The 55,397-nt window shown below is 65.2% G+C and carries 51 protein-coding genes (1 of these 51 cut by a window edge); 26 read left to right on the top strand and 25 right to left on the bottom strand.

Features of this window, described 5'->3' with window-relative positions:
• The 3 genes in view from IVB48_RS06970 to IVB48_RS06960 are tightly spaced (each overlapping or abutting the next) and all read left to right on the top strand, a layout consistent with a single transcriptional unit that may run on beyond the window.
• Positions 1-314, top strand: partial view of a 2Fe-2S iron-sulfur cluster-binding protein gene (locus tag IVB48_RS06970; protein ID WP_027568188.1) — the 3' portion only. 184 nt of this gene lie to the left of the window's left edge; only the last 314 of its 498 coding nucleotides appear in the window; the start codon falls outside the window, past its left edge; it ends in the stop codon at positions 312-314.
• Positions 311-1,372 carry a xanthine dehydrogenase family protein subunit M gene (locus IVB48_RS06965; RefSeq protein WP_247398824.1) on the top strand — a complete coding sequence of 354 codons (1,062 nt, stop codon included), beginning with the start codon at positions 311-313 and terminating at the stop codon, positions 1,370-1,372. Before IVB48_RS06970 ends, IVB48_RS06965 begins: the two co-directional genes overlap by 4 nt.
• Entirely contained in the window at positions 1,359-3,614 is a 2,256-nt protein-coding gene (locus IVB48_RS06960; RefSeq protein WP_247398821.1) for a xanthine dehydrogenase family protein molybdopterin-binding subunit, read from the top strand. The genes IVB48_RS06965 and IVB48_RS06960 overlap by 14 nt, the downstream gene beginning before the upstream one ends.
• A gap of 42 nt (positions 3,615-3,656) precedes the next feature.
• On the opposite strand, the gene IVB48_RS06955 is transcribed toward IVB48_RS06960, so the two are convergent.
• On the bottom strand, positions 3,657-3,809 hold the full coding sequence (locus IVB48_RS06955) for a hypothetical protein (protein WP_197031157.1): 153 nt from the start codon (positions 3,807-3,809) through the stop codon (positions 3,657-3,659).
• A 140-nt stretch (positions 3,810-3,949) separates the two neighbouring features.
• A complete protein-coding gene (locus IVB48_RS06950; protein WP_007606338.1) occupies positions 3,950-4,498 on the bottom strand; it encodes a cupin domain-containing protein in 549 nt (182 codons plus the stop codon).
• 149 nt (positions 4,499-4,647) lie between these two features.
• Between IVB48_RS06950 and IVB48_RS06945 the strand changes: the two genes are divergently transcribed.
• Together IVB48_RS06945 and IVB48_RS06940 are read left to right on the top strand one after the other, a co-directional pair.
• Positions 4,648-5,976, top strand: a complete 1,329-nt coding sequence (locus tag IVB48_RS06945; protein WP_007600575.1) for an aspartate aminotransferase family protein — start codon at positions 4,648-4,650, stop codon at positions 5,974-5,976.
• 70 nt (positions 5,977-6,046) lie between these two features.
• Positions 6,047-7,312, top strand: a complete 1,266-nt coding sequence (locus IVB48_RS06940) for a D-amino acid dehydrogenase (protein ID WP_247398818.1) — start codon at positions 6,047-6,049, stop codon at positions 7,310-7,312.
• Positions 7,313-7,419: 107 nt separating this feature from the next.
• On the opposite strand, the gene IVB48_RS06935 is transcribed toward IVB48_RS06940, so the two are convergent.
• Positions 7,420-8,094: an XRE family transcriptional regulator gene (locus IVB48_RS06935; RefSeq protein ID WP_247398816.1), complete on the bottom strand. Its 675-nt coding sequence runs from the start codon at positions 8,092-8,094 to the stop codon at positions 7,420-7,422.
• Positions 8,095-8,275: 181 nt separating this feature from the next.
• On the opposite strand from IVB48_RS06935, the gene IVB48_RS06930 reads away from it, so the two are divergent.
• From IVB48_RS06930 to IVB48_RS06915, 4 genes are read left to right on the top strand one after another with little or no spacing between them, the layout of a single operon-like run.
• Positions 8,276-9,034, top strand: coding sequence for an ABC transporter substrate-binding protein (locus IVB48_RS06930; protein ID WP_247398813.1), 759 nt, complete (start codon positions 8,276-8,278; stop codon positions 9,032-9,034).
• Positions 9,035-9,079: 45 nt separating this feature from the next.
• Positions 9,080-9,733, top strand: a complete 654-nt coding sequence (locus IVB48_RS06925) for an amino acid ABC transporter permease (protein ID WP_007600584.1) — start codon at positions 9,080-9,082, stop codon at positions 9,731-9,733.
• On the top strand, positions 9,730-10,461 hold the full coding sequence (locus IVB48_RS06920; protein ID WP_027568180.1) for an amino acid ABC transporter ATP-binding protein: 732 nt from the start codon (positions 9,730-9,732) through the stop codon (positions 10,459-10,461). Before IVB48_RS06925 ends, IVB48_RS06920 begins: the two co-directional genes overlap by 4 nt.
• A 12-nt stretch (positions 10,462-10,473) precedes the next feature.
• Positions 10,474-11,760 (top strand): FAD-binding oxidoreductase, encoded by a 1,287-nt coding sequence (locus IVB48_RS06915; protein ID WP_247398809.1) that lies wholly within the window; start codon positions 10,474-10,476, stop codon positions 11,758-11,760.
• Positions 11,761-11,762: 2 nt separating this feature from the next.
• Here the strand turns inward: IVB48_RS06915 and IVB48_RS06910 are convergent, their stop codons facing one another.
• The 3 genes from IVB48_RS06910 to IVB48_RS06900 all read right to left on the bottom strand — a co-directional run bounded on the left by IVB48_RS06910 (position 11,763) and on the right by IVB48_RS06900 (position 14,053).
• Positions 11,763-13,352 (bottom strand): gamma-glutamyltransferase, encoded by a 1,590-nt coding sequence (locus IVB48_RS06910; protein ID WP_247398807.1) that lies wholly within the window; start codon positions 13,350-13,352, stop codon positions 11,763-11,765.
• A 281-nt stretch (positions 13,353-13,633) separates the two neighbouring features.
• Entirely contained in the window at positions 13,634-13,810 is a 177-nt protein-coding gene (locus tag IVB48_RS06905; protein WP_197031156.1) for a hypothetical protein, read from the bottom strand.
• Positions 13,811-13,819: 9 nt separating this feature from the next.
• Positions 13,820-14,053, bottom strand: coding sequence for a hypothetical protein (locus IVB48_RS06900; RefSeq protein ID WP_007606355.1), 234 nt, complete (start codon positions 14,051-14,053; stop codon positions 13,820-13,822).
• A gap of 206 nt (positions 14,054-14,259) precedes the next feature.
• On the opposite strand from IVB48_RS06900, the gene IVB48_RS06895 reads away from it, so the two are divergent.
• The 3 genes from IVB48_RS06895 to IVB48_RS06885 all read left to right on the top strand — a co-directional run bounded on the left by IVB48_RS06895 (position 14,260) and on the right by IVB48_RS06885 (position 18,382).
• On the top strand, positions 14,260-16,332 hold the full coding sequence (locus tag IVB48_RS06895) for a PQQ-dependent sugar dehydrogenase (protein WP_247398805.1): 2,073 nt from the start codon (positions 14,260-14,262) through the stop codon (positions 16,330-16,332).
• Positions 16,289-17,230: an SMP-30/gluconolactonase/LRE family protein gene (locus tag IVB48_RS06890; RefSeq protein WP_247398802.1), complete on the top strand. Its 942-nt coding sequence runs from the start codon at positions 16,289-16,291 to the stop codon at positions 17,228-17,230. The genes IVB48_RS06895 and IVB48_RS06890 overlap by 44 nt, the downstream gene beginning before the upstream one ends.
• 126 nt (positions 17,231-17,356) lie before the next feature.
• Positions 17,357-18,382: a histone deacetylase family protein gene (locus IVB48_RS06885; RefSeq protein WP_247357224.1), complete on the top strand. Its 1,026-nt coding sequence runs from the start codon at positions 17,357-17,359 to the stop codon at positions 18,380-18,382.
• 138 nt (positions 18,383-18,520) lie between these two features.
• Here IVB48_RS06885 and IVB48_RS06880 read toward each other — a convergent pair whose 3' ends face one another.
• The 4 genes from IVB48_RS06880 to IVB48_RS06865 all read right to left on the bottom strand — a co-directional run bounded on the left by IVB48_RS06880 (position 18,521) and on the right by IVB48_RS06865 (position 27,241).
• Positions 18,521-19,501 carry an LLM class flavin-dependent oxidoreductase gene (locus IVB48_RS06880; RefSeq protein WP_247398799.1) on the bottom strand — a complete coding sequence of 327 codons (981 nt, stop codon included), beginning with the start codon at positions 19,499-19,501 and terminating at the stop codon, positions 18,521-18,523.
• Positions 19,498-20,229: a 4'-phosphopantetheinyl transferase superfamily protein gene (locus IVB48_RS06875; RefSeq protein ID WP_027568173.1), complete on the bottom strand. Its 732-nt coding sequence runs from the start codon at positions 20,227-20,229 to the stop codon at positions 19,498-19,500. The genes IVB48_RS06880 and IVB48_RS06875 overlap by 4 nt, the downstream gene beginning before the upstream one ends.
• Before the next feature lie 244 nt (positions 20,230-20,473).
• A complete protein-coding gene (locus IVB48_RS06870; RefSeq protein WP_007600599.1) occupies positions 20,474-20,647 on the bottom strand; it encodes a hypothetical protein in 174 nt (57 codons plus the stop codon).
• Positions 20,648-20,788: 141 nt separating this feature from the next.
• Positions 20,789-27,241 (bottom strand): non-ribosomal peptide synthetase, encoded by a 6,453-nt coding sequence (locus tag IVB48_RS06865; RefSeq protein ID WP_247398796.1) that lies wholly within the window; start codon positions 27,239-27,241, stop codon positions 20,789-20,791.
• A 142-nt stretch (positions 27,242-27,383) separates the two neighbouring features.
• On the opposite strand from IVB48_RS06865, the gene IVB48_RS06860 reads away from it, so the two are divergent.
• The 3 genes from IVB48_RS06860 to IVB48_RS06850 all read left to right on the top strand — a co-directional run bounded on the left by IVB48_RS06860 (position 27,384) and on the right by IVB48_RS06850 (position 32,694).
• A complete protein-coding gene (locus tag IVB48_RS06860; protein ID WP_247398793.1) occupies positions 27,384-30,854 on the top strand; it encodes an AAA family ATPase in 3,471 nt (1,156 codons plus the stop codon).
• Positions 30,851-31,645, top strand: coding sequence for an rRNA adenine N-6-methyltransferase family protein (locus IVB48_RS06855; RefSeq protein WP_247398790.1), 795 nt, complete (start codon positions 30,851-30,853; stop codon positions 31,643-31,645). Before IVB48_RS06860 ends, IVB48_RS06855 begins: the two co-directional genes overlap by 4 nt.
• Positions 31,646-31,740: 95 nt before the next feature.
• Entirely contained in the window at positions 31,741-32,694 is a 954-nt protein-coding gene (locus tag IVB48_RS06850) for a DUF6492 family protein (RefSeq protein ID WP_027568169.1), read from the top strand.
• A gap of 61 nt (positions 32,695-32,755) precedes the next feature.
• On the opposite strand, the gene IVB48_RS06845 is transcribed toward IVB48_RS06850, so the two are convergent.
• Positions 32,756-33,823: an endo-1,4-beta-xylanase gene (locus IVB48_RS06845; protein WP_247398787.1), complete on the bottom strand. Its 1,068-nt coding sequence runs from the start codon at positions 33,821-33,823 to the stop codon at positions 32,756-32,758.
• Between the two features lie 307 nt (positions 33,824-34,130).
• Between IVB48_RS06845 and IVB48_RS06840 the strand changes: the two genes are divergently transcribed.
• The 3 genes from IVB48_RS06840 to IVB48_RS06830 all read left to right on the top strand — a co-directional run bounded on the left by IVB48_RS06840 (position 34,131) and on the right by IVB48_RS06830 (position 38,674).
• The gene (locus tag IVB48_RS06840) at positions 34,131-35,567 is read left to right on the top strand and encodes an oligosaccharide flippase family protein (RefSeq protein ID WP_247398785.1); all 1,437 of its coding nucleotides are present in this window, start codon (positions 34,131-34,133) and stop codon (positions 35,565-35,567) included.
• A 167-nt stretch (positions 35,568-35,734) separates the two neighbouring features.
• The gene (locus IVB48_RS06835) at positions 35,735-36,760 is read left to right on the top strand and encodes a fatty acid desaturase (protein WP_247357265.1); all 1,026 of its coding nucleotides are present in this window, start codon (positions 35,735-35,737) and stop codon (positions 36,758-36,760) included.
• A 357-nt stretch (positions 36,761-37,117) separates the two neighbouring features.
• The gene (locus IVB48_RS06830; protein WP_247398783.1) at positions 37,118-38,674 is read left to right on the top strand and encodes a L,D-transpeptidase; all 1,557 of its coding nucleotides are present in this window, start codon (positions 37,118-37,120) and stop codon (positions 38,672-38,674) included.
• 25 nt (positions 38,675-38,699) lie between these two features.
• Here IVB48_RS06830 and IVB48_RS06825 read toward each other — a convergent pair whose 3' ends face one another.
• From IVB48_RS06825 to IVB48_RS06815, 3 genes are all read right to left on the bottom strand, one after another.
• On the bottom strand, positions 38,700-39,512 hold the full coding sequence (locus IVB48_RS06825) for a class I SAM-dependent methyltransferase (RefSeq protein WP_247398782.1): 813 nt from the start codon (positions 39,510-39,512) through the stop codon (positions 38,700-38,702).
• Positions 39,513-39,624: 112 nt separating this feature from the next.
• Entirely contained in the window at positions 39,625-40,161 is a 537-nt protein-coding gene (locus IVB48_RS06820) for a VOC family protein (RefSeq protein ID WP_247398780.1), read from the bottom strand.
• A gap of 40 nt (positions 40,162-40,201) precedes the next feature.
• Positions 40,202-41,191 carry a tripartite tricarboxylate transporter substrate binding protein gene (locus tag IVB48_RS06815; protein WP_063993757.1) on the bottom strand — a complete coding sequence of 330 codons (990 nt, stop codon included), beginning with the start codon at positions 41,189-41,191 and terminating at the stop codon, positions 40,202-40,204.
• Between the two features lie 104 nt (positions 41,192-41,295).
• Between IVB48_RS06815 and IVB48_RS06810 the strand changes: the two genes are divergently transcribed.
• Genes IVB48_RS06810 through IVB48_RS06800 form a run of 3 tightly spaced genes read left to right on the top strand, consistent with a single transcriptional unit; the run spans position 41,296 to position 43,384 of the window.
• Positions 41,296-41,997, top strand: coding sequence for a TetR/AcrR family transcriptional regulator (locus tag IVB48_RS06810; protein ID WP_247398778.1), 702 nt, complete (start codon positions 41,296-41,298; stop codon positions 41,995-41,997).
• Positions 41,975-42,526: a carboxymuconolactone decarboxylase family protein gene (locus IVB48_RS06805; RefSeq protein ID WP_247398776.1), complete on the top strand. Its 552-nt coding sequence runs from the start codon at positions 41,975-41,977 to the stop codon at positions 42,524-42,526. Before IVB48_RS06810 ends, IVB48_RS06805 begins: the two co-directional genes overlap by 23 nt.
• A gap of 9 nt (positions 42,527-42,535) precedes the next feature.
• Entirely contained in the window at positions 42,536-43,384 is an 849-nt protein-coding gene (locus tag IVB48_RS06800; protein ID WP_247398772.1) for an SDR family oxidoreductase, read from the top strand.
• Positions 43,385-43,396: 12 nt separating this feature from the next.
• On the opposite strand, the gene IVB48_RS06795 is transcribed toward IVB48_RS06800, so the two are convergent.
• From IVB48_RS06795 to IVB48_RS06780, 4 genes are read right to left on the bottom strand one after another with little or no spacing between them, the layout of a single operon-like run.
• Positions 43,397-43,906 carry a DoxX family protein gene (locus IVB48_RS06795; RefSeq protein ID WP_247398769.1) on the bottom strand — a complete coding sequence of 170 codons (510 nt, stop codon included), beginning with the start codon at positions 43,904-43,906 and terminating at the stop codon, positions 43,397-43,399.
• Positions 43,906-44,685, bottom strand: coding sequence for a DNA-binding domain-containing protein (locus IVB48_RS06790; RefSeq protein WP_247398766.1), 780 nt, complete (start codon positions 44,683-44,685; stop codon positions 43,906-43,908). Before IVB48_RS06790 ends, IVB48_RS06795 begins: the two co-directional genes overlap by 1 nt.
• On the bottom strand, positions 44,675-45,589 hold the full coding sequence (locus IVB48_RS06785) for a DUF692 domain-containing protein (RefSeq protein ID WP_247357210.1): 915 nt from the start codon (positions 45,587-45,589) through the stop codon (positions 44,675-44,677). The genes IVB48_RS06790 and IVB48_RS06785 overlap by 11 nt, the downstream gene beginning before the upstream one ends.
• Before the next feature lie 46 nt (positions 45,590-45,635).
• A complete protein-coding gene (locus IVB48_RS06780) occupies positions 45,636-45,941 on the bottom strand; it encodes a DUF2282 domain-containing protein (protein WP_247357209.1) in 306 nt (101 codons plus the stop codon).
• Positions 45,942-46,259: 318 nt separating this feature from the next.
• On the opposite strand from IVB48_RS06780, the gene IVB48_RS06775 reads away from it, so the two are divergent.
• The 3 genes from IVB48_RS06775 (at position 46,260) to IVB48_RS06765 (ending at position 50,367) form a co-directional block, all read left to right on the top strand.
• The gene (locus IVB48_RS06775) at positions 46,260-48,350 is read left to right on the top strand and encodes an adenylate/guanylate cyclase domain-containing protein (RefSeq protein ID WP_247398763.1); all 2,091 of its coding nucleotides are present in this window, start codon (positions 46,260-46,262) and stop codon (positions 48,348-48,350) included.
• 103 nt (positions 48,351-48,453) lie between these two features.
• Entirely contained in the window at positions 48,454-49,038 is a 585-nt protein-coding gene (locus IVB48_RS06770) for a HutD family protein (RefSeq protein WP_247398759.1), read from the top strand.
• Positions 49,039-49,179: 141 nt separating this feature from the next.
• A complete protein-coding gene (locus IVB48_RS06765; RefSeq protein WP_247398755.1) occupies positions 49,180-50,367 on the top strand; it encodes an adenylate/guanylate cyclase domain-containing protein in 1,188 nt (395 codons plus the stop codon).
• 21 nt (positions 50,368-50,388) lie between these two features.
• Here IVB48_RS06765 and IVB48_RS06760 read toward each other — a convergent pair whose 3' ends face one another.
• The gene (locus tag IVB48_RS06760) at positions 50,389-50,892 is read right to left on the bottom strand and encodes a hypothetical protein (RefSeq protein WP_247398752.1); all 504 of its coding nucleotides are present in this window, start codon (positions 50,890-50,892) and stop codon (positions 50,389-50,391) included.
• A 116-nt stretch (positions 50,893-51,008) separates the two neighbouring features.
• Here IVB48_RS06760 and IVB48_RS06755 point away from each other — a divergent pair, with 116 nt between their 5' ends.
• Positions 51,009-51,806 carry an adenylate/guanylate cyclase domain-containing protein gene (locus IVB48_RS06755; RefSeq protein ID WP_247398749.1) on the top strand — a complete coding sequence of 266 codons (798 nt, stop codon included), beginning with the start codon at positions 51,009-51,011 and terminating at the stop codon, positions 51,804-51,806.
• A gap of 7 nt (positions 51,807-51,813) precedes the next feature.
• On the opposite strand, the gene IVB48_RS06750 is transcribed toward IVB48_RS06755, so the two are convergent.
• A complete protein-coding gene (locus IVB48_RS06750) occupies positions 51,814-52,671 on the bottom strand; it encodes an oxidoreductase (protein ID WP_247398747.1) in 858 nt (285 codons plus the stop codon).
• A gap of 129 nt (positions 52,672-52,800) precedes the next feature.
• Between IVB48_RS06750 and IVB48_RS06745 the strand changes: the two genes are divergently transcribed.
• A complete protein-coding gene (locus IVB48_RS06745; RefSeq protein WP_027568149.1) occupies positions 52,801-53,352 on the top strand; it encodes a TetR/AcrR family transcriptional regulator in 552 nt (183 codons plus the stop codon).
• 244 nt (positions 53,353-53,596) lie between these two features.
• Here IVB48_RS06745 and IVB48_RS06740 read toward each other — a convergent pair whose 3' ends face one another.
• From IVB48_RS06740 to IVB48_RS41130, 5 genes are all read right to left on the bottom strand, one after another.
• On the bottom strand, positions 53,597-53,893 hold the full coding sequence (locus IVB48_RS06740; RefSeq protein ID WP_247398744.1) for a hypothetical protein: 297 nt from the start codon (positions 53,891-53,893) through the stop codon (positions 53,597-53,599).
• A gap of 105 nt (positions 53,894-53,998) precedes the next feature.
• A complete protein-coding gene (locus tag IVB48_RS06735) occupies positions 53,999-54,211 on the bottom strand; it encodes a hypothetical protein (RefSeq protein WP_247398741.1) in 213 nt (70 codons plus the stop codon).
• A gap of 182 nt (positions 54,212-54,393) precedes the next feature.
• Positions 54,394-54,573: a hypothetical protein gene (locus tag IVB48_RS06730; protein ID WP_247398738.1), complete on the bottom strand. Its 180-nt coding sequence runs from the start codon at positions 54,571-54,573 to the stop codon at positions 54,394-54,396.
• 140 nt (positions 54,574-54,713) lie between these two features.
• A complete protein-coding gene (locus IVB48_RS06725) occupies positions 54,714-54,932 on the bottom strand; it encodes a hypothetical protein (RefSeq protein WP_247398869.1) in 219 nt (72 codons plus the stop codon).
• Positions 54,933-55,179: 247 nt separating this feature from the next.
• Positions 55,180-55,308 (bottom strand): hypothetical protein, encoded by a 129-nt coding sequence (locus IVB48_RS41130; RefSeq protein WP_007600646.1) that lies wholly within the window; start codon positions 55,306-55,308, stop codon positions 55,180-55,182.
• Positions 55,309-55,397: the final 89 nt, after the last annotated feature.

Here is a 55,397-nt window from a genome sequence, read left to right as displayed (position 1 = left end):
GCCTCGCGCTCGCGATCAGTCATGACGGCGCCGACATCCTCACAATCGAGGGCGTGGCGCGCGGCGACCAGCTTCACCCCGTGCAGGCCGCCTTCATCGCCCATGACGGATTTCAGTGCGGCTTCTGCACGCCCGGCCAGATCATGAGCGCGATCGGCATGATGAGCGAGGCGCAGGCCGGCAACGATCCCGAGCGCATTCGCGAATGCATGAGCGGCAATCTGTGCCGCTGCGGCGCCTATGCCGGCATCGTCGATGCCGTGCTCGACGCGCAGGCCGGCATGGACGAATCCAACCAGAGGCGCTCCGCATGAAGCAGTTTGATTACGTCAGGCCGGCCACGGTCGCCGAGGCCGTCGCCGCCGCCGCGCAGCCGGGCGCCGCCTATCTCGCCGCCGGCACTAATCTGCTCGATCTGATGAAGGGCGGCGTCAGCCGTCCGGATCGTCTGGTTGACGTCACCCATCTCGACGGCCTCGATCGGATCGAGCGTCTCGCCGACGGTGGTATGCGTATCGGCGCACTGGTGAGCAACGCCGATCTTGCGCATGACGCCGACTTCGCAAAGTCCTATCCGGCCGTCGCCGAAGCGCTGCTCTCCGGCGCATCGGCGCAATTGCGCAATGCCGCGACCGTCGGCGGCAATTTGCTGCAACGGACCCGCTGCGCGTATTTCTATGACACCGCCAGCCGCTGCAACAAGCGCGAGGCCGGCAGCGGTTGCGACGCGCGTGACGGCGAGAACCGCACCCACGCCGTGCTCGGCTGGAGCGAAAACTGCATCGCAACGCACCCATCCGACTTCTGCGTACCCTTGGTCGCGCTTGACGCCATCGTCGAGATCGAAGGCAGGAGCGGGCGGCGCGAGATCGCGCTCGACGAACTTCATCGCTTGCCCGGAGATACGCCCGAGCGTGAATCGGCGCTTGAACCGGGGGATCTGATCGTGGCGGTGCGTCTGCCGCCCGCTGCGCGGGGCTTTGCCGCGCATGTGCGCTATCTCAAGGTCCGCGATCGAACGTCCTACGCGTTTGCCGTCGTCTCGGCTGCGGCCGCGCTGCGGATCGAGAACGGCAAGATCGCGGAGGCGCGGCTTGCGCTCGGCGGTGTCGCCGCAAAGCCCTGGCGCGCCCGCGCTGGGGAGGACGTGCTCAGGAACGTCGCGCCCACGGTGGACGCTTTCCAGGAAGCCGCCTCGCGCGCGCTCGCCGACGCAAAACCGTCCGGCGACAACGCCTTCAAGATCGAGCTCGCGCGCCGCATCATCGTGCGCGCGCTGAGCCTCGCTGCCGCCGGTACGCCCGTGCGCATCCCCGCGCTGCCGGCCTCTCCCTTTGCCTCGACGTCCGGAGCCATTCATGCCCGAACTTAATCTCACCAGCGCGCCCGTTCATCTGCGTCACGGCTCGAACATCGGCCAGCCGTTGACCCGCCGCGACGGGGTCCTCAAGGTCAAGGGCCAGGCGACCTACGCCGCCGACAATCATCCGCCCGGCATGCTGTTTGCGGTAATGGCCGTCGCCAGCATTTCGCGCGGCCGCGTGACCTCGCTCGATGTCAGCGCTGCCAAGCGCCACCCCGGCGTCGTCGATGTCATGACGTCAGACCACAAGCCTGAGCTCGCGATCGACCCCGAGATCAAGACCAATCCATTCGTATTCCGGATGGAGGTCCTGCAGAGCAACGAGGTCCGCTACGCCAACCAGCCGATCGCGGTCGTGATTGCCGAAACGCTCGAGGCGGCCACGGAAGGCGCCGCGCTGCTGGCGCCGCGCTACGAGACGCTGCCTGCGCTCATTGGGCTCGATGCGGGTGAAAGCTTCGTGCCGCCTGTCGTCGGCGTCGGCAACCCCACGGAAAATCATCGCGGCGATGTGGAGGCGGGACTTGCGTCGGCCGAGAAGCGTATCGACGCGGTCTACGAAACGCCGCCGCAGTATCACAATGCAATGGAGCCGCATGCGATCGTGGCTGCCTGGGATGGCGACAATCTGCAGATCGACATGCCGACGCAGGGTCTCATGCTGTCGCTGGCGCGTGTTGCCGAATTGTTCGGCATCGCGCACGACAAGATCCACATCCGCAGCCCGTTCCTCGGCGGCGGGTTTGGCTCGAAGGGACTCATGGCCGGCCCGCCGGTCCTCGGCATCATGGCGGCAAAGCTCGTCGGCAAACCGGTCAAGCTGGTGCTGCGCCGCGAGCAGATGTACGGCCCGGTCGGCCATCGCGCGCCGACGCGGCAGCGGCTGCGCATCGGCACCGATGGCGAGGGGCGCCTGACCGCGCTCGATCACCACGCGCGCACCGTGTCGAGCACGTTCGACGATTTCTACGAGCCCGCGGCCGATGCCTCGCACACGCTCTATGCGGCACCTGCGATCCGCACCTCGCATGATGCCGTGCGTGTCAACACGGGGACGCCTTTGTTCATGCGCGCGCCCGGCGAGGCGACCGGCTCGATCGCGCTGGAGAGCGCGATCGACGAGATGGCTTGGGACTGCGGCCTCGATCCGCTCGCCTTTCGTCTGAAGAACTATGCCGAGGTCGAGCCCATCACCGGCAAACCGTTCTCGTCCAAGGCGCTGCGCGCCTGCTACGAGCAAGGCGCTGCGCGCTTCGGCTGGGCGAAGCGACCGCTCCAGCCGCGGCAGATGCGCGACGACGATGGTCTTCTGGTTGGCTGGGGCATGGGCACCGCGACGTTCCCGGCGCTCATGTTCCAGGCCGAGGCACGTGCGGTGCTTCGCCGCGACGGCTCCGGCGCCATGGAAATCGGCGCGCATGACATGGGGCAGGGCGCCTGGACGGCGCTTGCGCAGATTGCGGCCGACGAACTCGGGCTTGATATCGATCGCGTCGAGTTCAAGGCGGGGTCGTCCGACCTGCCCGATGCCGGCATTGCCGGCGGCTCGGCACATACGGCAACCGCGGGTGCTGCGATCCACAGCGCAGGCGCGGCCGTGATTGCGAAACTCGCCGATCTCGCCACCGGTGACGAGCACTCGCCGCTGTTCGGCGCCGGCAACGCCGGCGTGATCGCGCGCGATGGCAGGTTGATCCGGCGCGACGACGAGAGCCGCGGCGAAAGCTATTCCGAGATTCTGGCGCGCGCCGGCGTCGCCGAGGTCGAGGCGCGTGGCACCGGCGCGCCGAATCCGGCGGCGATGGAGGAGTATGCGATGCACGCCCATGGCGCGGTGTTCGCGGAGGTGAAGGTCGATCCCGAACTCGGCCAGGTCCGCGTCACCCGCATGCTCGGCGCCTTCGCCGCGGGACGGATCGTCAACCCGCGCATGGTGCAGAGCCAGCTGTTCGGTGGCATGATCTGGGGCCTATCCTTCGCCTTGCACGAGGAAGCAATCACCGACCGCCGCACCGGCCGGATCATGAACGCCAATCTCGGCGAGTACCATATCCCGGTGAATGCCGACGTGCCGCCGCTCGACGTGATCACGGTCGATGAGCACGATCCGCACGTGAACGCGCTCGGCATCAAGGGTGTCGGCGAGATCGGCATCACCGGCAGTGCAGGGGCAGTCGCTAACGCCGTCTGGCATGCGACGGGCGTGCGTGTCCGCCGCTTCCCGATCCGGATCGAGGAGTTGCTGACGTAGCCTTCAAGCAGCGGCGGGCGAGCCCGTCTCGCTCCCCGCCTGCTAGTGCAGCTTCTTGCGAAGAGCCTTGAGAGCCTCTCGCTGCGACTCGATGTAATTCGCGATGGTCTTGCGCAGCTCCTCCGAATGGAGCTTGTCGCTGTCGCGCTGCACTTCATCGAGTGCGGCCTCTGCATTTGCGAGCGTGATCTTCATAGCGAGCCCTGTTACGAAGCGGCTCCGGAAAGCGGAGGCTGCTTGGCTATGGCTCGAAACATATAGAGGATCAGGCTGCGGAAATTGAGATGGCTCAACCTCCGTAAGATACCGGTGGCTCCGTAGGATTGCGGACAACGTCAAAACGTCGGCGGTGTGCAGGCCGAGATCACCTCGCACGGCTTGCCGCCGACGCAGCGGAAGCGATGCGGGCGACGGCTCTCGAAGTAATAGGCATCGCCCGGATTGAGGATGCGGCGCTCGTCCTCGACGGTGACTTCGAGCTTTCCTGAAATCACGATGCCGCCTTCTTCGCCGTCATGGACGAGGTGAACGCGTCCGGTGTCGCTGCCGGGTTCATAGCGCTCCTTCAGGATCTGCAGGCTGCGACCGAATAGATTGTCGCCGACTTGCCGGTAGGAGATCGGCTTCTTGCCGACCTCGGTCAGCTCTTCGCCGCGGTAGAAGATCTTGCGCCGGCTCTCCGGCTCCAGCGCGAAGAATTCGGCGAGCCCCATCGGAATGCCGTCGAGGATGCGCTTGAGTGCCCCCACCGACGGATTCATCTGGTTGGATTCGATCAGCGAGATCGTCGAATTGGTGACGCCGGCGCGTTTGGCGAGTTCGCGCTGCGACAGCTTCTGGCGCGCCCGGATGAATCGCAGCCGTCCACCGATATCGACGCTCATGTCCCTGGCCCGTGTTGCAAGTGTTGCGGATCGCGCAAATATGGACCGGCGGGCCTAGTCAAATCAATGGCTTGCAGCTCATCAGAAAAGGACTTGTTGCGCTTTTCAAGCCGTGCCTCTGGTACCAGGTCAGCAAAGGAGCGTGGCCCGTGACCCTTCATCAGATTCCGAACACGATCAAGACCGACTCGTTCTGGATGCCGTTCACGGCCAACCGGCAGTTCAAGAAGGCGCCCCGCCTGTTCTCCTCGGCCGAAGGCATGCACTACACCACTGTCGACGGCCGCAAGGTGATCGATGCCTCCGCCGGCCTCTGGTGCGTCAATGCCGGCCACGGCCGCAAGCAGATCGCCGCCGCCGTCGAGCGCCAGCTGATGACGCTGGATTTCGCACCGTCGTTCCAGATGGGCCATCCGCTGGCATTCGACTTCGCCGAGCGTCTGGCCGAGATCGCGCCGAAGGGCCTCGATCGCATCTTCTTCACCAATTCCGGCTCCGAGTCGGTCGACACCGCGCTGAAGATCGCGCTCGCCTATCATCGCGCCAACGGCCAGGCGAGCCGCACCCGCCTGATCGGCCGCGAGCGCGGCTATCACGGCGTCGGATTCGGCGGCACCTCGGTCGGCGGCATGGTCGCCAACCGCCGCGCCTTCGCCACCCTGCTGCCGGGCGTCGACCACATCCGCCACACCCACGATCTCACCCGCAACGCCTTCGCCAAGGATCAGCCCGAGCATGGCGCCGAGCTCGCCGATGATCTCGAGCGGCTGGTGGCCCTGCACGGCGCCGAGACCATTGCTGCCGTCATCGTCGAGCCGGTGCCGGGCTCGACTGCGGTGTTGCCGCCGCCGAAGGGCTATCTCCAGCGCCTGCGCGAGATCTGCGACAAGCACGGCATCCTCCTGATCTTCGACGAGGTCATCACCGGCTTCGGCCGGCTCGGCACGCCGTTCGCCGCCAATTTCTTCGGCGTCACGCCTGACATGATGACGACGGCCAAGGGCATCACCAACGGCACCATTCCCTGCGGCGCCGTGTTCGCGAGCCGCAAGGTTCACGACGGCCTGATGGTCGGCCCGGAGAACGCGATGGAGCTGTTCCACGGCTACACCTATTCGGCGCATCCGGTCGCCTGCGCCGCGGGCATCGCCACGCTCGACATCTACAAGGACGAAGGCCTGCTGACCCGCGGTGCGTCGATCTCCGAATATTGGCGCGATGCGCTGCATTCGCTGAAAGGCTTGCCCAATGTCGTCGACATCCGCAATTGCGGCCTGATGGGCGCGGTCGAGTTGTCGCCGCGTGACGGTACGGTCGGCGTGCGTGGCTACGACGTCATGGTCGACTGCTTCAATCGCGGGCTGTACTTCCGCATGAGCGGCGATAGCTTTGCGCTGTCGCCTCCGCTCATCGTCGAGAAGAGCCACATCGACGATATCGTGTCGATCCTCGGCGATGCCATCAAGCGGGTGGCCTGATAATTGCTCTCGCCGTTGCGGAGTTCCCTCTTGCAGCGGCGAGCGTGATGCCGCGGGAGTTTGACCAAGCGTGAAAGTTCTGATCCTCGGCAGCGGTGTCATCGGTGTCACCTCTGCCTACTACCTCGCACGTGCCGGCCATGAGGTGACGGTCGTCGACCGTCAGCCCGAACCGGCGCTCGAGACCTCCTTTGCCAACGCCGGCGAGGTGTCGCCCGGCTATTCCTCGCCCTGGGCCGGTCCCGGCGTACCGGTGAAGGCGGTCAAATGGCTGCTGATGAAGCACGGCCCGCTGGTGATCCGGCCGAAGCTCGATCCCGTGATGTGGGTCTGGCTGCTCAAGATGCTGCGCAATTGCACCAGCGAACGCTACGCGATCAACAAGAGCCGGATGATCCCGATCGCGGAATATAGCCGCGATTGCCTGCGCGACCTGCGCCGCGACATCGGCATTCAATATGACGAGCGCTCGCAGGGCACGCTGCAGCTGTTCCGCTATCAGGCCCAGCTCGACGGCACCGGTGAGGACATCGCCGTGCTCAAGCAATACGGTGTGCCGTTCGAGGTGCTCAGCCGTGAGGGCTGCATCGCGGCCGAGCCGGCTCTGGCGGGCGTGAAGGAGAAGTTCGCGGGCGGACTGCGTTTGCCGCAGGACGAGACCGGCGACTGCCACATGTTCACGCAGGCGCTGGCCAAGCATGCCGAAGCGCTCGGCGTGCGCTTCATGTTCAACACCAGCATCGACCGCATCGTCACCGACGGCGGGCGCGTCAGCGGCGTCGTGACCAGCGCCGGTATGTTGCAGGCCGACGCTTACGTGCTCGCGCTCGGAAGCTGGTCGTCGCGGCTGGTCGCGCCGCTCGATATTTCGCTGCCGGTCTATCCCGTGAAGGGCTATTCAATCACGGTGCCAATCAAGGACGCTTCCGGCGCGCCGGAATCGACCGTGATGGACGAGAGCTACAAGGTCGCTATCACGCGCCTCGGCAATCGCATCCGCGTCGGCGGCACCGCCGAAATCTCCGGCTTCTCGAGCCAGCTCCACGAGGCGCGGCGCGCCACGCTCGATCACTCCCTGACCGATCTGTTTCCGCGCGGCGGCGATCTCTCCAAGGCAACGTTCTGGAGCGGCCTGCGCCCGATGACGCCCGACGGCCCGCCCGTGATCGGCTCGACGCAGTACGCCAACCTTCACCTCAACACCGGCCACGGCACGCTCGGCTGGACCATGTCCTGCGGCTCCGGCCGCGTGCTCGCCGACATGCTGTCGGGCAAGAAGCCGGACATTGATGTGAGTGCGCTGACGGTGGACCGGTACAAGTACCGGTTCGGTTAAGACTCTATCCTCCCGTCATTGCGAGGAGCACTTGCGACGAAGCAATCCAGAGTGTCTCCGCAGTCAGAGTCTGGATTGCTTCGCTTCGCTCGCAATGACCGCTGCCGCTACCCCGTCCCCGTCACGCAATTTACCCACAGCACCACCGCCTTGGCATCCTCGGCCGGATTTGAAAATCGGTGCGGCCTCCGGCTTGCAAACCGAAAACTGTCGCCCGTCTTCAGCGACCATGTCTCGCTGTCCACCGTCAGCATCATCTCGCCTTCGAGCACGAGGCCGGCTTCTTCGCCGTCATGGGTGTAGAGCTCGTCGCCGGTGGAGCCGCCGGGCTCCAGATGTACCAGGAATAGATTGAGCCGGTTGTCGGCGCTGGCCGGGCTCAGCAATTGCTTCGACACGCCGGTGCGCCAGAGCTTCAGTTCGGGCCGTTGCAGCCCGCGCGTGACGATTTGGTCGGATGCACCGTCGGCGTTCGGGCTCGCGCCGAACAGCGCGGCGATGCCGACGCCGAGCACGTCGGCGAGCGTGGCCAGCACGCGCAGCGACGGCGACGACAGGCCGCGCTCGATCTGGCTGAGGAAGCCGATCGAAAGCTCCGTGCGCGAGGCGACCGTCTCGAGCGAGAATTGCCTGATCCGCCTGAGATCGCGGATGCGGCGGCCGACCGCGACATCCATCGCCGGCTCGGCCGATTTGGCGACAGCCCTGGTGCTGGCCTTGGCTTTCACCTTCACCTTTATCTGCACCTTCTTCGCCGGCTTTGCGGCGGCCGGCCTGCGCATTCTCTTGCCACCGCTCACGTCAAAACCACTTCCTTCATGTGCATGAAAACCGCTTGCAACGGCCGCGAAAGTGTGACCAAATTTTCATACTGGTGAAAATAGGCCGAAACGGCTTGGCCCGCAACGTCTGCGATGACGAGATCTGCGAGCGCCGCCATCGGCCGGGCCCAAGGGGGATGCGATGAAGCGTTTTGGTCTCGCCGCGGTCGCGGCACTCGCGATTGCCGCAGCAGCGCCGGCTTCGGCGCAGCAAGTGCTGAAGGTCGGCTCGACGCCGACAGGCATTCCCTTCACCTTCCTCGACACCAAGACCAATAGCATCCAGGGCATCATGGTCGATCTCGTCACTGAAGTGGGCAAGGATGCCGGCTTCAACGTGCAGATCGAGCCGATGCAGTTCTCGGCGCTGATCCCGTCTCTGACATCGAGCAAGATCGACATCATCGCGGCCGCGATGTTCATCACGGCCCCGCGCAAGGAGGTCGTCGACTTCTCCGACCCGATCTACACCTATGGCGAAGGCCTCGTGATTCCCAAGAGCGACACCAAGGCCTACGCCACCCAGGACGATCTGAAGGGTGAGACGGTCGGCGCCCAGGTCGGCACCGCCTTCGTCGACGCGCTCAAGAAGTCCGGCCTGTTCGCCGACGTCAAGGCCTACGACACCATCCCCGACATCCTGCGCGACGTGAACACCGGCCGCCTCAAGGCCGGTTACGCCGACTATCCGATCCTCGCCTACAATCTGAAGCAGGGCGGCTTCCCCGAGGTGCGCCTGGTCGACGGCTACAAGCCCGTCACCGTCGGCTCGGTCGGCATCGGCGTGCGCAAGGGCGAGACCGCGCTGCTCGGCAAGATCAACGCCTCGCTCGCCAAGCTGAAGGCCAACGGCACCATCGACAAGATCCTCGATAAATGGGGCCTGAAGGCACAGGGTTGATCGCCAGCGGCCAATCGATGAAAGCTGATCGATGAAAGCTGATCGATGAAAGGCTTCTGGCACGACGCGGCCGAATTCTTCCCGATCCTGATGAGCGGTGTCGTGCTGACGATCGTCGTCACGATCGGCTCGCTGCTGCTCTCGACGGTGCTTGGCCTCGTCTGGGCGATGATGCGGGTCTCCGGCATCCGCGTGCTGTCGCTGCTCAGCGCCAGCCTGATCAACGTGATCCGCGGCATTCCGATCATCGTGCTGTTGTTCTACCTCTACTTCGTGATGCCTGATCTCGGCGTCACGCTCAGCGCGTTGCAGGCCGCGATCCTCGGGCTCGGCATCGCCTACTCGGCCTATCAGGCGGAAAATTTCCGCGCCGGCATCGAGGCCATCGACAAGGGGCAGATCGAGGCGGCGCAATCGATCGGCATGGGCTGGTGGCTGACCATGCGCCGGGTCGTGCTGCCGCAGGCGGTGCGCATCGTGCTGCCGCCCTACGGCAACGTCATGATCATGATGCTGAAGGATTCCTCGCAGGCCTCGACCATCACGGTCGCCGAGCTCGCCCTTCAGGGCAAGCTGATCGCGTCCTCGACCTTCAAGAACACCAACGTGTTTACGATGGTTGCGCTGATGTATCTCACCATGAGCATTCCGCTGATCCTGCTGGTCCGTCACTTCGAGAAGCGGGCCGGCAAGAAATGATCGAGCTGACCGACGTCCACAAGAGCTTTGGCGAGAACGAGGTGCTCAAAGGCATCACGGCGTCCGTCCAGAAGGGCGAGGTGGTCTGCATCGTCGGCCCCTCCGGCTCCGGCAAGTCCACCATCTTGCGCTGTATCAACGGTCTCGAAAGCTACGACCGCGGCGAGATCAGCGTCGAGGGATTGAAGGTCGACCGCGACGCGCCGTCGATCGTGCAAGTCCGCACCCAGGTCTCGATGGTGTTCCAGCGCTTCAACCTGTTTCCGCACCGGACCGTGCTGGAGAACGTGGTCGAAGGTCCGCTCTATGTGAAGAAGGAGCCGCGCGCTGCCGCATTCGAGCGTGGCCGCGCGCTGCTCGCCCAGGTGGGCCTTGCCGAGAAAGCCAACGAACATCCGCCGCAGCTCTCCGGCGGCCAGCAGCAACGTGTCGCGATCGCGCGGGCGCTGGCGATGCAGCCCAAGGCCATCCTGTTCGACGAACCCACCTCGGCGCTCGATCCTGAATTGGTCGGCGACGTTCTCGGCGTGATGCGCAAGCTCGCCGACGACGGCATGACCATGGTCGTCGTCACCCACGAGATGGGCTTTGCCCGCGATGTCGCCGACCGCGTGCTGTTCATCGACGGCGGCGTCATCGTCGAGCAGGGACCGGCGAAATCGGTGCTCAACCAACCGCAGCATGCGCGGACGCAGGATTTTCTGCGCCGCGTGCTGCATCCGCTCTGATCGGTCTTCGCCATGACCACGCGCCTGCCTCTGCCACCGTCTCTCTATGCCGACACCGCCGTTGCGCCGGTGGCCACGCCGCCGCTCGAGATCGACAAGAGGGTCTCGGTCGCCATTATCGGCGGCGGCTACACCGGCCTGTCCACCGCATTGCATCTGGCGGAGCAGGGCGTCGAGGCACTGGTGCTGGAGGCGCAGGAGCCGGGCTGGGGCGCATCCGGCAACAATGGCGGTCACACCAATCCGGGACTGAAGCACGACCCCGATCAGATCGAGGCCGATTTCGGCGTCGAGCTCGGACGCCGCATGATTGCGTTCTCCTACGGCACGACGGATTTCACCCACGATCTGATCCGCCGCTACCAGATCCCGTGCGAGGCGCGGCAGAACGGCACACTGCGCGCGGCCTATAACGAGGCGAGCGCCGCCGCGATCGAGACAACCGCACAGCAGTGCATCGCCCGTGGCATGCCGGTGTCGTACCTCAATCGCGAGCAATTGCGCGAGATGACCGGCACGGATCGCTACATCGGCGCCATGCTCGATACCCGCGGCGGCGATCTGCATCCGCTCAGCTATGCCCGCGGCCTCGCGCGCGCCGCGATCTCCGCGGGCGCGAAGGTGTATGGCGAAACACCCGCACTATCACTCCGTCGCGAAGGCAGCCGCTGGCGCATCGAGACGCCGCGCGCGGTGGTGCATGCCGACAAGGTCCTGCTCGCGACCAACGGTTTTACCGACGATCTCTGGCCGGCGCTTCGCCGCACCATTGTGCCGGTGTTTTCCTCGATCGCGGCCACGGCCCCGCTGTCTGACGACGTGGCCCGTTCGATCATGCCGACGCGTCCCGTCCTTTACGAGAGCGGCCACATCACCGTCTATTACCGCATCGATCAGCAGAACCGCCTCTTGATGGGCGGCCGCGGCCCGATGCGCTGGATCAGTTCGCCGCGCGACGTCGCCTATCTCATGCGATACGCCGAGCGGCTATGGCCACAGCTCAAGGGCGTTGTCTGGACCCATGGCTGGAACAGCCGGCTCGCCATCACCAAAGATCATTACCCACATGTGCACGAGCCCGCGGACAACATCCTGATCTCACTCGGCTGCAACGGCCGCGGCGTCGCGCTCTCGACGGCCATGGGCGCGCAGCTCGCGCGACGTCTGATCGGCGGCGCCAAGACCGAGATCGACATGCCCGTCACCGGCATCAAGCCGATCCCGATGCATGCCTTCTGGCCGGTCGGCGTGACGACGGCAGTGATCGCTGGTCGCGTGCGCGACCGGCTGGGGATCTAGGCTCAGCCCTCCGCCACCGCGTCGGCCCAGGGCTGGAAGATCTCGACCGCGCCGGAATTGGTGTCGCCGTCGCGCATCACGACGCTCGGGCAGGCGAACTTCTGCGGCAAGGACTGCACCCGCGCTTCCTCATAGTCGAATCGCGCCGCGAGCGTCTCGCGTGTGTCCGCCGGCAACCTGGTATCGCCGATCACGATCGCGCCTTCGCTGGCGTCGATGCGCGGTTGGTGGATCGCGGCATCGAGATCCATGCCGAAATCCATCGCAAACGACACGATCTGCATCACCGACGGCAGGATGCGGCGACCGCCGGAGGCGCCGACCGCGAGCCGTCTGCCGTCCTTGGCCTCGGCGATGACGGGCGTGTAATTGGTGAGGCAGCGCTTGCCAGGGGCGAGCGAGTTGGTGGTGCCCGGCATCGGGTCGAACCACATGATGCCGTTGTTCATGGCGATGCCGGTGTGCGGCGTGACGTATTTCGAGCCGAAGGATGACAGCAGCGTCTGCGTCACCGCCGCGATGTTGCCGTGGCGGTCGACCACGGAGAAATGCGTGGTGCAGGCGGGCGCCAGATAGTCCGCGCCGAGCGAGCGCTTGCCGTCGGCATCGCCCATGTCCTTGAGCCGCTCGCGATAGGCCGATTGCAACGCGGCGGCATATTCGGCGTAGGCGGCTGCATCGGGCGCGCTTCCCGGCTTCAGGTTCTGCTGCAACAGGCGCAGCGCGTGCGCCATGGTCGGTCCGGCCGTCAGCTCCGGCGTCGCAAACACCTTGCCGCCGCGATAGGGGATCGCCAGCGGATCGCGCAGATGGGCTCGGAACGCGGCGAGGTCCTCCACCGACAGCGCGCCGCCGTCGGCCTTGATGTCGGACGCGATGCTTCTGGCGAGGTCGCCCTGGTAGAAATCGCGCGGACCGGCGTCGGCGAGGTGCGCCAGTGTCGCCTTCAGCGCGTCCAGCGGCAGCCGCGTCTCGGACTTGATACCCCATGGCGCGCTCGGCGGCAGGCCGTCCTTCAGGAACGTGGCCGCGCTTCCCGGATAGCGCCGAAGGTCGGCCGCCGATGCCGCGATCGTCAGCGTGGTCCACCAATCGACCAGCAGGCCTTCACCGGCGAGGGCGACGGCCGGCGCGACGAGATCTTTCCATGGCAGCCTGGCGTGGCGGCGATGCGCCTCTTCCATGCCGGCGACGACCCCGGGCACGGCGATGGAGCCGGGGCCGTGGATATTGCGGTCGCCCTTGACCCGCTGCCAGGGAAACAGATCGGAAGCCGCGCCTTCGCCGCTGAGCGGATAGTCTGCGGTGCGCAGGCTTTGCGGCGCGCACATGCCGTAGTCGATCACCTCATAGCGATTTTCCGCGGCACGGTAGAGCACCATCGCGCCGCCGCCGCCCATGCCGCTGTTCCAGGGCTCCAGCACGTTGAGCGCGAAGGTGGTGGCGACGATCGCATCCACGCAGTCGCCGCCCGCCGCCAGCACTTGCGCCCCCACTTCGGCCGCCCGCCGCGATTGCGTGGCGACGATGCCGCCTTTGGATGTGACGGCGGGCTTGCGGACGGTTTGGGCGTGGCTGAACTGGTGAGGCATGATGATGTCTGTGTGCTGTCTTCGGTTTGGCTTCGTTGCGCTGAGCTCCGCATTCGGCGGAACGCGCGAAGAATGGCACATCGCCCCCACCGAGAACATCGAAAGGGCGGCGTGGCATGGCTGGTGTGAAACAGGCGGGGGAGGCGCAGTCGGCAAGACGTAGATGCCAAAACGAGAATGCCCGGGACATAGGCGAGCGGAAGCGACGCCGTCCTTCGGACGGCTATGCCCGGGCATGACGCATTGAGAGACCGATCAGTGGGAAGCAGGAGCCGCAGGGCTCAGCGCGCGCGATCCAGCCGGCTGGCCTGATACTTGGCGTGCCATTTCGGGCCAGGGCCGCGCATGTAGTGAAGCTCGGGGCGGTAGGGATTGCCCGCGACCCGCATCAGCGTCTGCCATTTGCTGGCGACGAAGTTCAGGGGCTGGCGGAGCAGGGTCAGTGACGCGAGCAACATGGCATCACCTCAGTGCGGCTTGCCGAGCATGGCAGTGAAGGGGAGATCGAAGATCTCCTCGCCGTCGGAGCCGCTGACATGGATCACCCAGTCGCGCCAATCCTCAGCGCCGGGCGTCAGGATCATCGCGTTCATGATCTGGGCGGCACGGTCGCGCGCCTCGGTCAGGTTGGTCACGGCTGTGCCGCTGCGATCGATCAGCGTGCCGTCCAAGTTGGAGCAGTGAAAATAGACCTGGACCATATGCGTCTCCTATTGGGAGCGATTGGGACGGCAAACCGATACCATTCCAAGCCTTCGCGAAACATTCGGGTCGAGCCCGGTAAGGGAATCTACGGAGATTGGTCGGCGCCAAGCCCCCTGCCGGTTTGATCACAAGGGGGTGTTGATCAACTGGACGGCATTCCCACGGCATGGAACAACCCTGGACGGAAAGTCCGGGAGGCGCCGTGAACCACCTCACATTCTGGCGTGAAAGCCGAAGCCTGCGCGCATGCGCGGTCGCCTTGGTGGTCCTCCTGACCCTCACCTCGGTAGGCTCATCAGAACCGGTCCGCAAGAGCGGCTATGCGATCGGCACGGAGACCTGTGGCAGTGCCGATCTGGCTTTTCCCAGAATCCAGATCGACATGAAGGCGGGATTTTGCGCCGGCCTCGTCGCCAGCGAGGAGGATCGGCTGAAATTCCCGCGCTCGATCGTCCAGGTGCCCGGTCGTGACCTGTTCGTGGTCGCCGACATGGCGGGCTGGGGCCATACTGATGGCCGGCTGCTGTTGCTCGACCCGCGCGCGCCCCAGGGACAGCGGTTCAAGGAGCTGCTGACTGCAATCGAATATCCGTTCGGTCTGGTGATCGGCCCGGACAAGAAGCTCTATGCCTCGAGCGCGGAGACGATCTTCCGGTTCGATCCGCTCGCCGACAATCCGCGCGACACGGTCGAGACCATCGTCCGTCACATGCCGGGCCGCCGGATCACGCTGCCCGATGGCACAAAGCTCGACGAGAGCGCGCATCCACTCAAGCAGTTTGTCTTTGATAAGAACGGCCGGCTGTTCGTCAATGTCGGCTCGCACAGCGACGACTGCATCACGCCGGCGCCGATCACGAGACCTTGCGCGGCGGCCGAGGGCTCTTCCGCGATGGCATCGATCTGGCTGTTCACGCCGCCCCCGAGCGGTATCTTTCCGGCGTTGAAGCCTGGCGAGACCGACCCGCCGCACAGCGTCTATGCGCGCGGCCTGCGCAACTCGATGGCGCTGGCACTGCATCCGAGCTTCCCCGATGCGGGTTATGCCTTCCTGCAAGGCGAGAACGGCCGCGACCTGCCCGACATTTTCAAGCCGAACGAGGAGATCAACGCGATCGAGCAGGGCAGGCATTACGGCTGGCCCTATTGCTACGATATGTCGACGCCGAGTCCCGAATTCAGGATCGTATTGCAGTCGGGGGTCTACAAATCGCTGTGCACCGCCAACGCTCTCTACAAGGCGCCGTTCTCGCTGCTTCCACCGCACGGCGCGCCGCTCGCGATGCTCTATTATCACGGGGCGAAATTTCCGGAGCTCGAAGGCAAGCTGCTGGTTGGCCTGCATGGCTATCGCCCGACCGGCAGCCGCGTCATCGTCTATGAGGTCGACGACCACGGCTTCCCGAAGCCCGCCCCGGCGCCGGTGTCTTATCATGTCAGCTGCGCGGCCGATCCGACCCACAGCTTTCAGACCGAGGGCGGCGACGTCGCCGCCGCGCCGTTCGAGGAACTGATCGCAGGCTGGCACCGCGTCAACGGCGCCCGGCCGCAAGGCGCGCCCGCCGGCATGACGGTCGCGGAGGACGGCGCCATCTGGCTGGTCGAGGACAAGAACCAGACCGTGATCCGGATCGACCGCGCCGCGGGCGATGCGCCGTCGCCGTTGCCCTGCGACATGCGTAGCCAGGCGCTGATCGATCAATTGGCGGTCTTCGTGGCCAGGAACGCGCCGAACAGCGTTCGGCTCACCAATTTGCGCAAGGGCCTCGTCGAAAAGCACTGCGTCGGCTGTCACTCGGATTTCGGCCTGAAGCCGGGCCTATCGGACGCTCAGAAGGACGCGACGGTGCTTCGCTTCATGCTGGCGCAGGATGGCTGGATCTATCCTGGTGATCCCGACTCCGGCAAGTTGCGCACGCGGCTTCGTGGGTTAGGCGCGGAGAAGCTGATGCCGCCGGGTGGCGAAGGCCTGCCGAAGGCCGAGCCTGGTTACACGCGCCTGCTCGACACGGCGGATCTGCTGGTGTCAAAAATGGTTCCAGGCATCCGGATGCGGATCAGGTCCGGCCCGCCGCAGCGCAAGTTCTTTGGCAAAACCAACAAGGAATGCGGCGAAATACCGGCTGCCAAGGTCGTCGTCGTGACACAAAGGAACGCTGTAGACAAACCCGGCTTCAGCCGCTTCTTCCGGCCGGCCGATCCCTATCTGAATGGCGAGTGCAGCGACGGCGATGGCTATTACATCCGGCAGGAATTTCTGGTGCCTGTGCAGTAGCGTTGTTCTCGTCCTTGCGACGGCACCGGTCCGAGCGGAAACGAAACTGTTCGAAAGCGTGCAGGTGACGCCATCAGGCGAATACACCTTCGGCATCGAAGGCCCGGCCGCCGATCTCGACGGCAATCTCTTCGTGGTCAATTTCGGCAAGCCCGGCACCATCGGCAAGCTGCCTGTCGGCGGCGCGGCGTCCGAGTCGTTCACGGCTTTGCCCGAGGGCAGCGTCGGCAATGCCATCCGCTTCGCGCGCGACGGCACCATGTTCATCGCCGACTACAAGAAGCACAACATCTTCGCGATCCCGAAGGGATCGACCGAGCCCGCCATCTGGTTTCACTCCGACGAGATGAACCAGCCCAACGACATCACCATCGCCCGCGACGGCACGATCTACGCGAGCGATCCGAACTGGAAAGGTCGCGAAGGCCACATCTGGCGCATCGCGAAGGGAGCCGACGGAACGGTGCAGGGACAGCTCATGTCGGCGCCGCGCGCGATGGGCACGACCAACGGCATCGATCTCAGCCCTGATGACAAGACGCTCTATGTCGGGGAATCCAGCAGTGGCCAGATCTGGTCCTACACAATCGGCGGCAACGAGCTCACCAGTCCAAAACTCGTCAAGGCGTTTCAGCCCGACACCGTCGACGGCCTGCGCACCGATGTCGCTGGCCGCCTCTACGTCGCGCGCATCCTCAAGGGCACGATCACGTTGATGAAGGCCAATGGCGCGGTCGAGCGGGAGATCGCGCTGCGGGCGAAGGAGCCGACCAATCTTGCCTTCGGCGGCCGCGACGGCAAGACGATCTTCGTCACCCAGCGTCAGGGCGGCTTCGTCGAGGCCTTCCGCACCGACCAGGAGGGCCGCGAGCACTGCCTTCAGCGCGGGCGCTGCTGAGCTTCACGAGCGATCTGCTTGCGGCGCAGGGCGGTGCGACAGGGGCGGCATTCTTCTTGCTTGCATCTCTCCGCCGCGGGGATTTAGACATCTGTGGCACCGTCAAAGCGACCACGGAGTGTTCGAGTGAAAGCCGTCCATACCGAACTGCACCGCAGCCACGATCCGCAATTCTTCCTGGTTCGCGGCGTGGTCAAGCGTACCACCGAGCAGCCCGAGCGTGCCGACCGCCTGCTCAAGGGATTGAAGGACGGCAAGCATCAACTGGTCGAGCCCAACACATTCGGGCAGGGGCCGCGTGCGCGCATCCATAGCCCCGAATATCTGTCGTTCCTGAGCGAGGCCTGGGAGGCCTGGACCGCGCTCGGCGATTCCGGCCCGGAGATGATCGGCAATATCCATCCGGTGCGCCATGCCGCGACCTATCCCACCCATATCACCGGCAAGCTCGGCTGGCACACCGCCGACACCGCGGCGCCGATCGGCCCCGGCACCTGGGCCGCGGCCTGCGCTGCGACCGACGTTGCCGTCACCGCGGCACAGATGGTGATGGACGGCGAGGATGCGACTTATGCGCTCTGCCGGCCGCCCGGCCATCACGCCTATCGCGACATGGCCGGCGGCTTCTGCTTCCTCAACAACAGCGCGATCGCGGCAGCACATCTGCGGCAGAGGCACGAGCGTGTCGTGATCCTCGACGTCGACGTCCACCACGGCAACGGCACGCAAGGCATCTTCTACGCGCGGCCGGACGTCTACACGGTCTCGATCCATGCCGATCCCGTCGCGTATTATCCTTACGTGTGGGGCTACGCGCATGAGCGCGGCGAAGGTCCCGGCCTCGGCGCCAACCTCAACATTCCCCTGGCGATCGGCACCGGCGATGACGGCTACATCCAGGCGATGGACGTCGCACGCAAGGCGATCGAGTCCTTTGCGCCCGGCGCCCTCGTCATCGCGCTCGGCCTCGACGCCTCCGAGCACGATCCGCTGAAAGGCCTCGCCGTCACTACGCCCGGCTTCCGCCGCATCGGACAGGCCATCGCGAAGATGGGCTTGCCGACGGTGTTCGTGCAGGAGGGCGGCTATCTCTCGGATATTCTCGGCGCGAATTTGACCTCGGTGCTGGCCGGATTCGAAGAGGCGCGGTGATGCTCGCTGAGTAGCCCATCATTCTCCGTCATTGCGAGCGTAACGAAGCAATCCAGAATCTTTCCGCGGAGGGACTCTGGATTGCTTCGCTACGCTCGCAATGACGATGTGGATGGTTAGGTCGACTTCATCAACAACTCAAAACATCCCGCTTGCCGCGAGCGCCTTGCAGACGTGCTGCATCTCGGTCTCGTCCGCGACCATGTCGAGCATGATCGTGGTCAGCCCCTTCGCGGCAAACTCCTTCAGCTTCGCGCCGATCTCCGCGTAGCTGCCGACGAGGTAGGGGCAGTCGGCCTGGAAGGTCAGGAACGGCAGCAGCCAATAGCCATTGTCCGCGAGTTCGCCGCTCTGGCCCTCGTAGAGGCGCCGTTTCCACACGGAATCGCTGTTCTCCACCGTGAGCACGAGCAGCTCGCGATCGTCGGCATTATCGCGGAAACGCGCCTTTGCCGCCTGCCGTGCCTCCTCGCGTCCCTCGCGGGCGAAAATTCCGAAATTCACGCCTGATACATCGAGGCCGAGATCGAGATCGGGCGGCAGCATCTGCATCTTGATGCAGCCGGTCTCCTTTGCGACGCGCTGTGCCGGCTCGGACTGGCCTGCGACCAGAAATTCCGGCATCAGCTCCGGCGGCAGGCGCGGCCGCAGTTGCAGGTTGCTCGCGCGGTAGAACCGGCCCTCGAAAGTCGCCGGCCGCGGGCTTGCCAGCAGCTGGCGCATCAGCGCAACGAATTCGCCGAGCCGGACATAACGATCGGCATGCGACTGCTCGTCGCCGAGCCCCTGCAGATCGCTGACCGCCGTCCCCGTGATCATGTTGAGATAGACCTTGCGGCGGTGGAGTTGCGCAAAGGACGAGACGAATTTTGCCGCCGTGAACGGGTGCATGTAGACCGGATTGACCGCGATCAGCGGCGAGGACCTCATCGTCTCGCCGATGATGTGCTGGGCCATCGCCCAAGGCTCGACGAACACGTCGTTGCCTTCGAACAGCAGGATGCCCTCGAAGCCGTTGCGGTCGGCGAACTGCGCCACTCGCATCAGCTCGCCGACATATTTCTTGGGATCGCGGTTGCGCGAAATCGCGGGAAAGACGCGCAGCCGCGGCAGTGTCATTCAGCCGCCTCCTGCAGCGGCCATGCATTGCGGGTGATGGGAAGGCCGCCGGTGGCGCGGGAGCCGTCGGCGATCGCGAGACGATGCGAGGGCGACGGCGAGATCAGCTGGAATCGCCAGCCTTCCGGATCGTCGGCGATATCGGGCTTGAAGCTGATCTCGATGGCCTCGCGCGATACCTGCATCGCGAAGGCGTCGAGCGGCAGATTGAGGCCGAAACCCCTGGCCTTCAGATAGGCCTCTTTCAGCGTCCAGTAGTCGAAGAAGCGCTCGGTCGCGGCGGGCTCCGGCAGCCCGCGCAGCGTTTCGACCTCTTCCGGCGCGAAGAACCGAAGCGCCGTCGACAGCGGCGCCACCCGACGCGACACGGTCTCGACGTCGACGCCGACGGTCTCATGCCCCGATACGACGCAGGCGACGCAGCCGTCGGCGTGCGACAGGCTGAAATGCAGCGTGCTCGAGGTCTTGGGCGATGCGACAAACGGCCGCCCGTAACGCCCGGCCGCAAATGACCAGTCGGTGGGGGCGACATCAGGTGCGACGTGCGAGAGCGCGAGGCGCAACATCGCGTGCGCGAAAATATATTGCCGCTGGTGCCGCTCGAACATGAAGCGGTCGGCTCGTACCCGTTCGTCGACCGAGAGCAAGCGCCGGCACGCATCAACCCCATCCGGCGCGTCAAAAGTCTCGATCAGTCCGACAAACAGTTCAATTCTGTCGTCTGCCATCAATTGGCCCATGGCGTCAGGCCGGGGCCAAATCCCCTGCCATGACGGAAGAATCAACTGAGCAAGAATCAACTGAGCGGACCGCTTCTAGCGGTCCACTCGGGCGAATCCTTGTCGATTGCTGGCCGGTTTACGGGCGCAAGCTTGTGCGAGACCCCAACTCGACACGCGAGCGGCCAAATCCGAAAACTGAAGCCCGAAAACTGAAGCCTGAAGGCTCGTGCGGCGTCCCGGCCGACGAGTCTTACGTCTTCTTCTTCTTCTTGGACTTCTTGGAGCCGCCCAGCATCGAAATGCTGGCGTCGACGTCCTTCAGCGCGGACTGCAGCTTCTTCTTCTCGGCGCCGAGCAACTTCTGCAGGGCCTTGCGGTCCTTGTCGCTCAGGGAGGTGCCTTTGGTAAATTTGATGAAACCCATAACGAACTCCCCGGTTGAAAATAATCGTCCAAATCAAAACGCGAGAATAATCTTGCGCGATGGCGCCAAATAATCAAGATGCAACTTGGTCATTCACAGCTTTGACGAGTGACCCCGTATTCGCCCGTGCTCTGCGGCCGGTCATGCCGCCCTGCGATTGAGCAGCCGGCCGAGCGGCGCATTGGGGTGGACGAGAGCAGCCCCGAGCAGCGCGACGAGATCCTCCATCCACTGGCCGACCGTGGCGCCGTCGAGCAGCTCGCTCTTGTAATTGCATGAACCGGTGATTCCCGTCGGCCGCTCCTTGAGCATCAGCGACAGCCAGGTCTGGTCGATCGGCAGCACCGGCTGGCCTTCGCGGGCGATGTTGCCGATCGATCCTGTCGTGAGATCAGGCAGATCGAGCGGTTGGCGCAGCGGATTTTGCAGGGTGAAATAGACCTGGAGCAGCGAGGCTGGATTGACCCCCTCCTGCTCCAGATGGTCGGCCAGGATGTTGAACGGCAGCTCCTGGCGCGCATGCGCGTCAAGCACGCTCTGGCGGACCAGGGCCACGGCCTGCGCGAACGACAGCTCCGGCGTGATTTTGGTGCGAACGATCACCGTGTTCTCGAACGGGCCGACGATCCGGTCGGTGTCCGGCTGGGCGCGATTGGCCATGGCGGTGGCGATCGAGATGTCGTGGCGGCCGGTCCGCGCCAGCAGCAGGGCTTTCAGGCCGGTTAGCAGACACATGAACAGCGTACAATTGTGCTGGCCGGCGAAGGCCGCGAGCCGGCCGATCAGCTCACGCTCGAGACTGACCGGATGGTGCCCTCTGGACGGGCCTGGGCTTGATTCGCCCTCCAAGAGGGGAGCCGCCCCGCGCAAATTCTCCGTCCATTCAGCCGCCTGACGGCGGGCGGCATCAGTGCCGCACCACCAGCGCTGCCAGCGCGCCACGTCCGAAAAGGCCGGCGGCTGTTTCGGCAGCGGCACCGACGGATAGCCAGCCAGTGTCGCATAGCGGTTGGACAATTCCTCGAACAGCACGCCGATCGACCAGCCGTCGACGACGGCGTGGTGCAAAGTCAGCAGCAACACGTGATCGTCATCGTGGAGCCGCAACAGCCGGGCGCGCAGCAGCGGCGCGCGCGTGATGTCGATCGGGACATAGGTCTCCTGTTCGATCAGGAGATTGATCTTGCGCAGCTCCAGCGCCTTGCGCCGCTTGTTGTTGTGGGGCTGACCGTCGCCGATCGTCTCGACGGTCAGGACACGGCCGAGGGCGCCGGGCGCGGCGGCGTGGCTGACGGGCTCCCCGCCGCTCCAGCCGAAATGGGTCCGCAGCGATTCGTGCCGGCGCACGATGTCGTCGATCGCCTGCGCCAGGGCGGCCAGATCGAGCGGCCCCTGAAAACGGAAGGCGAAAGGCAGGTTGAACAGCGGCAAACCCGAAAGATTCTGCTCGATCCGCAGCATCTGGTCCTGCGCGATCGAGAGCGTGGGAGGGCTGCCTGCGGCCAGGCTCGCTCCAACCAGCCTTGCTAAACTTGCGGCCGGCTTGCGCGGCTTTGCCGCCACGGCCTCGTCGACCCGCCGGGCAAGCTCGTCGATCGTCGGTGCCTCGAAGATGGTCTTGATCGGCAGCGATACGCCAAGCGCCCGGGCGACGCGCGCCATGACTTGGCCCGCCAGCAGCGAATGACCGCCGAGGTCGAAGAAATTGTCGGTCACGCCGAGGCTCTCGACCTTCAGCAGGTCGATCCAGATGTCGGACAGCACCTTTTCGGTGAAGCGCCGCGCCGGCACAGTCGCATCCGGTCCGGAGCTTTCCTGCTGCGCCGGCGCCAGCAGCGCGCTGCGGTCGATTTTGCCATGGGCATTGAGCGGCACCTGATCCAGGAACAGGAACGCGGACGGGATGGCATGGCCCGGCAGCCGGCTCTTCAGGAAGTCGCGCAGCTCGCTGGCGCTGCTCCGGCTGCCGGATCTCGCGACGATATGGGCAATCAGCCTGACATCGCCGCTCGCTTCGCGACGCGGTTCGACGATGCCGGCGCGCACATCCGGATGGTCGGCAAGCGCGTTCTCGATCTCCTTGAGTTCGATACGGTAGCCGCGGACCTTGACCTGATGGTCGGCGCGACCGAGGCATTCGATCGTGCCGTCGGCGCGGCGGCGGGCGAGGTCGCCGGTCCGGTACAGCCGGCTGCTTGCTTTGCGCGAGAACGGATCGGGCAGGAAGCGCTGCCGGTTCTGCGCGGGATCGTTGACATAGCCGCGGCCGACACCGGCGCCGCCGATGCAGAGCTCGCCGGTCACGCCGACCGGCTGCGGCTGCAGGCTTGTGTCGAGCACGTAGAGCTGCGTGTTCGGCAGCGGCGCGCCGACCGGGACGTTGCTCGTCGTGGTCGCCGGCGCCTTGGTCAGGCGATGCAGCGAGGCGTCGTCGGAACATTCCGACGCACCGTAGGCGTTGATCAGCGGCACTTTCGGGCAGCGCGCGAACCAGGCGTTGCAGAGATCGGAGGGCAGCGGCTCGCCTGTCGAGATCAAAAGGCGCAGCCTCGCAAAGGCGCGTCGGACCTGTGCCTCGTCCATGCGATCGAGGATCACGCGCAGCAGCGACGGGACGATCTCCAGCACCGTGATGTCCTCGCGCTCGATCTCGCGCGCGAGCAAAATCGGGTCTTCCACGATCGCGGTACCGCAGACATGGACGCGCGCGCCGACCATGGGCCCCGCGAGGAACTGCCATACCGAGATGACAAAACTCTGCGGCGCGGTCTGCGCGATCACGTCCCGGGACGAGAGGTTCAGCTCGGAAATGAGCGAGGCCAGATGGTTCGAAAGCCCGCGCTGCTCGATCATGACGCCCTTCGGCGCGCCGGAGGACCCGGAAGTGTAGATGAGATAGGCAAGGCTCGAAGCCGCGCGCCGCGCCGCGCGGGCCGGCTTGGTCGACGCTGGCGCGATCGCATCTTCGAGCCCGGCCATTGGAATCCGCTCGACCAGCGGTTCGAGCAGCGCCTCCGCCATGGACGACTGCGCCCGTCCGGTCAGCAGCATGCGGGCGCCGCTCGATCCGAGAATGGTTGCGAGCCGTGCCGGCGGCTGGTCGGGATCGAGATTGAGGAAGGCGGCGCCTACGCGTTGCACGGCGATCATTGCCGCGAGCAGGTCGGGTCCGCGCTCCGCAAGCAAGGCGACCACGGCCTCGGCACCGACGCCTTCACAGGTCAGCCAGCGCACGGCCGCTTGGCTGCGGCGCGCCAGCTCGCGGTAGCTCAAGGATGTGCGGCCGTCCGACACGGCGATCGCGTTCGGCGTCTTATCGACCTGGCGGTCGAAACGTTCGCTCGGATCGCGCGTGGCGAAATTGGCCGGCACGCCCCGGCCCTGCGCCAGCAGCTGCCGGCGTTCGGTCTCGGTCAGGAGTGCCAAGTGAGAGATGCGCTGCTCGGGATCGGCGATGACGGATTTGAGCAGGGTTTTGAACTGAGCGGCCATGCCCTCGATCGTCGCCGCGTCGAACAGATCGGTGGCGTATTCGAAGAAGCCGGTGAAACGGCCATCAGCTTCGACCAGCTCGAGCGTGATGTCGAATCGCGCCACTTTTGGATCGATCTCGATCCGCCGCGTCGACAGACCGGAGAAAGATGCCGCCTCGATCGAGGCATTCTGGAGGATGAACATGATCCGGAACAGCGGATTGCCGTCGCTCCTTCGCGCGATCTGAAGTGCGCGCAGGACCTCTTCGATCGGGAGGTCCTGGTTGCGATAGGCATCGAGCGTGACCTGCCGTACCCGGCGCAACATGTCGCCGAAGCTCGGATCGCCGCCAAAATCATTGCGCAGGATCAGGGTGTTGGCGAACAATCCGATCAGGCGCTCGCTCTCGATCTGGTTGCGGTTGGCGATCAGCGATCCGGTCGCGACATCTTCGTGTCCGGTGTGACGGAACAGCAGGCACTGGAACACTGCGAGCAAGGTCATGAAGGGCGTGACGCCCTGGTTCTGGCTCAGCGCAAGCAGGTCGGCCGACAGGGTTTTGGAGAATTCGAGATAGTGACGGGCACCGTGGCCGCTCCAGACCTCCGGCCTTGGTCGGTCGGTCCGCAGCGGCAGTGTGGTGACGCCGTCGAGCTGCGTCCGCCAGTAATCGAGCTGCTCCTTGGCGGCCGGCGTCTGCGCCCAGCTCTGCTGCCAGAGCGCAAAGTCGCGATACTGGAAGGCTGGCGAAGGCAGTGCCGCCACGTCCTTCTTGCGCGCTGCCGAATAATGGGCGGCGAGTTCTTCCCAGAACAGCCGCTGCGACCAGCCGTCGGTGACGAGATGATGGACGTTGACCACCAGCGCATGGCTGCTCTTGTCGAACGAGAGCAACGTGACCTTCAGCGGCGCCTCGTGCGCGAGGTCGAACGGATGTTGCGCGAGCCGGAGCGCTTCGCGCCTGACAACAGCGGCCCGCTTGTCCGCAGGGCAGGCCTTGAGCTTGATCCGCTCGAACTGCGGCGGCGATTGCAGCACAAGCTGCACCGGCTCGCCCTCACGTTCGACGATGACCGACCGCAACGCCTCATGGCGCGCCGACATCGCGGCGAGGCCAGTAGAAAGTGTGGCGACGTCGAGCCCACCCTTGAGGAGCGCGACTTCGACGACGTTATAATTGTAGCGCGTGGGGTCCAGTCGCGAGAGCACGTACATCCGCTGCTGCTGGAACGACAGCGGCGCGTCTGCTTTCATGGCTTGGCGCCAGGCCGGCAGCATCGTTTCTCGATGAATTGCGGCGGTCTCGATCCGGGCCGCAAGCGCCGCGGCCGTGGCGCAATCAAAAACGTCCTCGAACGAGAAATCGACGTTGAAGCGTTCGCGCAGGCGCGAGCGCATCTGCGTCACCGCGAGCGAGTCGGCGCCGAGCGCGAAGACGTCCTGATCGCTTCCGACCCGCGGCAGCTCCAGCAAATCGGCCCAGATCCCGGCGAGCTCGGTCTCCAGCGCGTTGCGCGGCAGACGCGCCTTCTCCTCGCCGCCGCCCATCGTTGCGATCAGCTCGGCCAGCGCATTGCGCTTGACCTTGCCGCTGGCGCCTTTCGGCAGCGTCGCCACGCTGCGGATCAGGCTCGGCACCTTGTAGGCCGCGAGCCGTTTCCGGGCGAACTGGCGCAACTGGTCCGAGGTCGGCTCGGAATTCGGCCGCAGCACCACGATTGCGGCGACGTTCTCGCCGAGCTTCGGGTGCGGGACGGCAAACACGCCGGCCTCCAGCACCGCCGGATGGCTGAGCAGAACCTCTTCCACCTCCAGCGGCGAGATCTTCTGTCCGCCGCGGTTGATGACGTCCTTGATACGGCCGACGATGAAGAGATAGCCGTCGGCATCGAGATAGCCGAGATCGCCGGTCCGGAACCAGCCGTTGCGGAAGGCAGCCTGCGTCGCCGCCTCGTCATTATAGTAGCTGCGGCTCATGTTGGGTCCGCGCAGCATGATCTCGCCGTGCTCACCGCTGGCGAGCGCGCGGCCTGTCTCGTCCATGATGGCGATCTCGGGGCCCGCGGCGCGGCCGACCGATCCGACCTTGCGCAGCTCGAACGGATTGGCCGCGATCTGCGAAGCCGCCTCCGTCATGCCGTAGGTTTCGAGCACGGGAACGCCGAACGTCGCCTCCAGCCCGTCGAGGATCGCAGGCGCAAGCGAGGCCGAGGCGGAGCGGATCACGCGCAGCGAAGACGATCGGGCAAGATCCGGGTTGGCTTCCGCCGCCGTCAGCAGCGCGCGATGGATGGTCGGCACTGCCGTGTACCAGGTCGGTTGCAGCTGCCGCATCCAGCCGAAGAAGGAGGCTGCGTCGAAATTTTCCGTACAGATCACGCTGGAGCCCGCAGCCAGCGCCGTCAGCAGGCCGGAAATCAAACCATGGGCGTGAAACAGCGGCAGGACGTTGAGCAGACGATCGTGGGACGCGAGCGACAGCACGCGGCCGGCATTGTAGGCGGAGAGGCACACATTGCGATGCGTCAGCGGCACCATCTTCGGTCGCGCCGCCGTGCCCGAGGTCAGCAGGATGAACGCGTCGTCGTCGCCGCGCGAGGCGCCGCTGCTGCTCGCCGGTCCAAGCGCCGGCCCGACGAACGTGCAGCCGCCGAGATCGTCTTGCGACCCTGACACGAAATCGATCACGGCAATATTGAGCGCCTTGGCGACATCGCGGGCCGCCGAGTTCGTGTCGGCCCGGGTGACGAGCGCGCTCAGCTTCAATTCGCTGAAATAGCGTTGCAGCTCGTCCGCCGTCAGATCGGGATTGACGGGCACGCAAGCGCAGCTTGAGGCGACAGCGATCAGGGCCAGTGCGCTGTCGGCACCGCGCGGCAGCGCGACCGCAATACGGTCGGCAGGAGTAACGCCAAGCCCGCGCAGCGTGCGGACGAGATCCTGCGTCCGCGCGCCAATCCCGCCGTAGTTGAGGACCGGCCGGCCAGGGGCGAGGAGGGCGGGGGCTGCCGGCCTCTTGCGGGCATGGAAATCGAGAAGGCCGCCGATATCCGCGAATATCTTCGTTTCGGCCGTCGCGCTGGCCAATTCCTGCGGCGTTGGGCGTGTGACGTCCGACAATTCCGTTCCCTTTTGATCCGATTGGGCTATTCTTCCAAGAAGTTAGGGAACGCGTCCAGTCTGAGGTGAAGTTTTGGCCCCAAAATCTGTGGTTGCGGGGCCCTGAGCCCTTCGACGGAGTGATTGGTCGGGCGGAATCACCATGCTGGAGAATGAGCCGGGCACGGGAACGGAAGGCGGGCTGAAGCGCTGGCTCGATGGTATCGGTCTTAGCCATTATACCGATCTCTTCGCGCAGCACCGTCTCGATCTCGATGTCATGGGAGACCTGACCGAATCCGATCTGGTCGAGCTCGGATTGCCACTCGGCGATCGGAAGCGGCTCCAGCGGGCCATGACCGCGTTGTTCCGGGCCGAAACCGCGGAGAAGCCCGACGGGACGGCGCGCCCGCAAATCCGGACGGAGGTCGGCGCGGAGCGGCGTCAGCTCACCACCATGTTCTGCGACATGGTGGATTCCACCTCGCTCTCGGTGCAGTTCGATCCGGAAGACGTGCGCGACATGATCGCGAGCTTCCGCGAAACCTGTGTCCGCGTGGTGAAGCATTACGAAGGTTTTGCCGCCCGCTTCGTCGGGGACGGTATTTTGGTCTATTTCGGCTATCCGACCGCACATGAGGACGACGCCGAGCGCGCCGTGCGAGCGGGGCTGGAAATCGTCCGGGTGCTGTCGACCGCCCGCGCGATCGAGCCGCGTGGTGCGCTCAGCCACTCACCCGCCGTCCGCATCGGCATCGCGACCGGTCTTGTCGTGGTTGGCGACCTCGTCGGACAGGGCACCGAAGAGCGCGACTCCGCGGTCGGAGAAACCGTCAATCTCGCCGCGCGCCTGCAAGGCCTGGCGCCGCCCAACGGTGTGGTGATTTCCACGTCGACCCAGTCGCTGCTGAAGGGGAAGTTCGACTACCGCGATCTCGGCGTCCACGCGCTCAAGGGCATCTCGGAGAAAGCCCAGGCCTGGCACGTGATGCGCGCCTCGCGGGTGGAGACCCGCTTCGCCGCCGCGATGGGCACGCGGCTGACCCCGCTCGTCAACCGCGAGGAGGAGATTGCGCTGCTGATGGGGCGCTGGCAGCAGGCCAAGGACGGCGAGGGCCAGGTCGTGGTCAAGTTCGGCGAGCCCGGCATCGGCAAGTCGCGCATCATCCAGGAAATCTTCGAGCGCATCGCAGGCGATCGCCATGGACAGGTCTCGTTCCAGTGCTCGCCCTATTACACCTCCACGGCGTTCTATCCGTTCGCCGAGCAGCTCAAATTCTCTCTCGGTCTCGATCGCGAGGATGCGTCCGTGCAGTCGCTGGCGAGCCTGGAGACCGCGATCGCTGCCGCTCATGGCGACATCGAGCAGGTTGCTCCGCTGCTTGCCGCGCTGTTGTCCATTCCGACCGGTGACCGCTATCCGCCGCTCGAGCTGTCGCCGCAGCAGCAAAAGGATGCGACCGTCGCGGCGCTGGTCAATCATTTTCTCGGCCTTGCGCGCGAGCAGCCGCTGGTGATCGCATTCGAGGATCTGCACTGGATCGACCCGACATCCCGTGAGGTGATCGATCTCCTGGTCGACCGGGCACAGAACCGGGCAATCCTGGTCATCATCACCGCGCGGACCGAATTCCAGCCGAGTTGGAACGCCCATTCGCATATCACGACCCTGGTCCTGAGCCGGTTGAGCCGGCAGTTGCGCGCGACGCTGGTCGAGCGCGTGGCGGGACGCGAGCTTCCCAAGGAAGTCATCGAGGAAATCATCGTCAAGACCGACGGCGTGCCGCTGTTCCTGGAGGAGCTGACCAAGACGGTGCTCGAATCCAACCTCCTGACCGAACGGCACGGGCGCTACGTGCTGTCGGGCCCGTGGCGGCAGCTCGCGATCCCGGCGACACTGACGGACTCGCTGATGGCGCGGCTGGACCGGATGGGGCCGTTCAAGCGGATCGCGCAGATCGGCGCCACCATCGGCCGCGAATTCTCCTACGAGACTCTGCACGCGGTCGCCAACACGCCCGCCGAACAGATCGAGGCCGCGCTCAATCACCTGGAGGAGGCCGGGCTGATCATGCGCCGCGGCCATCCGCCCGACGCGCTTTACTCCTTCAAGCACGTGATGATCCAGAACGCTGCGCATGCGAGCTTGCTCCATAGCGAGCGGCGCAAGCTGCATTCCCGGATCGCACAGGTGCTCGCCGAGATGTATCCCGAGAAGACCGAGCGCGAACCGGAGCTGCTTGCCCATCATTTGACCGAATCCGGCCAGAGCGAGGGCGCTGCCAGCTTCTGGCTCAAGGCCGGCAAGCAGGCGGCCAAGAGCGGCGCCAATCTGGAGGCGATCGGCCATCTGCGCCGCGGCCTCAGCGTCGTGCAGGCCAATGCGCGCATGCAGGGCGCCGACGAGATGGAGCTGGAGCTGCGCATCGCGCTCGGCAACGCGCTGATCGCCGCCAAGGGCTATGCCGTGCAGGAGGTCGAGGAGAACTACGTCCGCGCCCTCGAGCTCGGCCAGCAGCTCGACGATGACGAAAAGGCCTTCGCCGCCACGCGCGGGCTCTGGGTCTGTCATTTCATCCGCGCCGATCTCTCCCGCGCGCACGACCTCAGCGTCGAGCTGTTGAAGTTCGCCAAGCGCGAGCGGCTGAACGAGGGGACGCTGCCGGCGCAGCAGACCGGCTATCTGATCGAGGCGCATCGCTCGATCGCGATGACCATGCTCTATCGCGGGCGCTTTGCTGTGTCCCAGCACCATCTGCATCGCTGCATCAACCTCTACAGCCCCGATCTGCACTCCGATCTGATGGAGCGGCACGGCACCGATCCCGGCGTCGTCTCGCTGTCCTATCTCGGCTACCTCTTGTGGTTCCTCGGCCGGCCCGACGCGGCGCGGCAGCACAGCGAGCAGGCGATCGCGAACGCCGAGAAGATCCGCCACCCCTTCACGCTCGCCTTCGCGCTCGTGTTCGGCGCCTATCTCTGTCAGCATTTGCGCGATGTCGAGGGCACGCGCGACCACGCCAACCGCGCCATGATCATCGCCACCGAGCACAATTTCCTGCACTGGAAGCAGCAGGCCGCGATCCTGCGCGGCTGGGCGCTGGCGCAGCTCGGCGAGGCCGACGAAGGCCTCAGTCAGATGCGGTTCGGTCTCGACGAATACGAAGCGATGGATTCCTGGCTCGCCGGCTGCTGGTTCCGCTGCCTGCTCGCGGAGGCCTACGCCAAGGTCGGGATGCGCGATGCCGCCTTGCGCGCGCTGGACGGTGCGCTCGCGACCGCAAGACGGACCGGCGATCACTCCTACCTCGCCGAAGTCTACCGCCTGCAAGGCGAGATCACGCTCTCGGACGGGGATCCGGCCTCGGTGCAGGAGGCCGAGGACCTGTTCAACCTGTCGCTGGAGATCGCGCGCAAGCAGGGCGCGCTGTCGTGGGAGCTTCGCACCGCCGTCAGCCTCGCGCGCCTGTCGCACCAAGCCGGCAAGCGCGAGCACGCTCGTCTCCTGCTCGTACCGATCGTCGGCAAATTCAGCGAGGGCTTTTCCACGCCGGACCTGAAACAGGCGATGCAACTGATCGACGAGCTCGGCGCGGAGGCGCCTGTTCGTGCACAGGTCGATCCCGTGAGATGAGCGATCTTGCCGCCGCGCGTGCGCGTTACGTGGAGCTGATCGCAAAGCGCGAGCAGATCTCCTCAATGCGCCTGCTCGAAGCCCTTGCCACCGTTCCGCGCGAAAAGTTTCTGGCGAAGGGACCCTGGCGCATCAAGAGCGAGGCGGCGCGCTTCTATCGGCTGACGCCGGATGCCGATCCCGTTCATCTCCAGGACAATGTGCTGGTCGCGATCGATGCGCGCCGCAAGCTCGACACCGGACTGCCGAGCCTGTGGGCGCACTTCATCGATGTGCTCGACGTCGGGGAGAAAGACCGTGTGGTCCAGATCGGGTGCGGGCTCGGCTATTTCTCGGCCGTGCTGTCGAAGATCGTGGGCCCCAAGGGCAGGGTGCAGGCAATCGAATGCGACGAGCGGCTTGCGGCGCGCGCCGCGACCTATCTTGGCGCCTATCGCAACGTCGCGGTCGTCCATGGCGACGGATGCGAGGACATCGGCGAACCCGCCGACGTGATCATCGTTCATGCCGGCTTCTCGCAGCCGCATCCGCTCTGGCTTCGGTCGCTTCGTCCGCGCGGCCGGCTTCTGGTGCCGCTGACCCAGCGGGACCGCGAAGGCGCCGCGCTCAAGATCACCCGCAAGGGCAAGGGGTTCGAAGCCGAGGCGGTGCAGCAGATCCGGATTTTCCCCGGTCAGGGTCGAGGCGTGACCGCGCTCGACGACCGCGTCGCCGACTGGTGGCAGCGCGCCTCCGCGCTGGCGCCGCTGCGCTTTCGCGGCATCGAGCAGGGGCTGCCGTCGGATGGCTAATGATTCGTTTCATTTTACCTTGATTGCGAATGTAAGTATTCAACGCGCCTCGGCGCCGCTATGAGTACGGCCTGATCGCCATACGAGCGCGCACCATGCATTCCGTTGCCCTGCTGACCGCCAGCTATGCCAAGGATATCGAGCGTTTTTCGCTGCTCAGCGAGAGCATCGACACCTGGTTGACGGGCTACACGCGGCATTATGTTCTCGTTAACGATGAGGATCTGCCGCTGTTCGCGCGGTTCGCTTCCGACAAGCGTGTCATCGTTCCGGCCTCGCGCTATTTGCCGAAATGGCTGTGGGCGCTGCCGCCGGCTCTGCAGTTCATCAGCAAACGGCGCGTCTGGCTGTCGCTGCTGTCGTCACCCGTTCATGGCTGGCACATCCAGCAGATCCTCAAGATCGCCGGCGTCCTCAACGCGCCCGAGCAGCGCGTCTGCATCCTGGATTCGGACAATCTGTTCTTCCGCGAATTCGACGTCGGCCAGTATGCCGGCGGCGAGAAGACGCCGCTGTTCGTCACGCGCAACGGCATCGACGCCGCCCACCCCTTGCATGTCCTGTGGCTCCGCACCGTCGATCAGCTCCTTGGCATCAAGGAAAGGTCCTTCCCCGCGGACGACTATGTCGGCAACGCACTGGTGTGGGACAAGGACACCGCGCGCGCGATGACCGACGCGATCAAGTCGGCGACGGGATTGAACTGGGTTCTGGCGCTGTGCCGGAAAAAGAAGTTCTCGGAATATCTCATGTACGGCCATTTCGTCGCGAACGCGCCCGCGCATCTGGCCACTCATCGGGTCACCGAGGATAGCATCGCGGTCTCGCATTGGGATGACACGCGCCTCGACCGCCCGGCCATCGAAGCGATGATGCGCGCCGCTTCGCCCGACCAGGTGGCGCTGTGCATCCAGTCCTATTCGTCGACCTCGATCGACGACATCCGCGACGTGTTCCGACTCAGCTCGCGCGACCGTCGTAGTCCGAGCCTTTCGCCCGATCACATGGGCGATGCGGTTGAGTTCGAAGCACCGACGAAGACGCGCTAGGGCATGATCCGGAAAAGTGTGCAGCGGTTTTCCGAAAAGATCATGCTCAAAATAAAGCCGTTTAAGCGTCCCTCGTGAACTTGTTGATCACGTTCATGAACGGCTTCGGCTTGAACTCGCCGTCGAGCGGCAGAGGACGGTTCGGCTGCTTGTCGGCGCGGGCAAAGGTGCCGTTGATCCAGCTATAGCGGTCCGAGAGACCCCAGGTCAGGATCGAGCGCACCGGTCCGCTGGTCGAGATCGCGGTCAGGAGATCGTCGACGCGCTTGGCGACGATGGCATCGCGCTCCGCCGGTGTCCCCGTCAGCTTCTGGTCGTCGACATCGAGCTCGGTGACATACACCTCGAGGCCCCAGGCGCGCAGCTCGGTGACGAATTCGGCGAGCCCATGGGTGTCGATCTCGAGCTCGGCATGCAGATGCGATTGCAGTCCCACGGCGTGCAGCGGCACGCCCTGGTCGAGCAGCTCCATGATGAGTTGGCGGTAGGCCGCGCGCTTCGCAATGAACGTGTCCTTGGCCGACTCGATGTCATATTCGTTGATCGCGAGCTTGACGAAGGGGTCGGCCGCAGCCGCCGTGCGAAACGCCAGCGGAATCCAGCGATTGCCCAGATGCTGCGTCCAGAGCGAGTCGCGCCGGTCTTTCGGACTGCGCGGATTGTCGGGGATCGGCTCGTTGACGACGTCCCACGACGTCAGCTTGTCCTTGTAATAGGAGACGACCGTGCCGATGTGGTCGACATAGGCGCGCTCGACGCCCTTGGCATCCTTGATCTGCTTGGTCCAGTCCGGAATATCGTGATACCAGGCGAGCGCGTGCCCGCGCATCGTCAGGTCGTTCTGCCGGGCGAAATCCAGTATCGCGTCGGCGCGTTCAAAGGCAAAGGTGTGCGCGTCCGGACGCAGCATCGGCCATTTCAGCTCGAGCACCGGAACCACCTGCGTGCAATACGTGCTGATGGCTTCGCCGAGCCTGGGATCGGCTTGCAGATCCCAGAGCGTGGCCGCGGCACCAAATCCCTGATGGCGCTGGGCGAGTTTCGATGCCGGCGCTGCGGACGCCGATGCGCCCGCCGCAAGTGCGGCGGCGCTGCCGAGGAGAAATTCGCGTCTGTCGAGCCTGGTCACGGCATTCCTTAATCGGAGCCAACGCGCCATCGTACCAAGCGACGCCTTGCAACGCCGGGGTTTCCCCTCGTTGGGTTAACTTTGCCATCTGCGAAATCACGGTTCCTTTCGGTGGCCGTGCCGCCGTCAGGGAAGGGCAAATTTAACGCTAACCCGCGAAAGCGGCCTCAAAGCCGCATTCGCCGCCCGATCTCCAGACTTATGTGACACTCTTGAGGGATGCTGCGGCGCAATTCGTTCGCCCCGCCATGGTCCAATTGATGAACGGCCGTCACACTCGCAACAATGTTGCCGGTCCCGTGCTCGCATGCTGAACCGCCATTTCTCGATTTATCTCGTCGCCTACATCCTGCCTGCGGCGGTGGGCTTCTTCGCCGTCACGGCCTACACGCGGCTGCTCACGCCGGCGGAGTACGGCGTCTATGTCGTCGGCATCAGCCTGGCCGGCATTCTGGGTGCGATCTTCTTCGCCTGGATCAAGCTGTCGGTGTCGCGCTATCAGGCGATGTCGGCCGAGGTGGATTTCCGCGGCACCGCAATGGTCGCCTTCGCGCTTACCGTCGCCGTCCTCTGCGCCACCACGCCGCTGGTCTTCCTGTTCCGCAGTGATCTCAGCGTCGGGCTGCTGCTTGCCAGCATGTTCGTCGCGATCATGGCGAATGCCGTCGATGTCGGCCAGGAGTTCGAGCGCGCAAAATTGCGCCCTTACAGATTCGCGGCGATCTCGATCGTGCGCAGCGTGTCGAGCGTCGGTTTCGGCCTGCTCGGCATCTGGCTCGGCTGGGGTGGACTGGGACTGCTCGCCGCATTCGGCCTGGGTTCGCTTGCCGGGATTATCCTGAACCTCGTCGGTGACCGCACCAGGATCGCGCGTTTTCAGCGCAGCCAGTTCGTGCAGCTCGCGCGCTACGGCCTGCCGCTGACGCTGGCCGGATTGTCCGTCGCGGTCTACTCGGCCTGCGACCGCCTCATCGTGGCATATTTGCTCGGCAAGGACGCCGCCGGCATCTTTGGCGTCGCTGCCGATCTGCCGCGACAGTTCATGGTCATGATCGCCTCCAGCGTCGCTGCGGCAACAGTGCCGCTGGTGTTCCGGTCATTGTCGGAGAAAAACAACGAGACGACGCGGAAGCGGCTGACCGAGAGCCTCGAACTTCTGCTCGTCGTGGTCGCGCCCGTCGCCGTCTGGCTCGCGCTCGCAGCCGACCAGGTCGCCGGCACACTCGTCGGCGTCGACTTCCGCGCCGGCGTATCGGCGCTGCTGCCGACCCTGGTGCTCGCCCGGTTGTTCGGCATCGCCAATCAATTCTACGTGCAGATCAGCTTCCAGCTTGCCGAGCGGCCGTTCATGCTGGCGGCGCAGTCGTTCCTGACGCTGGTCGTCAGCGTGGCGTTGATGTTCGTGCTGGTGGCCGGCCATGGCCTCTACGGCGCGGCGCTGGCAACGCTTGCGACCGAGGCGATCGGCTTCCTCGTTGCCGTCGCCCTGATGCATCGCGCGCATCCGGTTCCGTTCGACCTCCACCGCCTCGCCGGCGTTGCCGTCTCCGCCGCGGCGATGGCGGCCGCGATTCTCGTTGCACGATCCCAGGTCAATGGCATCGGCCTCGTCCCGCTCATGGTTGTGAGCCTTGCGGGCGGCCTCGCTTATGTCGCCGCAGCGTGGTTGCTGAACGTCGCAAATGTCCGGACGCTGTCGCTGCGTTTCCTGCGAACCTTCAATCGGAAGGCGTTAGGCGTTTAGCCGCGGCGTCTGACGAGGCTCGTCCTCACCGTCTGAAGCCCTGAAAGCGCCGCTTGACTTGGCGATGGCTCGGTTTCGGCCGGAAGCGGTCCAGGTGGTGGGCGATTTTGTTGCATCCTTGGCCATAACCGTGCTTCTTGGGCCGCATGTCGGGAGCAGAGCAGACTATGACCCAAGGAATACCGGAAATCCGCGCATCGGCGCAGTTGCTCGCCCGCTATCGCGAGCCCGACAATGCGCGGGGTGTCCTCGAACTGGCGATTACGGCGATACCGTTCGTTGTCATCTGGGCTCTGATCTGGGCCGCTCTGGACCAGGGCTATTGGTTTGCCCTGCTGCTTGAGGTGCCCGCGGCGGGTTTGCTGGTCCGCCTCTTCATGATCCAACATGATTGCGGACACGGCTCGTTCTTCCGCGGCCGCGTTGCCAACGATTGGGTCGGCCGTGCCCTCGGCGTGATGACACTGACGCCATACGGCTACTGGCGGCGTAACCATGCAGGCCATCATGCGAACTCCGGCAATCTCGATCAAAGGGGCTTGGGCGACATCGATACGCTGACCACGCGTGAATTTCTCGGGCGGTCCCGATGGCGTCGGACGCTGTATCGCTTGTATCGACATCCCCTGGTGATGTTTGGCGTCGGCCCCTCGTATTTGTTCATCTTGAAGCACCGATTGCCGGTCGGGATGATGCGTCGCGGCTGGAAACCCTGGCTGAGCACGATGGGCACGAACATGGCCCTCGCGGTTCTCGTCGTCACGATGATCCAGCTGGTCGGCTATGGGCCGTTCCTGCTCGTGCATCTGCCGATCATTGTTCTGGCGGCGTCGATCGGCGTCTGGCTGTTCTACGTCCAGCATCAGTTCGAGCACACGCACTGGGCCCATGACGAGACCTGGAATTTTCACGACGCCGCGCTGCACGGCAGCTCTCACTACCAACTGCCGGCTGTCTTGCGATGGTTCACGGCCAATATCGGCGTCCACCACATCCATCATTTGTCCAGTCGAATTCCCTACTATCGCTTGCAGGACGTCTTGCGCGACAATCCGCAGTTCGCTGGTGTCGGGCGGATTACGCTGCTCCAGAGTTTGCGGACCGTGCGGCTGACCTTGTGGGATGAGGAGCGGCAGCGGCTCGTCTCCTTTGGAGAGGCGGCCTTGTTTGGAAAGGGAGCCAAGCTTGTTTGAAAAGGCGGCCTTGGCCCCAGCGGTTTCGCTTACACCGCCCCCGCGCGGCCGCCGAATGGCGTGAATCCGCGCGATCGGAAGGCGATGGGCGTTCTGCGCCCGTTCAAGGTGGCCTCGCCGTCCGACGTCAGGCGCTGGCAGCCGTGTCACCGACCCCCGGTCATTCTGTCGCAGCGATAGAGCGCGAGCTTCGGCCGCGCGCCGCCCTTCCGCCTGCGTCAACCGTCGTATATGAGATTTATCGCCGGAACGTGCCGAATGTCGCCACAGACGGAACGTAAGGCGGCTGCGATTTCTTAATTCAAAGATCGCAATCTGATCAATGACCGGCGGATTGGCATTTCGACCGAGGATGGCATGAGAAACCTGATGACAACGGCGCAATCTACCGTGGCGATGCGGCGTTGGGGGCCTCCCGGAATTGTGACCTTGGCGGCGATGCTCGCCTTCGCGGCCCTGGCCCCGGCCAATGCTGCCAAGCAGGCGCGCCAGCCGGTCGAGGCGGTGGCGCCCCGCGAGGCCGGCGAGCCGATCATGGCGATCGTCTCGATCAAAAGCCAGCAGGTCACCTTCTATGACGCCGAGGGCTGGATTTTTCGCGCGCCGGTGTCCACCGGCACGACGGGACGCGAGACGCCGGCCGGCGTTTTCGCCATCGTCGAGAAGGACAAGGACCATCACTCGACCATGTATGACGACGCCTGGATGCCGAACATGCAGCGCATCACCTGGAACGGCATCGCGCTGCATGGCGGGCCGCTGCCCGGCTACGCCGCTTCGCATGGCTGCGTGCGGATGCCGTTCGGCTTCGCGGAGGGCCTGTTCGACAAGACCAACATCGGGATGCGCGTGATCATCTCGCCGAACGACGCGGCTCCGATCGACATCGTTCATCCCGCATTGTTCATGCCGAAGCGGGACGCCATTGCGGCGGCGCCGGGCCAGATCGGCAAGCTCTCCGGCGAGGCCGAGGAGGCCACAAGGGCGGCCGACGAGGCCAAGAAGGCCGCGACTTTGGCCGCGAAAGAGGCGGCCTCGCTGCCGGCCTCGCTGCGCAAGCTGGAACAGCAGAAGACCCGCGCTGACGCCGAGCTCGCCTTCGCCGACAAGCAGCTCGCGACCGCCAAGACCGATCAGGCCCGCGCCAAGGCCGAGGAGCTGAAGCAGAAGGCCGCCACCAAGGCCGCCGACGCGGCGGCGCAGCTCGATGCCGCCAAGGCCGCCGCACAGCCGAAGCGCGATGCGGTCCCTGCCACGAAAGAGGTCGCCAAGGCGGCAGCGGCCAGGAAGGCCGACGCCGTGAAGGCTGCGACCGACGCAAAGCTCGCGCTCGAACCGGTCTCGGTCTACATCAGCCGCGCGACGCAGAAGCTCTATGTGCGGCGGAACACGCACAAGCCGGCACCGGACGGCGGCGGCGAGGTGTTCGACACCAGCATCGAGGTTCCCGTCACGATCCGCAATCCGGATCAGCCGCTCGGCACGCATATCTTCACGGCGATGGCGAAGAACGACACGGGCCTGCGCTGGAGCGTGGTCACGATCGAAGACGGCGACAACGCCAGGAACGCACTCGACCGCATCACCATCCCGCAGGAGGTGCTCGATCGCATCGCGCCGACCGCGTTGCCGCGGTCCTCGATCATCATCTCGGACGAGCCGCTGAGCAGCGAGACCAACTACCGCACCGAGTTCGTCGCGGTGCTGAGCAACCAGCCCCAGGGCGGTTTCATCACGCGCAAGCCGACCGCGCCTCCGATGGCCATGGCGAGCGACGACGGCTGGGACAATGGCGGCAACGGTTTCGGCTTCTTCTTCCAGCGCGATCCGAACCCGCAGCCCGTCAATCCGCGCCGGCGTGGCCAGTATCAATACTATCAGCCGGCACAGCCGATGCAGCGGGGCTTCTGGTAGGAGGCGGACAGATCGAAGCCCGCCACTATCGCCGCGCCTCGATCACGATAGCCTGGATCTTGCCCTCGATCGGTCCGGACCCATGGCGCGTCCGGATCGCCTCGGCGACGATGTTGGTCGCAGCCTGAAGCTTGCTGGCATCGCGTGCCTCGATCTCGCTGCGCAGCGGCGTGCCCTGGCAGAGTGCGATCGCGACGTGCTCGGGCGACGGCGCGCGGCTTATTTCAGCTCGCGTTTCGATCGATATGTCACGGAAGCCTGCGCGTTCGAGGTCGGTTCTGATGACCGCCTTGTCGTGATAGCCGTGCGGCGTCCGGGCCATGAAACGGGGCGGGTCGTCGGGAAACAGCTTTTCGAGTGCGACCGTTGCTTCATGCGTCAGCACATTGTCCTCGATGCGATCCCAGACGTTGAACACGAACGTGCCGCCATCCTTCAGGACGCGCTTCACTTCGCCGTAGGCCTTGACGCGGTCCGGAAAGAACATGGCGCCGAATTGGCAGCAGACCACGTCGAAGGCGGCATCGTCGAAGGGCAGGGCCGATCCATCGGCCTGGCGCCACGAGATGCGATCGTCGTCTGCCTGACGCTGCGCCGCGACGGCGAGCATCGGCTCGTTGAGGTCGGTTGCGACATAACGGACGCCGCGTGGCAGCGCCGCCGCGACCGCGCGCGTCACGGCGCCGGTGCCCGCCGCGATCTCGAGCAGCACGGAGGGGGACCGGGCCGCGACACGTCTTGCGATGTCGTCGGCGTAGACGGCGAAGATCATCGGCACCAGATATTCGTCGTAGAGCTTTGGGATCGAGCCGGCGAAAACCTTGTCAGTGTTGGACATGCTTGCCTCGCTGAAGGTTCGGACACGAAGCTCACGTTACCATGGATTGCCGTCTACCGCGCCAGCAGCGCGGTGAACCCGGCCGGTTCCTGCATCGCCTTGCGGGCTGGCGTCATCGGCTCCCACCGACCTCGCGGATCGGCCGCGTGCCGTCCCAGCTCAAAGCAGCCTGCCGGACCTTCTCGAAGAACGGCCCCTTGGTGCCGCTGATGTCGGAGATCTCGATCACGGTGCCCGGATGGGCCTGGGTGTCGAAATAGGCAAAGCGCCCCTTGTCGCCGCCGATCTGGCCCTCGTGGCCGATCCTGTAGCCGAGCCCGAGCGCCCTGTCGTAGAGCGCCTGGTAGTCGTGGTTCCAGTAGGACATGTGCTGAAGGCCTTCGTGGCCGGACTCGAGGAACTCCCTGTACAGCGAGGGCGCGTCGTTGCGCTGCTGGATCAGCTCGATCTGGAGATCGCCGGAATTGGCCAGCGCGATGCTCATCTCGACGGCAGAGTTTTCGCCGCGATGGCGAAACCAGTCGGTCTTGACGCGGTCCATGTAGTACCACGGACCGACGCCCATCACCTCGATCCAGTGCTTCATCGCGGCGTGGATGTCCCGCACCACATATCCGTTCTGGCGCACCGCGCCGAAGATGCGGCTCATATCGGCGCCCCCGTTGTCACCTCGTTCACCTGATCTCGATTCACTTCACTTCAATGCCCGCGTCCTTGGCGACCTGCTTCCAGGCCGCGATGTCGCGCGCGTTGATGTCACGCTGCTCGTCGCCCGGCACGAATTGCGGCGTGATGCCGAGCCCCAGCAGCTTCTGCTTCACCTCGGCATCGGCGAGCGCGTCCTTCAGTGCCGCCGACAGTTTTCTTGCGATCGGCTCGGCAAGTCCCGCAGGCGCATACATCGCCCAGGACAGGCTGCGGTCGAACGGCACGCCTTGTTCCTTGTAGCTGGCGACATCCGGCAGGCTCGGCGAACGCTCGCCGCAGGCGGCCAGCGCCTTGATCGAACCGTCTTTCACCAGCGGCGTCGCGGTCGCCATGTCGAGTGTCGCCAGCGAGATGTGGCCGCCGAGCAGATCGCCGGCCAGTTTGGCGATGCCGTTGAACGGCACGTGGTCCATCTTGATTCCGGTCTGCTGCATCAGGATTTCCGCGCAGAATTGTCCGGTCGAGCCCACGCCCCAGCTTCCGTACTGGATCGGCTCGCCCTTCTTGGCCAGCGCGATCAGGCCCTTGATGTCGTTGGCGGCAAAATCCTTGGTCGCCACCAGCATGATCGAGGACGTGCCGATGCGCCCGATCGTGGTGAAGTCCTTGATCGAATCGTAGGGCAGTTTTGGATAGATCGCCGGCGCCAGCACATGGGTGGTCATGCCGCCGACGGTGATGGTGTAGCCGTCGTTCGCCGACGCCGCGACCATCTGGGTGCCGAGCGTGCCGGCAGCCCCGGTGTGGTTCTCGATATAGACGCTCTGTCCGAGCGTCTTGCCCATCCTGTCGCCGAGCAGCCGCCCGATCACGTCGCCGCCGCCACCGGCCGCATAAGGCAGCAGCATCCTGATCTTGTGGGTGGGATAGGCGGCCGGGTCCTCGGCGCGCGCAGGCAGCATTGCCGAGGACGTTACGACCAATGACAATGTCGCGGCGCGCAGCAGACGAAAATGGACGAAGCGCGCCATGACCCAGTCTCCCCAGATTGCTCTCCGCTTCTTTGACAGCGGAGTTGAAACGAACGATCGTTCGTACGATTGACTAGCGAACGATCGTTCGTTAGTCAAGTTGCATGGCTGTCCACACCACCAGCGCGGCGGAAGCAGCTGCGCCCACGACCCGCGCGCGCATCCTCGCCGAGGCGCTCGATCTGTTCGCGCAGAGCGGCTATGGCGGCGCCTCGATGCGCGAGCTCGCGCGTCGCGTCGGCATTCGCGAGAGCAGCCTCTACAATCACTTCGCCGGCAAGGCCGCGATCCTCGAGGCGATCGTCAGCGAGCACGGTCCGGCCAGTTCGGCGAGCCGGCTGGAAGAGCCTCGCTACAAGCAGCTCGCGCGCCAGCCCGCCGCGTTCTGCCGGCAGTTTGCACTGGACCTCGTCGAGCAATGGTCCGATCCGCGCGAGCACCAGTTCCAGAAAGTCATCACCGCCGAGCGCAACCGCGTGCCCGGCATCCGCGCCAAATTCGCCGATCATTTCTACGCGCGCGAGCAGAGCATGATGACGGATTATTTCCGCGGTTTTGCGCTCGCCGGCCTGGTCTCGACGCCGGACCCGCGCGAGACCGCGCGGCTGTTCGCCGCCGGGCTGATCTACATCCGTCTCGAGCATTACGTGATGGGCGCGGAACCGTCGCCGCGGCCGAAGGTGATCGAGGCGATCGACCGCTATCTCGCCTTCTTCCTGTCGCTGATCGCGGCGGATGGCGGGACGCGAGACAACAAGAAACGAAAAGCCAAGGGAGAGAATCGTGGCAAGGCTGCCCCTGATTGATCCGGAGACGACCAGCGGCGACATCCGCGCCTCGTTCGACCGCATGCCGGTCAAGCTGAATATTTTCCGCATGATGGCCCATGCCGAGGCCAACATGATCCCGGCGATGCGGCTCGGCAATTCGATCCTGCACAAGCAGAAGCTCAGTGCGGTCAACCGCGAGCTCCTGATCCTCCAGGCCGCCCAGCTCGAAGGCGGCGCCTATGAATGGCGCCAGCATGTGCCGATCGCGCTCGGAATCGGCTGCACGCAAGCCCAGATCGATGCGGTCGAGCGCACCGACTATGATGCCGCCGGCTTGAGCGAGGCCGAGCGCGCGCTGCTGAAATTCGGCCGCGAAGTGGTCGAGAACGTCCGCGTTCCCGCGCCGACCTTCGCCGCCATGCGCGAGCATTTCAGCGACCAGGAGATCGTCGAATCCATCGTCGCCCTCGGCTTCTACATGATGATGGCGCGTGTCACCGAGGCGACCGAGACCGATCTCGATCCGGCAGCCGGCATGAAGGTCTATGACGGCGGCAGGAAATAGGCGGGTCGCGTGCGTGAGAATTCCGAGACCAGGCCGGAGCGCTATGTCCGTCCGCCAAGCGCGGAGTCGCTGGGCGAAGCGCCGGGCAGGGGACGTCTCGAGGGCCGCCGCATCCTGATCGTCGGCGGTGGCCAGCGTGTGTTCGACGCCGCCACCGATCCGATCGGCAACGGCCGCGCCATGAGCATTCTTTGCGCGCGCGAGGGTGCGAAGGTCGCGGTCGCCGATCTCAACCGAACCTCGGCCGAGCACACCGTCAAGCGCATCACCGACGAAGGCGGTGAAGCCTTTGCGATTGCCGCCGACGTCACGTCGGAGGCCGACGTCCTGCGCATGATCGACGAGGCGCATCGCGCCATGGGCGGGCTCGACGGCATGGTGCTCAACATCGGCACCTTCGGCAAAGTCGGGCTCGATGCCGTCAGCCCCGAGGAGTGGAATGCGATCTACGACGTCAACGTTCGCGGCCCGATGCTGTGCTGCCGCGCAGGCCTGCCTAGATTCGACAGCGGCGGATCGATCGTCTTCATCTCCTCCATCGCCGCGCTGAAAGCCGGCTCGCAAATGGCGGTGTATGATTCCTCGAAAGCCGCGCTCGGCGGCCTCATGCGCAACATCGCCCATTTCGGCTCGCGCCGCGGCATCCGCGCCAACCTGGTCTATCCCGGCCTCGTCGACACGCCGAATGGCCGCGAGGCCGGCGCCGGCCGCCCCTCGCGCGGCAAGGGCCACGTCCCGTTCGGCCGCCAGGCCACCGCCTGGGAAATCGCCTATGCCGTGCTGTTCTTCCTCTCGGACGAGAGCGTCTACGTCACCGCGCAGACGCTCGCGGTCGATAGCGGCCTGAGCGGGATGTGAGGCGGCTCGCGCCTATGGCCCGTTCGCACGCGCTCGGCAGATGAGGTGGTCCAGCGAGACCCTGCCCGGCCCGTAGGCCATGATGCCGAGCGCCATCGCTGCCCAGGTGATGTGGATCGGCCAGCCGTCAGGCACGGTCAGCTCGACGATGACAGTCATGAACAGCAGTCCGAGCGCCGCAAACCGCGTGCCGAGGCCGAGCAGGAGGAGGATCGGGAACATGATTTCCCCGCATCCGGAGAGAAAGGCCATGACGGTCGGCGCCGGATAGTGATAGGGCCCGCCCGGCAGATGCAGCATGAACTCGTCGCTGAACAACGTCACCGCGGTGTCGTTGAGCCTGAGGAAGCCTGCCCATTTGAGCATGCCGGAACGCCAGAACGGCACCGCCAGCGCGATGCGGAGCACGAGCTGAACGACTGACGGCGAGGCGATGGTCTGCACGAGATGATTGGCCTTGTCGACGAGGAGTCCGAGTGAGGGCAGGCCGCCGCCCGCCTGCATGCGTTGGTCCGTGATCATCAGACGTCTCCGAAAGCGAATGAGGTGAAGGCGCCCGCCTCGATCAGGCCGGTGATGTTCGAAGCGATGTCGAAGTCGGCCGCCGCGTCCAGCGCGCGTGCGGCGGCCTCGCCGAGCGGCCGACCCGACATCAGGCTGCTCGCGAATACTGCTCCGCCCGGCGGCAGGTGCCGGACCACGACATCGAATTCGGCGCGCGTGACCAACGCGTCTTCCGGTGTCGCAGCGTCGATGCGCCCGACCGGCGACGTGTCGCGGTTGGCGGCGAATATCGTCACCGCCGCGAATTGCGACCGCACGATTCTCGTCGCCGGGTGCGGTAGGAGAACGAGATCGCCCAGCCGATCCGGCGCAACAGCGGCAAGCTGCGCCGGCGACAGCGGTGCGGCGTCGGCGGCGTGATAGGCATCGAGCCAGGCTCGCTCGATGCGTGCGACATCTGCGAGCCATGGCATCATCTGCGCATGTTCATATTGCGCGATGAAGGCGGGGAAGTCGCGGCCGTAGTCGAACAGCAGGGGTGAGATCGGTGGCGTCAGGCGAACGTGGAAGCGCGCCATGGCACGGAAGAAGCCGGCGCCGGTGATGCGCTGCACCGCCGGATAGATCGCGGCGAGCGCGTCGATCAGGCTGACCGTGACGTTGTTGCGGTAGACGTCGTAGCGCTTGCCATTGGCCTTGCCGTTCGGGCCGGTCACGATCTCGGGCGCAGGGCGCACCGGGTCCAGCAGCGCCGGTGCAAAGGCTGCGGCAAAGCAAAGGTCAGGCTCAGGCGGCATGACGATCTCCCGTCAGCCCGACCGGGCGGCAACGGTCGAGGATCGCCTGCGCGGCGGCGGCTTCCGCTTGCAGGACCGCCCAATCCGGGATCTTGCTGTCCCACTCGATCAGCGTCGGCACGCCGCCGCGGCGCCGGACGGCGATCTCGTACAGCTTCCACACGGCGTCCGCGACCGGGCCGTCATGGCTGTCGATCAGCAGCAGATCGCCTTCGTCGTCGGCCTGCTCGGCATGGCCGGCGAGATGGATCTCCCCGACGCGCGGCAGCGGAAAGTCCGCGAGGTAGTCGAGTGCCGAGAAGCCGTGATTGGTCGCTGATACGAATACATTGTTGATGTCGAGCAGCAGCCCGCAGCCGGTCCGCTCGGCAACAGTGCGGATGAAATCGGTCTCGCTCATCGACGATTCGCGAAAGGCGACGTAGGTCGACGGGTTTTCCAGCAGCAGCGGGCGGCGGATCGCGTCCTGTACCTGATCGATGTGATCGCAGACGTTCCGGAGCGTTGCCGCGGTGTAGGGCAGCGGCAACAGATCGTTGAAGAAGCTGGTCTCATGCGTCGACCAGGCGAGATGCTCGGATACCAGCGCGGGCTGGTAACGCGCCACCAGTGCGCGAAAGCGGGCCAGATGCGCCTTGTCGAGCGGCTGTGGTCCGCCGATCGACATGCACACGCCATGCAGTGAGAGGGGATGGTCGCGGCGGATCGCTTCCAGCGCGCGGTGCGGCGGTCCGCCTGCGCCCATGTAGTTCTCGGCGTGGACCTCGAAGAAGCCGCGTTGTGGTTTCGCGCCCAGGATCGCCTGAAGATGTTCAGGCTTGAAGCTGGTCCCGGCGACGCCGCCGATGGGCGCGGAATAGCGGAGGGGCACCGCAGACATGTCAGGCGCGATTGCCGTCGTCATGGTTTCACTCCGCTCTTCCGTGTTGTGGTGGTCGCGACGCAGCGCGTCAGACCGGCTTCAGCGAGCCCTTCTTGCCACCCGGCAGGTCGATGCTGGTGCAGGTGCCGCCCTGGACGAATTTCCATGCATTGCCCTGGAAGTCGGCGGTCGAGGTGCCCTGGCAGGTCGTGCCCGGTCCGGCCGCGCAATCGTTCTGGCCCTTCAGCGCGACGCCGAAGCATTTTTCCTTCTTGGCGGCGACGGCCGCGTCGCCCTCGGCCTTGGTCAGCGGAGCAGCAGCGGCCAGGGTCGCCAGTGCGGTCGACATGGCGCCGGCGAGAACGAACGTGGTCACGGCAAGTTTGGCAGACATCGAAGTTTCTCCTGTTCGAGATGGCATCGCCTGGCAGGCGAAGAGCGCCTTGTTCGGTTCGCCCCGCAGCCGCTCGCGTTACCGATCGAGCAGGTCACGAGTTCGTGAGGCCGTTAGATGGGCGCACGGGCTGTGCGCTTGGATCGGATTAGCGGGTGACGGGCCGGTCAATCCAATGCCTAGTCTCTATCGAGACCTTAGCCGGAGAGCATTGGCGGCGACGCGCGGCGCCTGCCACAGGTAACGAATGCACGCGTGCCACGTAGAGCGGTAACAGGAGGTGGCCGGTCGCCGCTTTGCCGGAGAACGGAAACAGCTATGAATGTTGATCCCGGACGGCACCTGCGCGCGATCGCGAAGCTGACGGTCAGCATCCGCCTCGCCGTCTCGGCGCTGGTCCTGACCGCGATCCTTTTGACCGCCGCCCTCTCCAGCCTGTTGTGGTGGCGCACGGCGGAGGCGGCGAGCCGGCAGCTCGCATCGACCATCAACGAGCAGATCGTGGCCGCTGTCCGCAAGGAGGTCGCCGCGATTGTGGACGAGGCGCGTGCGGCCCACACCGCCATTCGAACGCTGTTCTTGCAGAACGTGCTCGACACCCGCGAGGCCGACAAGCGCGAATTCGTGTTCCTGTCGCAACTGCAGTCGCAGGCGACGATCTCCTGGGTCGCCTTTGGCTGGCCCGACGGGACCTTCTTCGCCGCGCACAAGCTCGGCGACCGCCGCCTGGAGATGATGGAGATCTCGCTGACCGATCACGCCGGCCAGCGCCGCATCGACGAATACGAGGTGGTGCCCGGCGATATCGAATTCGCCAATCGCCGTTTCGAGCCGACAGATTTTCGCGTCGCCGATCGCGCCTGGTTCAAGACCGGGCTGGCGGCCGGGGAGCCGCAGTGGTTCAAGGTCATGGACCATCCGACCGGCGAGCGGCCATCGATTGCCTTTGCCGGCCCGATCGATGTCTACCAGGAGCGGCAAGGCGTCCTCGCCATCGTCATCGAATACACCAGGCTCGCGCGCTTCCTGTCGCAGCTCGAGGTTGGGCGCACCGGAACGGCTTTCATCATCGACGGCAGCGGCGAGCTGATCGCGGCGCCTGACAAGGACGCCGACGAGCTGCACGCTGCGAAGGGCGATACGACGCTGCTACCGCTGGCGCGGATGGCACTCGTGAAGGCGGGCGAGGATGGCCGCAAGGCAGCCTGGCGAAGTCGGCTGACATCGGCTGGCGGCGCTTACGAAGTGGCGCTCACGCCGCTGCCGTTTCCCGGCTGGTCGCTCGCAACCGTGATCCCCGAGGCCGAGTTCCTCGGTCCGGTCGAGACGACATTGCGCCGCCTGATCATCGGCCTTGGCATCGGCGCCGTGCTCGCAGCGTTGGCCTCGGCGATGCTGGCGCGTTCCGTCATCGCCGCACCGCTGTCGCGCGTCGTCGGCGAGCTCCGCCATGTCGAAGCCTTCGCACTGGAGCAGGTCCGCCGCCATCCGTCGCGGCTCAAGGAGATCGCGAGCCTGTCCGGCGCGATCGCCGAGATGGCGGCCGGCCTGTCCGCGTTTCGCAAGTTCATCCCGGCCGATCTGGTCCGCTCGCTGTTGCGCCAGGGCGTCGAGGCAAGGCCAGGTGGCAGCATGCAGGAGCTCAGCGTGATGTTCGTCGACATCGCCGGCTTCACCGGGCTGTCCGAGCGGCTGGGCGATCGCGTGGTGCCGTTGTTGTCGCGCTATCTCGACCTCGCCTCAGAGGCCGTCGTCGCCAATGGCGGCACCATCGACAAGTTCATCGGCGACGCCGTCATGGCGTTCTGGGGCGCGCCGCAGCCGCAGGCCGACCACGCGCTGCGCTGCTGCCGTGCGGCGCTCGGCTGTTGCAGGGCGATCGCGGCCTCGGGCCTTGCCGACGATCTTGGCCAGCCGCTCCAGATCCGGATCGGTATCAATTCCGGCCGCATGTTGGTCGGCAATATCGGTTCCGAGCTGCGCCTGAACTATACCGTGATCGGCGATGCCGTGAACGTCGCGAGCCGCCTCGAGGGCGCCAACAAATCCTACGGCACGCAAATCCTCATTGGCGAAGCGACCGAACGTCTCGCACGCGGCGCCATCGTCACGCGCGAGATCGACAGCATCGCCGTGTATGGACGTGAGGAGGGCTTTGCGGTCTACGAATTGATCGGACTTGCCGGGGAGAGCGGCGGGGAGAGGCTTGATTGGATCGTACGATATGAACAGGGCCTCGCTAACTACCGCGGGCGCCATTTTGCGGCTGCACTCGCTGATTTCGAAGCCGTGCTGAATATGCGCGGCCCGGATCGCCCTGCTGAACTGATGCGCGACCGCTGCCGGCAGTTGGTTGAGAGCGCGCCTGATGTTGTGTGGCGCCCGGTCGCGGCACTGACGACGAAGTAGTCGCGAAAGATTGGCGTGCTGACGGACGAGAGCTGGCGACGATTCTGCCTGCATGATACGTAATTGACACCCGCCCTCTCGCGCTCCCGGACCACCTCAATTCATGAAAACCACACTGCTGAAATCCGAAGACTATGCCCGCTCGCCCTGGAAGAACGGCGGCGGCATCTTTACCGATATCGCGGATGCCCATCGCGCTGAGTCCAATGTGAAGGATTGGGACAGCCTGCTGTGGCGCTTCGCGGCCACGCCAATCGTGGCACCCGGGCCGTTCTCCCATATGCCCGGCATCGACCGTTTGCAAATGGTGGTCGGCGGCCGCGGGCTGGTGCTGAAATCGCCCACCCAGGAATTCGACGAGCGCGAGCCGTTCACGACGGTGCGATTCACCGGCGAACTCGAGATCGTGACCAGGCTCGAGGAAGGGCCAGTCGAGGTGGTGAATTTGATGGGCCGGCGCGGTGCGGTGGCGCTTGAGCTCGAAGCGCTTAAGGCGCCCGGTGAGCGGCGATTGTCCGCCGGCACGCATCTGATCTATGCGGCGCGCGGCGACTGCGGCATCCGTCTCGACGGCACGGATTTTTCGATTTCGCACGAAAACACGTTGAAGGTCGAACTGACGGGGGCGTCGACGCTTGCGCTTGTGTCGGGGCTGGCCGTGCTGGGCTCTATTCAGATCGTCGGCTGAACCGCGTTCCCGCCGCCGGAGCGGTGCGCACAATCCGTGCAACTGGCTAGGTTGACGCCGTCGCGCCGGAGCACGATATCTGCCCTGATGCAGCCGCTGCCCAGAGCACGATATGGGCAGCCACGATATGAACGGGCAGATATGACCGCGCGAGACAAGAACGCCACGCTATCCGACGGTGTCGTCGATTGGCTGATCAACGGCACGCGCGACGAGCGCTTCATCGACAAGATCTTTGCCGAGATGTGCATCCGGCTTCAGCAGGCCGGCATTCCGCTGGCGCGGTCGACGGTTCACGTGCTGATCCAGCATCCGCAATGGCTGGGCGCCCGCTTCATGTGGGCAGACGGCATGCGCGAGGCGGAGATTGCGCGGGTCGACTACGACGTCCGCGAGCGGTCCGAATACATCGGCAGTCCCGCCAACGAAATGTTCGACGGCGCAACCGAGGTGCGCGAGAATCTCGAGCAGGACCCAGCGCTCGGCCGCAAGCACGCGCTCTATTGCGAGATGCGCGCGCAGGGGCTGACCGACTATGTGGCCTGGCCGCTCTATCATACGCTCGGCAAGCGCCATCTCGTCACCTTCGCGACCGACCGGCCCGGCGGTTTCGACGAGACCCATGTCGCCGCCCTCAAGAACATATTGCCGGTGCTGGCGCTGGTCAGCGAGATCCGCATCAAGAACCGGCTGGCGCGAACGCTGCTCGAGACCTATGTCGGCTCCCATGCCGGCGAGCTCATCCTGGCCGGCGCCACGCGGCGCGGCACCGGCACGACGGTGCGCGCCGCGATCATGATCTGCGATCTGCGCGAGTTCACCAAGATTTCCGACAATTGGCCGCGCGACGACGTCATCGATCTGCTCAACGACTATTTCGACGCGATGTCGGAGCCGATCGCGCGGCATGGCGGCGAGATCCTGAAATTCATCGGTGACGGCCTGCTCGCCATCTTTCCGCTGAGCGAGCCCGAGGCCGGTGCAAACCTGCTGCATGCCGTGACCGAAGCCCGTCAGGCCATGATCGCGTTGAACGCGCGCAACGACGGCACCGGCCGCGCGCCGCTGAACTACGGCATCGGCGTCCATGTCGGCGACGTCATGTACGGCAATATCGGATCGTCCACCCGGCTCGACTTCACCGTGATCGGTCCCGCCGTCAACATGGCCTCGCGCCTCGAAGCCTTGACCAAGCAATTGGGAAAGACGGTGCTGCTGTCACGCGACTTCGCCGATCTCGTCGGCGGCCAGTTCGATCTGGAGCGCGTTGGCGAGCACGGTGTGCGCGGCTTCAGCGAGCCGATCGAGCTGTTTGCGTATCAGGGGTGAGGCAAAGCCGATATGCGACGATCACTGTTTCGATCCGGTCCAGCTTCCGACGCATCCATCGGATCGCCGGAACGACCCGGAGCCGCTGCGGCCTGAGAACCGCCCGGACATGGTCCAGGTCAGGCTTCCGGCGGCACCGACCCCGGAGGTGGAGCCGTTCGGACTGACTTGAGCGGTGCCGTACTGTCCGACCAACTTGCCGCCGGTGATGACCACCGTGTCGGAGGAGGTGCCGCAGGGCGTGCCGACACTGGTCAGAACCCATGCTCCGTCGAGATTGCTGCCTCCGCCGCTCTTTTGCGGCGCGCGGCGCGGCTCGTCGTCCGCGGGCTTGCTGCGCCGTGCCGGCTTCGAAGGCTCGGCCGTCCGCGGCGTCTCGCGCGAACCGGACAGCGATTTTTCGTCATTGCCGATGCTGCCGCCGGCGCTTCCCGACTGCGCACGCGCCATGTCGGGCAAGGCGACGATTGCGAGCGCGGCCGACAACAGGGCGGCTTCATAAGAAGCGCGGAAATGGTTTTGCATATTGCACTGGTTTGAAATGAACAGGTCTAGACCGCGGATCGTATTGCCAATGCCGGAGTGTGTCACTACGCTTGACCCTGGGTCGCCCAAACGTTGCTTCGATCGGCCGCACGTTCATGCCAAAATTCCTCCGCATCGGAATCCATCAGTCGAACGTATCGGGTTACACGTCGAAGGCGTGGTGCGTCCGGCGCGTCGGCACGGCGATCCTCCTGAAATGGGGCGCCGTGGAGGTCCAGGGCGCCGGTGACGGACGCAAGGTTTACTGGACCCGTCTGCCGCAGGAGAAGACCATTCGCTGCGGCAGCGCGCAGCGTGCCCAGGACTACGCAAAGGCCGCGATCGCGCGGCGCCGCAACCATCGCTATGAACCTCTCGCCGGCGCGATCGTGCTGCGGCGCCGACCGGCCGCAGGCAACAGCGAGCTCAAGCGAGCGCTCGCCACGATCCTGATCGTCGATATCGTCGGCTCCACCGCGAAGGCTGCAAAGCTCGGCGATGTCCGCTGGACCAAGATCATGGGCCATTATTACGCGGCGGTCCGCAAGGAGCTGAAGAATTCGCGCGGCAAGGAAGTCACGACAACGGGCGACGGCGTGCTGGCGACGTTCAAGACGCCGGCTGCCGGCATCGGTTGCGCGGCCGCGATCCAGAAGGCGGTGCGTACGCTCGGCCTCGAGATCAGGGTCGGCCTGCATGCGGGCGAATACACCGTGAGCGGCACCGAGGCGGTCGGCCTCGCCTTTCACATCGGCACCCGCGTCGCCGCCAAGGCACGCGCCGGCGAGGTCTTGGTCTCCAGCGCGGTGAAGGAGCTGCTGGCGCCGAAGTCCGAGATCCGCTTCGCCGATCACGGCGTACACCAGCTCAAGGGCGTGCCGGAGCGCTGGCGGCTGTGGCGGGTGGAGGGCTGAGTCGCCCTCAGAAAGCCCGCGCGGTGCGGGCGAGCTGCGGCGCCGCCGTCGCATCGAGCCGCAAATCCTTTCGAATCCCGGCATCCACCAGGGCTGCGGGCGCAAACCTGCGTAGCAATCGCAGGCGCTTCGCAAGGCTGCCGGCCGCGTATTTGAGTTGCGGGCGCGCCGCGCTCGCGGCCTTCAGCACCGTCTCGGCGACCACGCCAGGCTGTTCGGCCGTCGCCATCACCTCGTTCACCCGCTTGGTCACGCCGGCGCGGGCCTCGCGATATTCGTCGAGCGTGGCGTCGGGCTCCATGAAGTTCGCGTCGAACGGCGTCTTGGTGTAGGCGGGCTCGACCACCGAGACCCGGATGCCCCGCGTGCGCAGTTCATGGTCGAGCGATTCCGAATAGCCCGCCACCGCGTGCTTGGTCGCGGCATAGAGCGCGCCATAGGGCATCGGCAGAAAGCCGAGCACCGAGCCGATATTGATGATGCGACCATTTCCCTGGCGGCGCATGTGCGGCACAACGGCGCGCGTCATCCGGATCAGGCCGAAGAAGTTCGTCTCGAAAATCGCGCGCGCCTGCTCCATCGAGCTCTCTTCCGCGCCGGCGGGGGCAACGCCGAAGCCGGCGTTGTTGACGAGCAGGTCGATGCGGCCCTCGCGCCGGATCACTTCGCCGACGGCGGCTTCCACCGATGCATCGCTGGTGACGTCGAGAGCCAGCATCTCGAACGCCTGCTTGCCCGGCTGCGCGCCCCGCCTGCTGGTGCCGAACACCTTGTAGCCGGCGTTCGCGAGCCGCTCCGCCGTGGCCTGGCCGATGCCTGAGGAGGCGCCGGTCACCAGCGCGATCTTCGGTGTAATCCTGTTCATAATGCCTCTCCGACGCCACTACCGGGCCTGAAATAGTTTGATTACGATCGTAACTATTGATATAAATGACGATCGTAATTATAAAAGTCAAGCCCCAGTGCCCAATCCCGGCATCCAAGGATCAGTGCCATGCGCGTCTCAAAGGAACAGGCCGCCAAAAATCGCGAGCATATTCTCGAGACCGCCTCGCGCCTGCTGCGGGAGCGCGGCATCGCAGGTGTCGGTGTCGACGCGCTCGCCGAGGCGGCCGGGATGACGCATGGCAGCCTGTACAGCCAGTTCGGCTCCAAGGAGCGGCTGGTCGAGGAAGCCGTGGCCCATGCGATCGAGGCCAAAGGCCAGGAATTGCCCGAGGCGTTCGAACTCGAGGACTATGTTTCGCAATATCTCTCGCCGGGGCATCGCGACGATCCCGCCGCCGGCTGCCCCTTCGCTGCGCTCGCCTGTGAGGTGTCACGTCAAGGCAGCGGCCTGAGAGCGCGCTTCACCGCCGGCGTGCGCGGCACGATCGCGCTGCTGAGCAGCCGGATGGCCGCCACGCTGAAGCCGCGCCAGCGCGAGGACAAGGCGCTCGCGGCGGCCGCATCCATGGTTGGCGCCCTCGTGCTCGCCCGCGCCGTGGACGATCCCAAGCTGTCGGATGATATTCTTCGCGCGACGAGGAAGTCGCTGGCGGGGTGAGGGCGCGCCTCGGCGGGGGCGCCGAAAGGTCGGAATAAAATTCCGGGCCGATGCCTATTATGGCCCGCGCTACTATGGCCCGCCCTACGGCTATTATGGACCGCGCGTCGTGCGGCGGGGCTATTATGTACCTTACGCCTACGCTCCGCCGCCCTATTGGGATCCCTGGTGGTGACGAGACAAGGCCCGGATCATCATCCGGGCCTTTAGCGTGAGGGCAATCGGTCAATCGTTCGCGGCGCGCCTATTTGCGGTTGGCTCCCGTGGAGCCGGAGCCTGGGATGGCCTGCTGGCCTCCTTGCGTTTGCCTTGTGTCATTGTCGCCTGGCCGCGTCGTCGACGACTTGGCCGGTGCGCTCGCGCCGCCGCCGTTGTTGTCGGATGACGTGTTGAGGCTGGAGGCTCCCGCTCCCGTCGTGCCGCCGGTGCTTGAGGAGTCGATGCTCGACCCGGTCCTGGACGCACCCGCGCCGCCTTGCGCGAATGCGGAAGGAGGCAATGCAAGAGCCGCAACCAGCCCCGCGAGAACCAGCTTTTTCATGTCCGCTCCTTTGCTTGACGTCGTCACATACCGTGCCGAGGCAAAGATCTCGGCACGCACCTGTTCCTGCGCGGGCGCGGAAATGCCGCACCAGCGATGATTAAGTCATCCCGGACTCATCGCGCGCGAGGCGATCATTTCCTGCGCTTGCGGCGTCAGCTCATAGTAGTCGCCGGCTTTCACGAGCCAGCCCGCCTCGATCATCCGTCGCGTCATGCCTGCGCTGCACAGCGGGTGGCCGCCGCCGGGATGAAACAGCGCGCCCTCGCGTTCGATCAGGTAGCCGTAGAGCCGCGCCTGTCGAAGCGGGTTTTGCATCCCTGGTGTGGGCGCCTCCATGGTCTCTAGCGTAGTCCTTTATGATGGCCGACCCTCGTCAGGCGGCCCCGGCTTGTGACCGGTGGCGGGGCTTCGAGCCGAGGCCGCCATTGCCGGAATGGTAAGGAGCCGGCGTGGCCCAATACGCAACGGCCCAAGGTCGTTCCTACGCGGCGAGGTGCCTAGGCCGACCAACGATCCTGCTCTTCCTGGTGAGCATGCTCGTTTAGCCGTTCGGCGATCCGATCCGCGATCTTCTCCGACTCGGCCGAGGCCACCGGCTTGCTCTTGTGGGTTTTCAGTTCGTTTTTGTCGGCTTCGAGTGGGAAGTCGTCAGGCTTCAGTCCGGCATCCTTGGTCATGGCGCGCCTCCATGTTTCCTTTTTCGGAAAACACGGCCGGAGGCTGATTGTTGCTAGAGGAGCCTCATCCGCAGAGTGACGGATCCATGCCTGCAAGAAAGGCGGCCCGTATCGCCGGCGGTTCAACGCGAGCTTTTGCGTCAGGCGCCGCCGACCGCCCGAATGACGGTCCCGCTCCCGCCGCAAGTTGCGCAGCTCTCGCCGTCGATTTTCCCCGTGCCGTGACAGTCAGGACAGACATCCTCGCCGGTGCCGGGTGTTCCCGGAGCGGCTTCATCGCCGGGATTGAGCGTCGCCTGGCTGGCTGGCTGCGCTCCGGTCTGTGCGCTTTGCGCGTCGGAAGCTTTGGTCCGGGTCATCTGCACCTCCTCGAAAGGACCGCAACGCGCAATGGCGCAGGAAGTGCCAATGGCGGATTCGCACCCACGACCGGTTGCTTCGTTTCACCCATCGACGCAGTTCAATGCACACCCATGGTGCGCCGGAGCGATGGCGGTGTACCCGCGGAGAATTGCGGGCCCGGCGAGACGGGGATGCTGGTCGTCCCCAGGTCTTGCATGGCAGCGGCATGCCTTACCTGGCTAGAGAGAGGCCACCACCTCAACATCACCGCACCCCCGTGCCCTTGCAGCGCTGGCACTTCACGACCTTGTCGCCCTTCTTGAGCAAGCCTTTGCCTTCGCAATTTTTGCACTTCTGCTTCTTCTTGATGTTCGGGCCTTTTTCACTCGTCATGAGGTTCTCCTGCCGCGAGAGAGCGGTTGACTGTTGCATTGTACGGGTTGGCTCGGTGAGCGCCCAGCCGCGCCCCGTCAACGATCGGC

Source organism: Bradyrhizobium sp. 76, from assembly GCF_023073025.1.
Taxonomy (GTDB): domain Bacteria; phylum Pseudomonadota; class Alphaproteobacteria; order Rhizobiales; family Xanthobacteraceae; genus Bradyrhizobium.
Note: the sequence above shows the minus strand (reverse complement) of the source record. Positions and strands in the feature narration are given on the sequence as shown.

What these genes read in the sequence shown, in the direction of transcription:
- IVB48_RS06965 (WP_247398824.1), top strand. Translation starts at nt 311, where the DNA reads ATGAAGCAGTTTGATTACGTCAGGCCGGCCACGGTCGCCGAGGCCGTC.
- IVB48_RS06960 (WP_247398821.1), top strand. Translation starts at nt 1,359, where the DNA reads ATGCCCGAACTTAATCTCACCAGCGCGCCCGTTCATCTGCGTCACGGC.
- IVB48_RS06955 (WP_197031157.1), bottom strand. Translation starts at nt 3,809, where the DNA reads ATGAAGATCACGCTCGCAAATGCAGAGGCCGCACTCGATGAAGTGCAG.
- IVB48_RS06950 (WP_007606338.1), bottom strand. Translation starts at nt 4,498, where the DNA reads ATGAGCGTCGATATCGGTGGACGGCTGCGATTCATCCGGGCGCGCCAG.
- IVB48_RS06935 (WP_247398816.1), bottom strand. Translation starts at nt 8,094, where the DNA reads ATGCGCAGGCCGGCCGCCGCAAAGCCGGCGAAGAAGGTGCAGATAAAG.
- IVB48_RS06930 (WP_247398813.1), top strand. Translation starts at nt 8,276, where the DNA reads ATGAAGCGTTTTGGTCTCGCCGCGGTCGCGGCACTCGCGATTGCCGCA.
- IVB48_RS06925 (WP_007600584.1), top strand. Translation starts at nt 9,080, where the DNA reads ATGAAAGGCTTCTGGCACGACGCGGCCGAATTCTTCCCGATCCTGATG.
- IVB48_RS06920 (WP_027568180.1), top strand. Translation starts at nt 9,730, where the DNA reads ATGATCGAGCTGACCGACGTCCACAAGAGCTTTGGCGAGAACGAGGTG.
- IVB48_RS06915 (WP_247398809.1), top strand. Translation starts at nt 10,474, where the DNA reads ATGACCACGCGCCTGCCTCTGCCACCGTCTCTCTATGCCGACACCGCC.
- IVB48_RS06910 (WP_247398807.1), bottom strand. Translation starts at nt 13,352, where the DNA reads ATGCCTCACCAGTTCAGCCACGCCCAAACCGTCCGCAAGCCCGCCGTC.
- IVB48_RS06905 (WP_197031156.1), bottom strand. Translation starts at nt 13,810, where the DNA reads ATGTTGCTCGCGTCACTGACCCTGCTCCGCCAGCCCCTGAACTTCGTC.
- IVB48_RS06900 (WP_007606355.1), bottom strand. Translation starts at nt 14,053, where the DNA reads ATGGTCCAGGTCTATTTTCACTGCTCCAACTTGGACGGCACGCTGATC.
- IVB48_RS06890 (WP_247398802.1), top strand. Translation starts at nt 16,289, where the DNA reads ATGGCTATTACATCCGGCAGGAATTTCTGGTGCCTGTGCAGTAGCGTT.
- IVB48_RS06880 (WP_247398799.1), bottom strand. Translation starts at nt 19,501, where the DNA reads ATGACACTGCCGCGGCTGCGCGTCTTTCCCGCGATTTCGCGCAACCGC.
- IVB48_RS06875 (WP_027568173.1), bottom strand. Translation starts at nt 20,229, where the DNA reads ATGGCAGACGACAGAATTGAACTGTTTGTCGGACTGATCGAGACTTTT.
- IVB48_RS06870 (WP_007600599.1), bottom strand. Translation starts at nt 20,647, where the DNA reads ATGGGTTTCATCAAATTTACCAAAGGCACCTCCCTGAGCGACAAGGAC.
- IVB48_RS06860 (WP_247398793.1), top strand. Translation starts at nt 27,384, where the DNA reads ATGCTGGAGAATGAGCCGGGCACGGGAACGGAAGGCGGGCTGAAGCGC.
- IVB48_RS06855 (WP_247398790.1), top strand. Translation starts at nt 30,851, where the DNA reads ATGAGCGATCTTGCCGCCGCGCGTGCGCGTTACGTGGAGCTGATCGCA.
- IVB48_RS06850 (WP_027568169.1), top strand. Translation starts at nt 31,741, where the DNA reads ATGCATTCCGTTGCCCTGCTGACCGCCAGCTATGCCAAGGATATCGAG.
- IVB48_RS06840 (WP_247398785.1), top strand. Translation starts at nt 34,131, where the DNA reads ATGCTGAACCGCCATTTCTCGATTTATCTCGTCGCCTACATCCTGCCT.
- IVB48_RS06835 (WP_247357265.1), top strand. Translation starts at nt 35,735, where the DNA reads ATGACCCAAGGAATACCGGAAATCCGCGCATCGGCGCAGTTGCTCGCC.
- IVB48_RS06830 (WP_247398783.1), top strand. Translation starts at nt 37,118, where the DNA reads ATGAGAAACCTGATGACAACGGCGCAATCTACCGTGGCGATGCGGCGT.
- IVB48_RS06825 (WP_247398782.1), bottom strand. Translation starts at nt 39,512, where the DNA reads ATGTCCAACACTGACAAGGTTTTCGCCGGCTCGATCCCAAAGCTCTAC.
- IVB48_RS06820 (WP_247398780.1), bottom strand. Translation starts at nt 40,161, where the DNA reads ATGAGCCGCATCTTCGGCGCGGTGCGCCAGAACGGATATGTGGTGCGG.
- IVB48_RS06815 (WP_063993757.1), bottom strand. Translation starts at nt 41,191, where the DNA reads ATGGCGCGCTTCGTCCATTTTCGTCTGCTGCGCGCCGCGACATTGTCA.
- IVB48_RS06810 (WP_247398778.1), top strand. Translation starts at nt 41,296, where the DNA reads ATGGCTGTCCACACCACCAGCGCGGCGGAAGCAGCTGCGCCCACGACC.
- IVB48_RS06795 (WP_247398769.1), bottom strand. Translation starts at nt 43,906, where the DNA reads ATGATCACGGACCAACGCATGCAGGCGGGCGGCGGCCTGCCCTCACTC.
- IVB48_RS06790 (WP_247398766.1), bottom strand. Translation starts at nt 44,685, where the DNA reads ATGCCGCCTGAGCCTGACCTTTGCTTTGCCGCAGCCTTTGCACCGGCG.
- IVB48_RS06785 (WP_247357210.1), bottom strand. Translation starts at nt 45,589, where the DNA reads ATGACGACGGCAATCGCGCCTGACATGTCTGCGGTGCCCCTCCGCTAT.
- IVB48_RS06780 (WP_247357209.1), bottom strand. Translation starts at nt 45,941, where the DNA reads ATGTCTGCCAAACTTGCCGTGACCACGTTCGTTCTCGCCGGCGCCATG.
- IVB48_RS06775 (WP_247398763.1), top strand. Translation starts at nt 46,260, where the DNA reads ATGAATGTTGATCCCGGACGGCACCTGCGCGCGATCGCGAAGCTGACG.
- IVB48_RS06770 (WP_247398759.1), top strand. Translation starts at nt 48,454, where the DNA reads ATGAAAACCACACTGCTGAAATCCGAAGACTATGCCCGCTCGCCCTGG.
- IVB48_RS06765 (WP_247398755.1), top strand. Translation starts at nt 49,180, where the DNA reads ATGACCGCGCGAGACAAGAACGCCACGCTATCCGACGGTGTCGTCGAT.
- IVB48_RS06760 (WP_247398752.1), bottom strand. Translation starts at nt 50,892, where the DNA reads ATGCAAAACCATTTCCGCGCTTCTTATGAAGCCGCCCTGTTGTCGGCC.
- IVB48_RS06755 (WP_247398749.1), top strand. Translation starts at nt 51,009, where the DNA reads ATGCCAAAATTCCTCCGCATCGGAATCCATCAGTCGAACGTATCGGGT.
- IVB48_RS06750 (WP_247398747.1), bottom strand. Translation starts at nt 52,671, where the DNA reads ATGAACAGGATTACACCGAAGATCGCGCTGGTGACCGGCGCCTCCTCA.
- IVB48_RS06745 (WP_027568149.1), top strand. Translation starts at nt 52,801, where the DNA reads ATGCGCGTCTCAAAGGAACAGGCCGCCAAAAATCGCGAGCATATTCTC.
- IVB48_RS06740 (WP_247398744.1), bottom strand. Translation starts at nt 53,893, where the DNA reads ATGAAAAAGCTGGTTCTCGCGGGGCTGGTTGCGGCTCTTGCATTGCCT.
- IVB48_RS06735 (WP_247398741.1), bottom strand. Translation starts at nt 54,211, where the DNA reads ATGCAAAACCCGCTTCGACAGGCGCGGCTCTACGGCTACCTGATCGAA.
- IVB48_RS06730 (WP_247398738.1), bottom strand. Translation starts at nt 54,573, where the DNA reads ATGACCAAGGATGCCGGACTGAAGCCTGACGACTTCCCACTCGAAGCC.
- IVB48_RS06725 (WP_247398869.1), bottom strand. Translation starts at nt 54,932, where the DNA reads ATGACCCGGACCAAAGCTTCCGACGCGCAAAGCGCACAGACCGGAGCG.
- IVB48_RS41130 (WP_007600646.1), bottom strand. Translation starts at nt 55,308, where the DNA reads ATGACGAGTGAAAAAGGCCCGAACATCAAGAAGAAGCAGAAGTGCAAA.